Below are 57,671 nucleotides of genomic sequence, written 5' to 3' on the forward strand. Positions count from 1 at the left end.
GGGTCCGGACCCGGAGCGCGACCGTCAGTGGCGGAAGACCAGCGCCCCGCCGACCTGGGCGACGACCTCGTCCCACGCCGCCCGCACGGGCCCGGCGTCCTCGGCGCGCAGGGTGGCGCCGGGCTCCCGCTCACCGCGCGCCACCGCGCGTCCCAGGGGTGCGGTCGGCGCGAGCAGTTCGTCGACCCGCGTGAGGCCCGCGTACTCCGCGACGTCGCGCACGCCCTCGACCGGCTGGGCGAACACGCGGTGGTCGACCAGGCCCGCCGCGCCCCCGGCCACCTCGGCGAGCACCTCGGACAGCTCGGTGAGGTCGTAGCGGTCCTGCTCGGCCGGCAGCGGCATGACGTCGGTGTCGGCCACCTCCGGCCAGGACGCGATCTCGGTGAGGTCGTGCTGCTCGTCGCCGGCGCAGAAGCGGGCGAGGTCGGCCGGGGTGTCGAAGAGGAACACCTCGCCGTCGCGGCCGAGGAACCGGGCGACGTCCTCCACGTAGCAGCGCAGCGTCACGCCGGCGCCCTCGGGGACGACGAGCTCCACCGGGAGGATGCCGACGGCCTCCCAGAACTCCGCCGCCGCGGCGACCGCGGCCGGGGTCGCGGTGATCCGGCTGCCGCCGCGGATGGTGCTCACCCCGGCGGTGGCCGCCTCCTCCGGCGCGGAGGCCGTCGAGCCCGCGGCCGGGCGGTCGCCCGAGCCGTCGGCGCCCCGGGCGGCGGTGGCGCCCCCGCCGCGGCCGGCGGGCGCCTCGTCGGCCAGGTCCTCGTCGGCCAGGTCCTCGTCGGCCAAGTCCTCGTCGGCCGAGTCCCCGCCGGTGAGCTCCTCGTCGTCGGTCTCGTCCTCGTCGGCGGCCGAGGGGTAGGCGTCGAGGGTGGTCGTGCCGGCGCCGGTCCAGTCCAGGTGCGCCGACAGCTCCTCGATCACGTCCTCCCACAGCTCGTCGAGCGCCCCGCCGACGCCGATCCAGGCGTCCTCGCCCGAGCGGCCGACGAACGCGTCGACCCCGAGGCCGAGCGACCCGATCTCCGGCCGGGCCACCAGCTCGGCGAGGGAGGGGAACTCGGTCTCCTCGTCGCCGGCCTCGTCCTCGTCGGCGTCCTCGTCGGCGTCCTCGTCGTCGGCGACGGCCCGCGCGGAGGTCGCGCCCTCCTCGTCCTCGTCCCCGGCGGTGTCCAGGCACTCGGCCAGCCGGCTGACGATGTCGATGGTGGCCGCCAGCTCCTCGACCGCCCACCGGTCCGGGTTCTCGGCGGCGATGTCGTAGACGCCGTCGAGGTCGTAGCGGTGGTCGTCGTCGGGCGTCAGGTCCGCCGCTCCCAGCCCGACCACGACGGGCCAGACCGGGTGGTCGGCGAGGTCGTGGTCGGTGCTGGTGCGGCAGAACGCGGCGAGTGCGGCCGTGGTGGGGAAGAGGTGGACCGTGGCGGTCTCCCCCTCGGAGGTGCCGAGGAAGGCCTGCCACTCCTCGCCGTCCTCCTCCCACGGCGGCGCCCACAGGGTGTAGCCCGTGCGGTCGTCGACGGTGAGGGCGATGGGGACGATGCTCGGCCTGGCCACGACGCCCATCCTGCCCGGTCGGCCCGGGAGCGCACCCCCGGGTTCAGGCGCGCACCGGCTCCTCCCAGTCGACGTGGTGGCCGGTGAGCCAGTCGTCGGGCGCGGTGCCGCGCCGCGCGGTGCGGGCGAGGTGGCGGGCGAACAGCGGCACGGCCACCCGGTCGCGCACCCAGCGGCCGGCCGGCCCCGGTGCCTTGGCGTCCCCGGTCCGCTTGCCCCGCCGGACGACGGCCTCCACCCGGCGCCGACGCAGCGCCTCGAACGCGGCGCAGGCCTCCGCGACGGGAGCGCGGTCCCGCAGGCAGCGGGCCAGCGTGACGGCGTCCTCGAAGGCCATCGCCGCCCCCTGCCCGGAGGCCGGGGACGCCGCGTGCACGGCGTCGCCCACGAGCACCACGCCGTCGCGGTGCCAGGTGGGGACCCGCGGGAGGTCGTGGGTCGGCCAGCCGGCGAACAGCCGGTCGCTGGCCGCCAGCAGCGCGTCGACGGGCAGGTCGTCCCGGGCGAACAGCTCCCGCAGCCGCGGGCGCCAGGCCTCGGGGTCGTCCGCGGCGAGGTCGGCGCGCGTCGGCTCCCGCGCGCTCGGCGGGTTGGCGAACCACCACACGTCGCCGTCCGGGCTGGCGACGGTGCCGAGGAAGCACCGGCGGCCGAACCAGAAGTCCATGACCCCGGGCGGCCGGCCGAGGTCCGCGCCGCAGGCGTACCCGCCGACGTTGAGCAGCCCGGTGTAGCGGGCGGCCGGCGCCGCGGGGTCGACGATCGTCCGCGTCCGGGACCGCAGGCCGTCGGCGCCGACGAGCAGGTCGCCGTCGGCCGTCGTCCCGTCGTCGAAGTGCGCCCGCACCCGGCCGCCGGGCAGGCTCTCGGCGTCCCGCAGCCGCCGCCCGTGGTGCACGGGCACCCCGCTGCGGGCCAGTGCCTCGTGCAGCACCCCGTACAGGTCCGCGCGGCGGATGGTGGTCGCCTGCAGGCCGTCCGGGCGCGGGGCTGACGAGTCGAAGGCGACCAGCTCCCGCCCGGCGGCGGTGCGCATGGTCATCCGCGGGGTGGCGAAGCCGGCCGTGCGCACCTCCCCGGTCAGCCCGAGCGGGGCCAGCGCGTCGAGGCCGTTCGCGGCCAGGGTGAGCCAGGCACCGAGCCCCTCGGCCGGCCCGGCCGCCTCGTGCACCGAGACGTCCGCGCCGATGCGGTGCAGCGCCAGCGCCGTCGCTGCGCCCGCCAGCCCACCGCCCACGACGAGCGCGTCCATCGCCGCCTCCTCGACAGTTGTTTCGTTGGTTGGAACGAAACAACTGTCGGGGCTAGGCTCCGGCCGTGTCAAGGGAGCACGAGGACCTGGTGGCGCAGACGCTGGCCGCCGGCCGCGAGCTCTCGACGGCGGTGGTCATGTTCCACACGGCCGTCGGGGCGCTGGCCGGGCTGTCGGTCACCGAGACCAAGGCGCTGGAGGTCGTCCACCGCGCCGGGCCGCTCACCCCCGCCGACCTCGCGCGGCAGACCGGGCTGGCGCCTGCGTCGGTGACCGCGCTGCTGGACCGGCTCGAGCGCAAGCAGGTGGCCCGCCGGGTGCCGCACCCGACCGACGGCCGCCGCTCCCTCGTGGAGATCGACCCCGGGCACCTGGCCCGTCAGCGGGAGGTCTTCGCCGACCTGGTGCGCCGGCTCGAGGCCGTGGGGGCGGAGTTCGACGAGACCGAGCTGGCGGCCGTCGTCCGGTACCTGCGGGCCGCGACCGCCGCCCAGCTCGAGGCCACGCGGCGGCTCACCGGCGACCGGGCCGGCGAGCCGCCCGCAGTGGGCTGAGGGCCGTCAGACCCCGATCGGATGCCAGACCGTCTTCGTCTCCAGGAACCGCGTCATCCGGCCGGTGCCCGGGTCGGCGGTCCAGTCCGGCTCCTCCGCCGGCGGGCGCAGCACCCGCTTGATGCTGCCGGCGGCCATCCGCTCGAGCTCCATGGCCCGGCCGGCGGGCGCGCCGGTCAGGTCGATGGCGTCGACGTCGTCGTGCTCGGCCAGCCAGGGGCCGATCTCGCCGGCGTCGCCGGTCAGCAGGTTGACCACCCCGCCGGGGACGTCGCTGGTGGCCAGCACCTCGCCGAGGGTGACCGCCGGCAGCGGCCGCTCGTGCGAGCTGACGACGACGGCGGTGTTACCGCCCGCGAGCACCGGCGCCAGCACGCTGACCAGGCCCAGCAGCGACGAGCGCTGCGGGGCCAGGACCGCGACGACGCCGGTCGGCTCCGGCAGGGAGAAGTCGAAGAACGGCCCCGCGACCGGGTTGGCGCTGCCCAGGACGGCGGCCAGCTTGTCGGTCCACCCGGCGTACCAGACCCAGCGGTCGATGGCGGCGTCGACGACGGCCCGCGCCCGCCCCGACGACAGCCCCTCGCCGGCGGCGACCTCCTCGCAGAACTGCGCGTGCCGGCCCTCCATCACCTCCGCGACCCGGTAGAGGACCTGGCCGCGGTTGTAGGCGGTGGCGCGCGACCACTTCCCGAACGCGGCCCGCGCGGCGACGACGGCGTCGCGGGCGTCCTTGCGGGAGGCCAGCGCGGCGTTGGCGAGGAACGCGCCCCTGGCGTCGGTGACCTCGTAGGTGCGACCGGACTCCGAGCGCGGGAAGGCCCCGTTCACGTAGAGCTTGTAGGTCTTCCGGACCGCGAGACGGTCACTCACCGGGAGCTCTCCTTCAGGTACGCGGCCAGCCCGTGCCGGCCACCCTCGCGGCCGTAGCCGGACTGCTTGTAGCCGCCGAACGGCGACGTCGGGTCGAACTGGTTGAACGTGTTGGCCCACACCACGCCGGCGCGCAACCGGTCGGCGATCGCCAGGATCCGCGAGCCCTTCTCGGTCCAGATGCCGGCCGACAGCCCGTAGGTGCTGTTGTTGGCCTTGGCCACCGCCTCGTCGGGCGTGCGGAAGGTCAGCACCGACAGCACCGGGCCGAACACCTCGTCGCGGGCGATCCGGTGGGCGGGGGAGACCTCGGTGAACACCGTCGGCGGGAACCAGAAGCCGCGGTCGGGCAGGTCGCAGGCCGGCTGCCAGCGCTGCGCGCCCTCGGCCTCGCCGATCTCCGACAGCTCCCGGATGCGGGCCAGCTGCTCGGCGGAGTTGATCGCGCCGATGTCGGTGTTCTTGTCCAGCGGGTCGCCCACCCGCAGCGTGCCGATCCGCCGCTGCAGCGAGGCGATCACCTCGTCGTGGACCGACTCCTGCACCAGCAGCCGGGAGCCCGCGCAGCAGACGTGCCCCTGGTTGAAGAAGATGCCGCGCACGATGCCCTCGACGGCCTGGTCGATGGGGGCGTCGTCGAAGACGATGTTGGCCGCCTTGCCGCCGAGCTCCAGGGTCAGCGCCTTGCGGGTGCCGGCGACGGCGCGGGCGATCGAGCGGCCGACCTCGGTCGAGCCGGTGAAGGCGACCTTGTCGACGTCCTCGTGCTCCACGACGGCGCGGCCGGTGTCGCCGGCGCCGGTCACGACGTTGACCACGCCCGGCGGCAGGTCGGCCTGCCGGCACACCTCGGCGAACAGCAGCGCGGTGAGCGGGGTGGTCTCGGCCGGCTTGAGGACGACGGTGTTGCCGGTGGCCAGCGCCGGGGCGACCTTCCACGCCAGCATCAGCAGCGGGAAGTTCCACGGGATGACCTGGCCGGCCACGCCGTGCGGCCGCGGGTCGGGCCCGAGGCCCGCGTACGCGAGCTTGTCGGCCCAGCCGGCGTGGTAGAAGAAGTGCGCCGCGGCCAGGGGGACGTCGACGTCGCGGGATTCCCGGATCGGCTTGCCGTTGTCCAGGGACTCCAGGACGGCGAACTCGCGGGCCCGCTCCTGCAGGATCCGCGCGATCCGGAACAGGTACTTGCCGCGGTCGGCGGGGCGCATCGGACCCCACACGCGGGTGTACGCGCGGCGGGCGGCCTTCACGGCCCGGTCGACGTCGGCCTCGGTGCCCACCGCGATCTCGCTGAGCACCTCCTCGGTGGCCGGGTTGACCGTCTTCATCGTCTCGCCCGAGCCGTCGACGAACTCGCCGTCGACGAACAGGCCGTAGGACGGCGCGACGTCGACGATCGAGCGCGACTCGGGGGCGGGGGCGTACTCGAACAGGGGGCTGGTGGTCATCAGTCGACGCTCACGTGGTCGGGGCCGGAGTAGTGGCCGGTGCGCAGCTTCTGCCGCTGCAGGAGCAGGTCGTTGAGGAGGCTGGAGGCGCCGAGGCGGAACCAGTCGGGGGACAGCCAGTCGGCGCCGACGGTCTCGTTGACCAGCACCAGGTGCCTGATCGCGTCCTTGGTGGTGCGGATGCCGCCCGCGGGCTTCACCCCGACCTGGGTGCCGGTGGCGGCACGGAAGTCGCGGACCGCCTCGAGCATCACCAGGCACACCGGCAGGGTCGCGGCGGGCGAGATCTTGCCGGTGGAGGTCTTGACGAAGTCGGCGCCGGCGAGCATCGCCAGCCACGACGCGCGGCGGGCGTTGTCGTAGGTGACCAGCTCGCCGGTCTCGAGGATGACCTTGAGGTGGGCGGAGCCGGTGCCGTCAGGCCGGGCACACGCCTCCTTCACCGCCACGATCTCCTCGAACACCTCGAGGTAGCGGCCGGCGAGGAACGCGCCGCGGTCGATGACCATGTCGATCTCGTCGGCGCCGTTGCCCACGGCGTCGCGGACGTCGGCCAGCTTGACCTCCCGGCTGGCCCGGCCGCTGGGGAAGGCGGTGGCGACGGCGGCGACGTGGATGCCGGTGCCCTCCAGGGCCTCCCGCGCCACACCTGCGAGGTCGCCGTAGACGCAGACGGCGGCGACCGAGGGGGCGGTCGGGTCCCCGGGGTCGGGACGGCGGGCCTTGGCCGCCAGCGAGCGGACCTTCCCCGGGGTGTCGGCGCCCTCGAGCGTGGTCAGGTCGACCATCGAGATCGCGGTGTCGATCGCCCAGGCCTTGGCCGTGGTCTTGATGGAGCGGGTGCCGAGGGTGGCGGCGCGCTGCTCGGCCCCCACCTGGTCGACACCGGGCAGGCCGTGCAGGAAGGCACGGAGGGCGGCGTCCGAGCGGGTCACGTCGTCGAACGGCGCCGCGGGCCCCGGGCCGGGCCGGGTCCCGGCCGCCAGCGTCCCGGGGTCGAGCACGTGGGTCATGTGCCCATCCTCCCAGTGCGACCGGTCACCCCGGGACCGTGGTCACCCGGGGGAGCAGGCCGGGCATGGCAGCGTGGGGACATGGCGACGACGACGAGACCGGCCCTGCTCACCTGGACCACCGTCGCGCCCGTCGCCGCGGTGGTCCTGCTGGCGCTGACCTGGGGGCGGGACCCCGGCCCCGTCGTGGTGGTGGTCGACGCGGTCGCGCTCGTCGGCGCGGTGCTGGCCGCCGTCCACCACGCGGAGGTCGTCGCCCACCGGGTGGGGGAGCCGTTCGGGTCGCTGGTGCTCGCCGTCGCGGTGACCGTCATCGAGGTCGGGCTGATCGTCACGCTCGTGGCGTCGGGCGGCCCGGAGGCGACGTCGCTGGCGCGGGACACCGTGTTCGCCGCGGTGATGATCACCTGCAACGGCATCGTGGGGTTGTCGCTGCTGCTCGGGGCGCTGCGGCACGACGTCGTCTCCTTCAACCGGGAGGGGGCCGGCGCGGCGCTGGCCACCGTGCTGACCCTCGCGGTGATGACCCTGGTGCTGCCCACGTTCACCACCAGCCGGCCCGGGCCGGAGTTCTCCACCGCACAGCTGACCTTCGCCGCCCTCGCCTCGCTCGTGCTCTACGGCGCGTTCGTGGTCACCCAGACCGTGCGGCACCGCGACTTCTTCCTCCCCGTGCCCACCGGCGGCGCCCGGGACGGCGAGGACGAGCACGCCGACCCGCCGTCGGACCGCACCGCGCTGGTCAGCCTCGGGCTGCTGCTGGTGGCGCTGGTCGCCGTCGTCGGGCTGGCGAAGGTGGAGTCCCCGGCGATCGAGGCGGGGGTGGCCGCGATCGGCTTCCCGCAGTCGTTCGTCGGCGTGGTGATCGCGCTGCTGGTGCTGGCCCCCGAGACGCTGGCGGCCGCCAACGCCGCCCGCCGCGACCGGCTGCAGACCAGCCTGAACCTGGCGTTCGGGTCGGCGATGGCGAGCATCGGGCTGACCATCCCGGCGATCGCCGTCGCCTCGATCTGGCTGGACGGGCCGCTGCTGCTCGGCCTCGGCGCCACCCAGATGGTGCTGCTCGCGGTCACCGTCGTCGTCGCGGTGCTCACCGTGGTGCCCGGCCGGGCCACCCGGCTGCAGGGCGTCGTGCACCTGGTCCTGCTGGCCGGCTTCCTGTTCCTGGCCGTCGCGCCCTGACCGATACGGTGGCGCCCGTGCAGCTGACCGTCGTCGACCACCCGCTCGCCCGTGCCCGACTGTCGCGGATGCGCGACGAGCGGACCGACAACGCCGCGTTCCGGGCGGCGCTGCGCGAGCTGACCCAGATGCTGGTCTACGAGGCCACCCGCGACCTCGCCGTCGCCGAGGAGCCGATCACCACCCCGGTGACGGCGACGACCGGCTACCGGCTGGCCGCGCCGCCGCTGATCGTCCCGGTGCTGCGGGCCGGGCTCGGCATGGCCGACACCGCGCACGGGATGCTGCCGGAGTCGCAGATGGGCTTCGTCGGCCTGGCGCGCAACGAGGTGACCTTCCAGCCCGAGGCGTACATGGCCTCGCTGCCGGAGAGTCTGGTCGGCCGGCACGTGTTCGTGCTGGACCCGATGCTGGCCACCGGCGGCTCGCTGGTGCACTGCTGCACGCTGCTCACCGAGCGCGGCGCCACCGAGATCACCGTGCTGTGCGCGCTGGCCGCGCCGGTCGGTCTCGAGCGGTTGGAGCAGAGCGGCCTGCCGCTGCGGGTGTTCACCGCCAGCGTCGACGAGGGCCTCAACGAGAAGGCGTACATCGTCCCGGGTCTCGGCGACGCCGGGGACCGCCAGTTCGGCGCGGTCTGACCGTGCGGTTCGCCGTCCTGGGCACCGGTCACTGGGCCCGCACCGTGCACGCGGCGGCGATCGCCGCGCACCCCACCGCGGAGCTCGCCGGGATCTGGGGACGGGACGCGGGCAAGGCCGCCGAGGTGGGCGCGCAGTTCGACGTCCCCGGCACCGACGACCTGGCGGCGCTGCTGGAGCAGGTCGACGCGGTGGCGGTCGCCGTCCCGCCGGACGTGCAGGTGCCCCTGGCCGAGCAGGCGGCGGCCGCCGGCCGGCACCTGCTGCTGGAGAAGCCGATCGCGCTGACCGTCGACGAGGCCGACCGGGTGGTGACGGCGGTGCGCTCCGCGGGCGTCGCCTCGGTCGTGTTCTTCACCTTCCGCTTCCAGGCGCAGACGACGTCGTGGCTGGCCCAGGCGGGCCGCACCCGGCTGGCCGGCGGCGCCGCCTCGTGGCTGTCCGCGCTGGCCGGCAGCCCGTTCGACTCGGCCTGGCGCCGCCGCTACGGGGCGCTGTGGGACATCGGCCCGCACGCGCTGTCGCTGCTGGTGCCGGCGCTCGGGCCGGTGGTGTCGGTGCAGGCGGGCGCGGGCGCCGGCGACACCGTGCACCTGGTCCTGCAGCACGCCACCCCCGGCGTGGCCTCGACCGTCACGCTGTCGCACACCGTGGCGCCGCTGGCCACGGGCATCGAGTTCTCCGTCCACGGCGACGCCGGGCGGCTGGTGCTCCTGCCCGACACCGAGAGCCCGGTCGCGTCGCTGACGGCGGCGGTCGACGAGCTCACCGCGGCGGCGGTCACCGGCGGCGCGCACCCGTGCGACGTCGGCTTCGGCCGCGAGGTCGTCGTCGTCCTGGCCGCCGCGGAGCGGGCGCTGGCCTCGGGCTGCCGGGAGGACGTCCCCGCCTGAGCCCGACTTGCAGCGCGGACCCCAGTCGCCCGCAAGGGCCGGACAAGCACCGGCCGACATCGTCTCCCCCGACGACAGGGAGCCCCGGGACCCCGGGGCCGGACAGGGAGACGACATGAGCGAGTACTCGTACCTCGGCCACGACCGCGCGAACCCGCCGGCGGCCTCGGACAGCAGCTGGTACGTGCGCCGCGGCCGGATCGACCGGCGCACCTACTGGCTGCACTACGCGCTGCCGCTGTGGGCGGCGAGCGTCGCGGCGATCTGGGCGGACATCGCCCTCGGGACCGCCTGGTACACGGCCAGCTACGAGTCCTACGGCTACTACTCCTACAGCACCGACGTCAGCTTCTCGGGCGGGCCGATCACCCTGCTGGTCTCGCTGGCGCTGTTCGCGCCCTCGATCAGCGCGGCGGTGACCCGCCTGCACGACACCGGGCGCTCGGGCTGGTTCCTGCTGTGGGGCCTGGTCCCGATCGCCGGCGCGATCGTCCTGCTCGTGACGCTCGGCTTCTCGCCGAGCGAGCCCGGCCGCAACCAGTACGACGACGCCCCGCCCCCGGCCCGGCGGGAGCCGCGGCTCGCGACCTGGTGAACCCGGTTGACCGGACGGGCCAGCCTGGAGGGGTGCGGATGACCTTCTCCCGGCTGGCCGACCGGCGTCCGGTGGAGACCCGCGTCGAGCGCGACGACGGCGTGGTGTTCTCCCTGCGCGGCGCCGGGGGCGGGGCCGACCTGCCGCACGACCTGGTGCACGCGCTGGTCGAGACCGAGCTCGGGGTGCGCGACGGCATCTGGGGCTGCATCGCCGACGGCGTCGTCTGGACGACGATGCGCCACGTCTCCGGCCGGCAGCCCCCGCACGCGACCGAGCGGTCGGCCCGGCTCAAGCGGGAGCGCGCGGCCGCGATCGCGCGGGCCGAGGGCGTGGCCGACCTCGTCTCCCGTTCCGCGCGCGGCGCGGCGGTGCTGCCGGGCGAGTCCGCCGCGCTGGACCTGCCGCCGCAGCGGCTGGCCGCCGCCGCGGCCGCCCTGGCCGACGCCGGGCGGCGCTGGCGGGCGCTGCCGGTGGGGGAGAGCTGGACCCTCGAGTGGCGCCCGTCGCAGGCCCGCCCGGGGCGACGCCGCAGGTGAGGGACCCGTCCGGCACACTCCGGGCGTGATCATGGTGCTCGCCGGGGCGGTCGTGCTCGCGCCCGTCGTCGTGATGGCCGACCTCCGCCGCTGGCGGCCGCTGCCGGTGCTGCTGTGGCTGCTCGGCACCGCCGCGGTCGTGCTGTGGGTCGAGACCCGCGACGCCGCCGGCACCCGCGCCGGCGTCCTCACCGGGATCGGCTGGCTGGTCCTCGCGCTGCTCGCCGCGGGCGCCTCCGTGGCCGCGGGGCGGCGCGGCACCGGCACCCGGCCTCGCCACGGGGCCTGACCGGCCTCAGCAGCCCAGGGCGGCGGCCAGCTCCTCCAGCGAGGACACCGACAGGTCCGCGTCGGGGTCGCTCTCCGGCGGCAGCCGCGTCCCGCCGTACTCGGCGGGCCGGTGCACGTACGCCGTCCGCAGGCCGCGGGCGCGCGCGGCGGCCAGGTCGTCGACGTGCGCGGCCACCATGAGGACCTCCGACGGCGGGAGCGCGAGCAGCCGCACCGCCGAGTCGTAGACCTCCGGGTCGGGCTTGTAGCGGCCCACGACCTCGGCGCCGAGCACGGCGTCCCACGGCAGCCCGGCCCGCCGCGCCAGGTCCACCTGCAGCCGCACCCCGCCGTTGGACAGCGGCGCCAGCACGAACCGCCGCCGCAGCCGGGTCAGGCCGGGCACCGCGTCCGGCCACGGGTCGAGGCGGTGCCAGGCCAGCACGAGCTCCGCGGCGACGTCGTCGGGGACGGGGTCCGCGCCCACCTCGGCCAGCGTCTCCGGCAGCGACTCGCGGTGCAGCACGTCGAGCGGGACGAACGGCCGCCCGCCGCCGCGCACCCGCTCCATGGACGGCCGGTACCGCGCCCGCCACGCGTCGGCGAACGCCGCGGCGTCGACGTCCGGGCCGAGCAGCCGGGCCGCCTCCCGGGCCACGCCGGCGCGCCAGTCGACGACCGTGCCGAACACGTCGAGGACCAGCGCGCCGACGTCCACGGCTACAGCCCCAGCGCGTGCGCCATCTCGCCGCGCAGCTGGTCGAGCTCGTCGGCCCCGCGGCCGCGGGCGGCGATGATCCCGGCGTCGTCGTGCACCGGGACCACCGTCTCCAGGTAGGCCTTGAGCTTGGGCTCGGTGCCGCTGGGCCGGACCACCACGCGGACGCCGTCGCCGAGCAGCCGGACGGCGTCGACCGGCGGGTCCTCGGCCAGCAGGTCGGTGGCGGTGACCTCCCGGCCGAGCAGCCGGGCCGGCGGCTCGGCGCGCAGCCGGACCATCGCGTCGGAGATCAGCGACAGGTCCTCCACCCGCACCGACAGCTGGCCGGTGGCGAACAGCCCGTGCTCGGTCGCCAGCTCGTCGAGCCGGTCGACCAGGGTGCGGCCGCTCTGCTCCAGCTCCGCGGCCAGCAGCGCGACGGCGAGGGCGGCGGAGATGCCGTCCTTGTCGCGGGCCACCTCGGGGGTGACCGCGTAGCCCAGCGCCTCCTCGTAGCCGAACACCAGCGGCTCGGCGTCGGTGCCGGCGCGGATGATCCACTTGAACCCGGTCGGCGTCTCGGCGAACCGCACCCCGTGCGCCTCCGCGAGCGCGGACAGCAGCGAGCCGCTGACGAGTGAGGCCGCGTACGTGCCGCGCACGCCGCGGCGCAGCAGCCAGTCGGCGAGCAGCGCGCCCACCTCGTCGCCGGTCAGCTGCCGCCCGTCGCAGACCACCGAGCAGCGGTCGGCGTCGGGGTCCTCGGCGATGGCGACGTCGGCGCCCGCGCGCTCGGCCAGCGCGAGCAGCAGGTCGACCGCGCCGGGCTCCTCCGGGTTGGGGAAGGCGACCGTCGGGAACGCCGGGTCGGGCGCGTCCTGCTCGGGCACGCTCACCGGCTCGGCGAACCCGGCGGCGGCGAACACCGCCCGCGTGGTGGCCGCGCCGACGCCGTGCATCGCGGTGTAGGCCACGGTGAGGCCGGCCCGCGCGGCGGCGTCGACCCGCTCGGGCTGCAGCGCGCGCACGACGGCGGCCACGTAGCCCGCCTCCACCTCGTCGCCGAGGGTGGTCCACGCGTCGGAGGTGGGCACCTCGCCCGCCGGGCCGACGGCGGCGATCGCGGCCTCGATCTCGCGGTCGGCCGGCGGCACGAGCTGGGCGCCGTCGGCGAGGTAGACCTTGTAGCCGTTGTCCTGCGGCGGGTTGTGGCTGGCGGTGACCATCACACCGGCCACGCAGCCGAGCGACCGGACCGCCGAGGACAGCACCGGTGTGGGCAGCGGCCGGGGCAGCACCGAGACGGCGAACCCGGCGGCCGACAGCACCGCGGCGGTGACGCGGGCGAACTCGTCGGAGCGGCGCCGCGCGTCGAACCCGACGACGACGGCCCCGCCGCCGTGCCCGTGCCCGGTCAGCCACGCGCCCAGCCCGGCGGCGGCCCGGGTGACGACGGCGGCGTTCATGCCGGCCGGCCCGGCGCGCAGCGGCCCGCGCAGCCCGGCGGTGCCGAAGGTCAGCGGCCCGGCGAAGCGGCGCTCCAGCTCGGCGGTGTCCCCGGCGGCGACCAGGGCCTCGATCTCGGCGCGGTCGCCGGGGTGCGGGTCGGCCGCGGCCCAGGCGCGGGCGGTGTCGAGGACGTTCACGAGCCGGCCCCCGCGGCGTCGAACTCGGGCAGGGTGAACCGGCCGCCCACCCGCGCGTGCACCGGGTCGGCGGGGTCGGGCTCGCCGTGCGCGGCCAGCAGCGCCTCCGCGAACGCCTCGGCGTCGTCGGCCGGGTCGTAGCCCAGCTCCCGGGCGGCGGTGAGGTCCCACCAGCCGCGGGTGTTGGCCGACACGCCCCACACCACGCGGAAGCCGGGGGAGGGGGCGCGCAGCGCGGCGTCGACCAGCGCGACCGCGTCCCGCGGGGACAGCCAGGTGGCCAGCGCGCGCACGTCCGGCGGCTCGGGGGCCTGGGTGCCGATGCGCAGGCAGACGACGTCGAGGCCGTAGCGGTCGGCGTACAGCGCGCCGAGCGCCTCCAGCGCCACCTTCGACACCCCGTAGTGGGTGTCCGGGCGGGGGAGTCCGGCGTCCTCGCGCAGCGGCCCGGACGCCGGCCGCGCGGTGAAGCCCGTGGCGTGGTTGCTGCTGGCCAGCACCACGCGGCCCACGCCGGCGCGGCGCGCGGCCTCCAGCACCGTGTAGGTGCCGTCGACGTTGGCGTGCCGGATCGCCGGCCAGTCCGACTCGCCGGAGATGCCGGCCAGGTGGACGACGGCGGCCGCGCCCCGCGCCGCGGCGGTCAGCGCGTCGAGGTCGGTGACGTCGGCGACCAGCGTCTCCTCGCCCGGCCGCGGCTCGGCGATCTCCACGACGTCGAGGCTGCGCAGCGGCCAGCCGCGCTCGGGCAGCCCCTCGCGCAGCACCGTGCCGATCCGGCCGGCTGCGCCGGTGACCAGGACCGGGCCACTCACGGCAGGCGCCCGATGAACTCGACGAGGAACTCGCCGAGCCGGCCGGCGGCCGCCCTGCCCGCGGCGAGCACCTCCTCGTGGTCCAGCTTCTCGCCGGTGATGCCGGCCGCGGCGTTGGTGACCATCGACAGCCCCAGCACCTCCATCCCGGCGGCGCGGGCGGCGATCGCCTCGAGTGCGGTGGACATGCCCACGAGGTCCGCGCCGAGGCCGCGCAGCATGCGGATCTCGGCCGGCGTCTCGTAGTGCGGGCCGGGCAGCGCGGCGTAGACGCCCTCGGTCAGGTCCGGGTCGAGGGAGCGGGCCAGCTCGCGCAGCCGCGCGGAGTACAGGTCGGTGAGGTCGACGAACGTGGCGCCGACCAGCGGCGAGCGGGCGGTGAGGTTGAGGTGGTCGGCGATCAGCACCGCCTGGCCGACCCGGTGCTCGGGGGCGAGCCCGCCGGCGGCGTTGGTGAGGACGACGGTGCGCACCCCGGCCGCGGCGGCGGTGCGGATCCCGTGCACCACCGGCTCGACCCCGCGGCCCTCGTAGAGGTGGGTGCGGCCGAGGAAGAGCAGCACCCGCCGGTCGCCGACGCGCACCGACCGCACCTGCCCCCCGTGCCCGACGGCCGTGGGGGCGGCGAAGCCGGGCAGGTCGCCGATGGCGACGGAGGCCGCGGGCTCGCCGAAGGCGTCGGCCGCGGGGGCCCAGCCCGAGCCCATGACGACGGCGACGTCGTGGCCGTCGCCCAGGGCTGCGGTCAGGTCGGCGGCGGCGGTGGCGGCCAGGGCCGCGGGGTCGGGTGCGCTCACCCGGCGACGCTAACCCAGCGCCGCGGCGGCGACCCGGGCCGCCGGTCGGCGCAGCAGCCCCGGCCGGCGCCGCCCGTGCGTGTCACCGGGGGCACGGCCGGCGTTCCCCGGGTGGCCACGTCCGCGTCACCTCGGGCGGTGAGGGTCTGCGCGACCCGTTCCCCGACCCCGAGGACCCCCGTGACGCGCTCGTCCCTCCGCCTCCTCCGCACCGCCGCGCCGGTGGCGCTGCTCGCGCTCGCCGTCGGCGCCGCGCCCGCCGCCGCCGCACCCGCCACCCCGACGTCCACCGAGCTGGCGACGTTCGACGTCGCCGGCGAGGTCGCCGAGATCCTCTCGGTCACCCCGGACGGCCGCACCGTCGTCTACACCGACTCCGCCTCCGGGCAGGTCGGGCTGGTCGACGTCAGCCGGCCCGAGCGGCCGCGGCAGGCCGGCACCGTCGACGTCGGCGGCGAGCCCACCTCGGTCGCCGTCACCCGGGACGGCCGGCGGGCCCTCGTCGTCGTCGACGACACCGACGGGGACTCCGGGGACCCGAGGGGCCGGCTGGTCGTGGTGGACCTGCGCACCCTCGCGGTCGTCGCCGAGCACCAGCTGGGTGGGCAGCCGGACTCGATCGCGCTGAGCCCCGACGGCCGCTACGCCGCGATCGCGATCGAGAACCAGCGCGACGAGGAGCTCGTCGTCGACGGCGTCGAGGGTGGCCTGCCGCAGGCGCCGGCGGGGTGGCTCGCCGTCGTCGAGCTGCAGGGCCCGCCGGCCGGCTGGACCGTCGACCGGGTGGAGCTGGCGGGCCTGGGCGGCCTCCGGTACCCCGACGACCCGGAGCCGGAGTTCGTGGACGTGAACCGCAGGAACGTCGCGGCGGTGACGCTCCAGGAGAACGACGCGGTGGCGCTGGTCGACCTGCGCAGCCGCACGGTGGTCCGCTCGTTCTCCGCGGGGGAGGTCACCCGGACCGACGCGGACCTCCGGGACGACGGGGAGGTCGCCTTCGACGAGGAGCTGACCGCGTTCCGCGAGCCCGACGCCGTGCAGTGGACGCCGGACGGGAACCTGCTCACCGCCGACGAGGGCGACCTCGCCGACGAGCCCAGCGGCGGGCGCGGCTGGACGGTCTTCTCGCCCACCGGTGAGGTGCTGTACGCCTCCGGCGGCTCGGCCGAGCGGGCGCTGGCCGACGCCGGCCTGTACCCCGACGACCGCAGCGACGACGAGGGCGCCGAGTTCGAGGGCGCCGAGGTCGCCGGCATCCGCGGCACCACCTACGCGTTCGTCGGCTCCGAGCGCGGCGACGCCGTCCTGGTGTACGACCTCGCCGACGAGACCGCGCCGCGGCTGCTGCAGGTGCTGCCCACCGGCGACGCCCCGGAGGGCCTGCTCGCGGTGCCGAACCGGCAGCTGTTCCTCACCAGCAACGAGGACGACGGCACGATCTCGGTGTTCGGCCCGACGCGCTGACCCACTCGTCCCAGTCGTCCCCGGCCGCGTGTCGGCCGGGGACGACCGGGCCGGCTCCCCGACCATGGCGCGGTGCAGCGAACGGTCATCGACGGCGTCCCGGTGTTCAGCGCCGGCGGGCGGGAGCGGACGACGGCGGCCCTGGTGTTCGGCGTCGGCCTGCGCGACGAGACGTTCACGACCATCGAGGTCACCCACCTCGTCGAGCACCTGGCCATGGCCGCGCTCCCGCGCACGCACCTGCGCTGCAACGCCGTCACCGACGTCGACAGCACCGCCTTCTTCGCCACCGGCCGCCCGGAGGCCGTCGCCGCCTTCCTCGAGGGCGTCTGCCGCGCCCTGGCCGACCTGCCCACCGAGCGGCTGGCCGCCGAGGCGGGCGTGCTGCAGGCCGAGGGCTGCGGCACCGGCTCCTCCACGGTCAGCGCGCTGTGGGCCGCCCGCTACGGCCTGACCGGGCCGGGCCTGACCGTCTCGGCCGGCCCGGGGCCGGAGTACCTGACCGAGGAGACCGTCCGGGCGCACGCCGCGCGCTGGTTCGTCCGCTCCAACGCCGCGCTGTGGTGCCACGGCCCGCTGCCCGAGGGCCTGCGGCTGCCGCTGCCCGACGGGCCGCGCCCGGAGCGCCGGCTGCCGGTACCGCGCCCGCAGGACGGGCCGGTCTGGACGCGGACCGACGCCCCCGGCGTGGGGCTGCTCCTGGCCACCGACACCCTCGCCGACGCCGCGCTGGCGGTGGGCGTCGACGTGCTCCAGGACCGGCTGCGCGAGCGCGCTCGGCACGAGCGCGGGCTCTCCTACGGCGTCGACTCCCTGACCCTCGACCTCGCGCCCGGCCGGCGCGAGGTGGCGGTCGTCGTCGACGCGCGCACCGGCCGCGACGCCGAGGTCGCCGCGCTGCTGTGGCGGACCTTCGCCGAGCTGAGCGCCGACGGGCCGGACGCCGCGGAGGTCGCGCACGCCGTCGCGGGGCTGGAGGCCGAGCTCGACGACGAGGACGCCGTCGGCACGGAGCTGGCCGACGCCGCCTACTGCGCGGCCACCGGCCTGCCGTTCCGCCCGGCCGCCGACACCCTCGCCGCCTGGCGCGCGGTGACGCCGGCGCAGGTGACCGCGGCGCTGCGCCGGGCCGCGGCGACCGCCGTCCTCGCCGTGCCCGACACCGCCGCCTGGGACGGCCCGGCCGGCGTCGCCCGCCGCCCGCTGTGCGGCACCCTCCCGGAGCTGCCGGCCGGCACGGTGTTCCGCCCGCCGCTGCTGCGCCGGCTGCTCGACCCGGCGGCGCGGGTGGCCCTGGTCGTCTCCGACGACGGCCTCGCGCACACCGACGCCGACGGCGACGTGCACGGCATCCCGTGGTCGCGGGTCGAGGCCGTGGTGCCCACCGACGACGGCCGCGGCGTCTCGGTGGTCGGCCGCGACCTGTGCGGCGTGCGCGTCCACCCCGACCTCTACGGCCGGCGCGCCGTCGCCGCGGTCACCGGCCGGGTGCCGGCCGCCGCGCTGCTGCCGCGGCCGCGGGCCGCGGAGCCGGAGTCCGTGCCCGTCGGCTGACCGGCCTCACCGACCGGCGCGGACCGGACACGGGAGGACGGCGGCGCGCCCGGCGCCGGGCGGCCGCGTCACCGCTCCCGTCGTGGCCCGCCGCCGGCCCTACCGTGGTCCGGTGCGGATCGCGGTCATCGGACCGTTGCAGGTCCGGGACGACGACGGCGATCCGCTGCCCGTACCCGGCGCCAAGGAACGCCTGCTGCTCGCCGTGCTCGCCGCGGGAGCGCCCGCCGTCGTCCCCACCGACCGCATCGTCGAGGAGCTCTGGGACGGGAGCCCGCCCGCCTCCGCCCGCAAGTCCCTCCAGGCCCACCTCGTGCGGCTGCGCACCGCCCTGGAGCCGGGGCGACCGCGGGGCTCCACCGGCCGGTACGTCGTCCGTCGCGGCCCCGGCTACGCGCTGGCCGTCGAGCGGGCCGAGCTCGACGCGCTGGCCCTCGGGGACCTCGTCGCCCGCGGCCGGGCCGCCCTCGCCGCGGGGGACCCGGCCGCGGCGGCGGAGCTCCTGGGCACGGCCCTGGGGCTGTGGCGCGGGGACCCCTACGCCGACTGGCCGGACGCGCCGTTCGCCGAGGCCGGGCGGCGCCGGCTGACAGAGCTCCGCGACGGGGCGCTGACCGCGCGCACCGAGGCCCGGCTGGCGCTGGGGGAGGCGGCCGCGCTCGTCCCGGACCTGGAGCGACTGGTCACCGAGCAGCCCCTGCGCGAGGAGTGGTGGCGGCTGCTGGTGCTCGCCCTGTACCGCGCGGGCCGGCAGGCCGACGCCCTCGGTGCCGCGCGCCGGGCGCGGGCGGTGCTCGCCGAGGAGCTCGGGGCGGACCCGGGTCCGGCGCTCCGTGCCGTGGAGGCCGCCGTCCTCGCCCAGGACCCCGCCCTCGACCAGGTCCCGGTCCCGGTCCCGCCGCCGACGGCGGCGCCCGTCCCGGCGTCCGGCGCCTGCCCCTACATGGGCCTGCGGGCGTACCGGACGGAGGACGCGGCGCTGTTCGCCGGGCGCGGGCGCGTGGTCGCCGCGCTGGTCGCCCGGTTGGTGGACGCGCCGCTGCTGGCCGTGTCGGGGCCCAGCGGGGCGGGGAAGTCGTCGGTGGTCCGCGCCGGCCTGCTGCCCGCGCTGGCCGCCGGCGCGCTGTCCGGCAGCGGCGGCTGGCAGCCCGTCGTGCTGCTGCCCGGCCGCCGTCCCGTGGACGCGCTCGCGGACCTGACCGGCGAGGACCCGCCGCCGCGCCCGGTGGTGCTGGTCTGCGACCAGTTCGAGGAGCTGTGGGCCGCCGGGGTCGACCCGGCGGAGCGGAGGGCGTTCCTCGACGCCGTGCTCGCGGTGCTGGACGACGGCGTCGTCGCCCGCTGCGTGGTCGTCGTCCGCGGGGACGCCGTCGGCAGGCTGGCCGAGCACCCCGGGTTCGTCGACCGGCTCGGGGCGGCGCTGGTCCTCGTGCCGCCCATGACCGACCCGGAGCTGCGCGCCGTCGTCCGCGACCCGGCGGCCGCGGTGGGGCTGCGGGTCGAGGACGACCTGGTGGACGCCGTGGTGGCCGACGGGCTGGGCCGGCCCGGGGCGCTGCCGCTGCTGTCGACGGCGCTGGTCGGCACCTGGGAGCGGCGCCGCGGCGACCTGCTGACCCTGGCCGGCTACCTGGCCGCCGGCGGGGTCGCCGGCGCGCTGGCCCGCTCCGCGGAGGCCGCGTACGCGACCCTGGACGAGCCGGGTCGCGAGCTCGCCCGCCGGCTCTTCGTCCGCCTGGCCGACGTCGACGACGCCGGCACGCTCGTCCGGCGGCCGGTGCCGCTGTCGGACCTGGGACCGGACGGGGCGCGCCGCGCCGTCGCGGAGGTGTTCCTGGCCCGGCGCCTGCTGGCGGTCGACGCCGACCGGCTCGAGGTGACCCACGAGGCGCTGCTGACGGCGTGGCCGCGGCTGGCCCGCTGGCTGGAGGACGACGCGGCCGGCCGGGCGGTGCGCCGGCACCTCACCCCGGCGGCCCGGGACTGGGACCGCGCCGGGCGCCCGGACGACGAGCTGTACCGCGGCGCCCGGCTGGCCGCCGCGCTGGACTGGGCGGCCGGCGCCGGGGAGGAGCTCATCCCGGTCGAGCGGGCCTTCCTCGACGCCTCCCGCGCCTCGGCCGACGCGGCGCTCGCGGCCGCCCACCGCCGCGCCGACCGCGAGGCCGCGGCCCGGCGACGGACCCGCTCGCTGGCCGCCGGGCTCGCCGCGGTGCTGGCCGCCGCCCTCGTCGTGGCGGTGGTCGCGGTGCGCGCCGAGCACGACGCCGAGTCCCGGGAGACCGAGGCGCGGCAGGCCGCACTCGTGGCCGACGCGAACCGGCTGGCCACGCTCTCGACCCGGGCCGGGCCACTGGACCTCTCCCTGCTCCTGGCCGCGCAGGCCGTCCGGCTCGCCGAGACCCCCGACACCCAGGACCGCCTCCTCACCGCCCTCGTCGAGCACCGTCGCGTCGAACAGGTGCTCCCCGCCCCCGGCGGGCTCACCGACGCGGTGGTCGTGGACGAGGCGACGCTGCTGCTCCAGGGGTCGGACTGGACGGCGTGGTCGCCCGGGGACCCCGCCCCGCGGGTGGTCCGCGAGGGCGGCGCCTGGTGGGGCACGACCGCCGTGGCCGGGTCCCCGACGGAGGAGGCGGTCGCCGCAGCGGGGTGGGACGTCGAGCGCGGGGAGGCCTGGCTGCGCCTGCTCGACGGCGCCGGCGAGGACCGGCTGCTGGCGGGCGCGGTGCTGGGCGGGTACCCCGCCGCGGTCGGCTTCGCGCCCGACGGCCGGCGCATCCGGGTGGTCGTGACGCGGCCGGACCCGGAGGTGCCGGCCGGCGCCCGCTGGGGGGTGGTCGAGGTCGACCGCGAGGGGGGCCCGGTCACCGACCTGGGGATCGGCGGGGCGCTGGCGCCGGACGGCGAGCCGGCCGGTGACCTCGGCCGCGACGGCGCCACGCTCGTCACCTGGACGGAGGGGGCGGGGACCACCGCCACCCTCGGTGACCTCACCACCGGGCGCCAGGCCGGGCTGCAGGTCCCGTCCCGGCCGGCGGACGGCGTCGGTTTCCGCGCGCTGCGCTCGGGGGCCGCGCAGCTGTGGTCCGACGGCGCGGTCACGCTCTACGGGCCGGACGGCGCGGTGCGCCAGGTGCTCGACGCCCACCGGGGCGGGGTGTCCGACGTCGAGCAGTCCCCGGACGGCTCCTGGGCGGTCACCGTGGGCGGTGACCCGGGGGTCCTGCTGTGGGAGGTCGACCCCCTGACCGGGCAGTGGTCGAACCGGGAGGCGCTGGACGGCCACGCGGAGGTCGTCGAGCAGGCGGAGATCGCCCCGGGCGGGGACCGGCTGTTCACCGCGACGCCGGAGGACACGGTGATCGCCTGGGACGTCCGCCCCGGCGGGGGGTTCGGGGACCCGTACCCCGACGTCCCGGGATGGTGGGTGGCGGGCCGCCCGGAGGTCGTGGAGCCCGGCCGCCTCGCCGTCGTGCCGGTGCGGCGGGGGTCGGTCGACGGCGGCACGGTGCTCGACCCGCCGGCCGACACCCGGGAGGTCGGTGCCGCCTTCGTGGAGCTCCGGACCGGCCGGGTGCTGGAGGTCGTCGCCGTGGGGGAGATGCCGGCGTTCCCCCTCCGCTCCTCGCCCGCGCTGCCCGCCGTGCTGTCCGCCCCGCCCGTCACCGCCGCGGTGAGCCCCGACGGGAGCCGCGTCGCCGTGACGAGCGGGCTGGCCACCACCGTGATCGACACGCGCACGCGGGCGCCCGTGGGCTCGATCGAGCTCCCGACCACCGGCGAGATCGACGCCGACGGCCGGGTGCTGCCCACCGCGGTGGTGTCCTGCGCCGAGTGGACGCCCGACGGCACGGACCTCCTCCTGTGCTCGCGGGCGGGCGGCAGGTTCGACGACGTGCCGGCGCTCGCGGTCGTCGACGCCGTCACCGGCCGGGTGGAGCGCCGCCCGGACCAGGGCGGGGACGCGCGGGTCTCGGCCGTCAGCCCCGACCACCGCCTGCTCGCCCTCGCCAGCGCCTCCCGGCCCGCGGTCAGGATCCTGGACGGCCGGACGCTCGAGCTGCTCGGCGTCGTGCTGCTGCGCACGAGGGACCTGGTCGAGGACCTGGCGTTCACCCCGGACGGCCGGCGCGTCGTGGTGGTCGGCAGCCAGGGCGCGGTGCAGGTCGTCGACGCCGAGCGCCGGGTCCAGGTGGGGGAGCCCGCCCACGTCGGGGTCCCCCTGCTGCAGGCGGACTGGCTGCCCGACGGGCGGACGGTGGCCGTGTCGGGCGTCGACGGGTCGGTCGCCCTGGTGGACGCCGAGCGGGGACTGCTGCGCGGCCCGCCGTTGCCGGTGTCCGGCGGGCCGGCCGAGAGCCCCCTGCACCTGGTGACGGCCGGGGAGGAGCTGATCGCCCTCAGCGGGCAGAGCCCCGGGCGCCGCTACCCGCTCGACCCCGGGGACTGGCTGGTCGCCGTCTGCGGGCGGGTGGACCGGGACCTCACCCCGGCCGAGTGGGACCGGTATCTGCCCGGCCGGGAGTGGCGGGCCACGTGCACCGACCTCCCCTGAGCGGCGGACGGCCCGCGGAGGTGGCCCCTCAGCTCGTCGGGGTGGCGCACGCCGGCTGGGACAGCAGGTACCGCTCGTAGGCGTCCGAGAACAGCGGCCCGCCGTCGGGACCGGTGCCCGGCCAGTCGTCGACCTGGCCGAGGAGGGCGCTGCAGGACGGGGTCCGGTCGTCGAGGGCGGCGGGGTCGGCCTGCGCCGCCGAGGGCGTGAGGACGACGACGGCCGCCGCGAGGACGGGGAGCGCGGAGTGGCGGTGGGACACGGGGGACCTCCCGGGGCCGTGGTGCCGGGCGGGTCCCGGCGACGGGACCAGCGCAGCCCGCGGCGGTTGCCGCCGGACCCGCCGCCGGTTGCGGCCCGGTTGCGGTGCACCCGGGCGCGGGATCCGCGCTGTTCAGGGGGTGCGGGAGCGCCGATCTCCCTATCCTCGGCAGCGTGCAGATCCCGTTCTCCTCCTCGGAGCGCTCCAGCCTGGGTGTCGAGTGGGAGCTGCAGCTGGTCGACCGGGAGAGCCGGGAGCTCACCGCCGGGGCGACGGAGATCCTCGAGGAGATCCGCCCCGACGGCGCCGAGGAGCACCCGAAGGCCAAGCACGAGCTGCTGCAGTCGACCGTCGAGGTCATCACCGGCGTGTGCACCACCGTCGAGGAGGCCACCGCCGACCTCGCGGGCACGGTCGCCGAGGTGGCCGCCGCCGCGGACCGCCGCGGCCTGGGCCTGCTGTGCGCGGGCACGCACCCGTTCACCGACTGGCAGACGCAGCTGATCTCGCCCAAGGAGCGGTACCTGCAGCTGGTCGAGCGGATGCAGTGGCTGGCCCGGCGGCTGCAGATCTTCGGCGTCCACGTGCACGTCGGGGTCCGCTCGCCGGACAAGGCGATGCCGATCGTCAACGCGCTCACCCAGTACGTGCCGCACTTCCTCGCGCTGTCGGCGTCCTCGCCGTTCTGGGTCGGCTGCGACACCGGGCTCGCCTCGGCGCGCAGCAAGGTCTTCGAGGCCATGCCGACGGCGGGGCTGCCCACCCAGCTGCCGGACTGGGCCGGTTTCGAGACCTACATGGAGACCCTGATCTCCACCGGCGCCATCGAGAGCGTGCGCGAGGTGTGGTGGGACATCCGCCCGCACCCGGGCTTCGGCACCGTGGAGTTGCGCATCTGCGACGGCCTGCCCACGCTCGAGGAGGTCGGCGTCGTCGCGGCGATGTCGCAGTGCCTGGTGGAGCAGTTCGACACCCAGCTCGACCGCGGCTACACGCTGCCCACCCCGTCCAGCTGGGTGGTGCGGGAGAACAAGTGGCGGGCGGCCCGGTACGGCCTGGACGCCGACGTGGTGGTGGACGAGAAGGGCACGGTGCGCCCGGTGCGGCAGGCGCTGCTCGACCTCGCCGAGGAGCTCGCCCCCACGGCGAAGCGGCTGGGCTGCGAGGCGGAGCTCGCGGGCGTGGAGCGGGTGCTCGCCGTCGGCGCCTCCTACCAGCGGCAGCGGGCCGTGGCGCTGGCCTCCGGCGGCGACCTGCGCGCCGTCGTCGACGGGCTGCTCGCCGAGCTCCGGGACGGCCTGCCCACCTCCGGGCCGGCCGCCGGCCCCGACGGCCCGGTCCCCGGCCCGGCGGCGTGCGCCGGCGGCCACGCCGCATGACCCGGACCCCCGAGGACCTGGCCGCCGGGCTGGACGCGTGGGTGGCCGACCGCACGGACTCCCTGGTCGGCGTGCGCCGGCACCTGCACATGCACCCCGAGCTGGCCTTCGCCGAGGTGGAGACGACGGCGTTCCTCGAGCAGCGGCTCGCCGGGGTCGGGCTCCACCCGCGCCGGCTGCCCAGCGGCACCGGGCTGGTGGTCGAGGTCGGGTCCGGGGACCCGACGGTGGTGCTGCGCGCCGACATCGACGCGCTGCCGCTGGCCGACCTCAAGGACGTCCCCTACGCGTCCACCCGCGAGGGCATGTGCCACGCCTGCGGCCACGACGTGCACACCACCGTGCTGCTCGGCACCGCGCTGGCGCTGGCCGCGCTGGACGACCTGCCCGGCCGCGTCCGCTGCGTGTTCCAGCCGGCCGAGGAGACGGTGCCCGGCGGCGCGACCCACGTGGTGGCGGCCGGCGTGCTCGACGGCGCGTCCCGGGCGTTCGCCCTGCACTGCGACCCGGCGATCCCGGCGGGCACCGTCGGCCTGCGCACCGGCTCGATCACCGCCGCCTGCGACCGCATCGACGTCACGCTCACCGGCCCCGGCGGGCACACCGCCCGCCCGCAGCTGACCGTGGACCTGGTGGACGCCCTCGGCCGCCTGGTCACCGGGCTGCCCGGGCTGCTGTCGCGCAAGGTCGACCCGCGGGCCGGCTTCTCGCTGGTCTGGGGCGCGGTCAACGCCGGGGTCGCGGCCAACGCCATCCCGCAGCGGGGCACGCTGCGCGGGACCGTGCGGGTGCTCGACCGCGCCGAGTGGCAGCGCGCCGAGGGGCTGCTGCGCGGGCTGGTCGAGCAGGTGGTGGCGCCCACCGGCGCCGGCGTCGAGGTGGAGTACGTGCCCGGCGTGCCGCCGGTGGTCAACGACCCGCGCGCGGTGGCGCTGCTGCGCACCGCGGCCCTGCAGACCGTGGGCAGCGAGAACCTGCGCCAGTCGCCGCAGAGCATGGGCGGGGAGGACTTCGGCTGGTTCGCCGACGTGCTGCCGATCGCGCTGGCCCGGTTGGGAACGCACGGCGGCGGCCCGGCACTGGACCTGCACCGGGGCACCTTCGACGTCGACGAGCGGGCCATCGGGGTCGGGATCCGGCTGATGGTGCGCACCGCCCTGCACGCGCTGGTCGCGGCCGCCGGGACGTCGGGGCACGCCGCGGGTGCGCCCGGCCCGGGCCACCCCGCGCGTCCGCGGTCCGGGGAGCGCCGGTAGAACACTCCTCGACTGGGAGGAGTTCACCGATGAGCGCCACCGACACCGCGACGCCGGGCGAGGACGAGGTCCCCGCCGAGCACGAGGTGCCCGACGAGCTGTCCCTCGCCGGCGACTTCCCGCCGGTCGACCGCGAGCAGTGGCGCGAGCTGGTGGCCGGGGTCCTGCGCAAGGCCGGCCGCGAGGAGCTGCCCGACCCGGTCGAGGACGCGCTGCGCCGCACGGTGGCCACCGGCGTCAGCGTCGCGCCGCTCTACACCGCCGACGACGCCGGCGACCTCCCGACGGCGGTCGGCGTGCCCGGGCTGCCGCCGTTCGTCCGCGGCGCCCGCGCCGGGTCGCACCCGGAGAGCGGCGTGCCCGCCGGCTGGGACGTCCGGCAGCGGCACGCCCACCCCGACGTCGCGGTCACCCGGGAGGCGATCACCGCCGACCTGGAGAACGGCGTCACGTCGCTGTGGTTGCACCTCGGCGAGGGCGCGGTACCCGTGGACTCCCTCGGCGACGTGCTCGCCGACGTCTACCTCGACCTGGCGCCGGTCGCGGTCTCCGGCGGGCTGCCGGCGGCCGAGGCGCTGCTGGCGCTGGCCGGCGACCGCACCGACCTCGCGCCCGGCGGCTCGCTGGGCCTCGACCCGCTCGGCGACCAGGCCGCCTCGGGGGAGGAGCAGGACCTCACCGTCCTCGCCGGCCTCGCCCGGCGGACCCCCGCGGGCTGGCGCACCGTCGTCGTCGACGCGACCGTCTACGCCGACGCCGGCGCCACCGCCGTCGAGGAGCTCGGCTGCTCGCTGGCCGCCGGGGTGGCCTACCTGCGGGCACTCACCGACGGCGGCCTGACCGTGGACGAGGCGTTCGAGCGCATCGAGTTCCGCTACTCGGCCTCGGCCGACCAGTTCACGACGATCGCCGCGCTGCGGGCCGCCCGCCGGCTGTGGGACCGGGTCGGTGACGTGAGCGGGGCGTCCGAGGGCGCCCGGGCGCAGCGGCAGCACGCGGTGACGTCGTCGGTGATGACGACGAAGCGCGACCCGTGGGTGAACATGCTGCGCACCACGGTCGCCTGCTTCGCGGCGGGCGTGGGCGGGGCCGACGTCGTCACCGTGCAGCCCTTCGACGCCGCGCTCGGCCTGCCCGACGCGTTCTCCCGGCGGATCGCGCGCAACACCCAGAGCCTGCTGGTCGAGGAGGGGCACCTGGCCCGCGTGCTCGACCCGGCCGGCGGCTCCTGGTACGTCGAGTCGCTCACCGAGGACCTCGCGCAGGCCACCTGGGCCTGGTTCACCGAGATCGAGCGGGCCGGCGGGCTGGCCGCGGCGCTGGCCTCGGGGCTGGTGCGCCACCGGCTGGCCGCCGCGTGGGACGCCCGCGCGAAGCGGCTGGCGACGCGCACCGACGCGATCACCGGCGTCAGCGAGTTCCCGGACCTCGCCGAGAGGCTGCCCGAGCGACAGCCCGCGGCCGCCCTGCACCCCACCGGCGGGCTGCCCCGGGTGCGCGCCGCGCAGGAGTACGAGGAGCTGCGCGACCGCGCCGACGCCGCCGGCGAGCGGCCGCAGGTCCACCTCGCCACGATCGGCCCGATCGCGCGGCACACCGCGCGGGCCTCCTTCGCCGGCAACCTGTTCCAGGCCGGCGGCGTGGCCACCCCGGCCGCCGACGGCGCCTCCGGGTTCTCCGACGCCGGGACGACGGTCGCCTGCATCTGCGGCACCGACGCCGACTACGCGGAGTCCGCCGCCGCGCTGGCCGCCGAGCTGCGGGCCGCCGGCGCCGAGCACGTGTGGCTGGCCGGGAAGCCCTCGCTGGGGGTGGACGGCGTCGACGGGTACGTGTACGCCGGGTGTGACGCGCTGGAGGTGCTGAGGACGGTCCACCAGCAACTCGGTCTGACGGCAGGAATGGCCATTTCTGCCGCTCCTGGTGAGGAGGAGCGGGCATGAGCGGGATCCCGGACTTCGGCGGCGTCGAGCTGGGCCGCCCGGCGGCGCACGCCACGGCCGACGACTGGGCCAAGGCGTTCGAGGAGGCGACCGGGCGCGGCGTGGAGGAGGCGAGCTGGGTGACCCCCGAGGGCATCGCCGTCCCGCCGCTGGCCACCCCGGCCGACCTCGCCGGACTGGACTTCCTCCGGACCTACCCGGGCCTGCCGCCCTACCTGCGCGGGCCCTACCCGACGATGTACACGACCCAGCCGTGGACGATCCGCCAGTACGCGGGCTTCTCCACCGCGGCGGAGTCCAACGCGTTCTACCGGCGCAACCTCGCCGCCGGGCAGAAGGGCCTGTCGGTCGCCTTCGACCTCGCCACCCACCGCGGCTACGACTCCGACCACCCGCGGGTGGTCGGCGACGTCGGCATGGCCGGGGTGGCGATCGACTCGATCCTGGACATGCGGCAGCTGTTCGACGGCATCCCGCTGGACCGGATGACGGTCTCGATGACCATGAACGGCGCGGTGCTGCCGGTGCTGGCGCTCTACGTCCTCGCCGCCGAGGAGCAGGGGGTCGCCCCGGAGCAGCTGGCCGGGACCATCCAGAACGACATCCTCAAGGAGTTCATGGTCCGCAACACCTACATCTACCCGCCGAAGCCGTCGATGCAGATCGTCAGCGACATCTTCGCGTTCACCTCGCAGGAGATGCCGCGGTTCAACTCGATCTCCATCTCCGGCTACCACATGCAGGAGGCCGGGGCGACGGCCGACCTGGAGCTGGCCTACACGCTGGCCGACGGGGTGGAGTACGTGACCGCGGGCAAGGACGCCGGGCTCGACGTCGACGCGTTCGCGCCGCGGCTGTCCTTCTTCTGGGCCATCGGCATGAACTTCTTCATGGAGGTCGCCAAGCTCCGCGCCGGGCGGCTGCTGTGGTCCCGGCTCATGCGGGAGGCCGGCGCGCAGCAGGACAAGTCGCTGTCGCTCCGCACCCACTCGCAGACCTCCGGGTGGTCGCTGACCGCGCAGGACGTCTACAACAACGTCGTCCGCACCTGCCTGGAGGCCATGGCCGCCACCCAGGGGCACACCCAGTCGCTGCACACCAACGCCCTCGACGAGGCGCTGGCGCTGCCCAGCGACTTCTCGGCGCGGATCGCCCGCAACACCCAGCTGCTGCTGCAGCAGGAGTCGGGGACGACGCGGGTGATCGACCCATGGGGCGGCTCCGCGTACGTGGAGAAGCTGACCTACGACCTCGCCCGCCGGGCCTGGGCGCACATCCAGGAGGTCGCCGAGCACGGCGGCATGGCGCAGGCCATCGACGACGGCATCCCGAAGTTGCGCATCGAGGAGGCCGCCGCCCGCACCCAGGCGCGCATCGACTCCGGCCGCCAGCCGGTGATCGGCGTCAACAAGTACCGGGTCGACGCCGACGAGGCGATCGAGGTGCTGCGCGTCGACAACGCCGACGTGCTCGCCCAGCAGAAGGCCAAGCTGGCCGAGCTGCGCGCCTCCCGGGACGACTCCGCGGTGGCCGACGCGCTGCGCCGGCTCACCGACGCCGCCCGCGCCGCGGCGGAGGGACGGCGGGGGCGCGACCTCGACTCCAACCTGCTCAAGCTCGCCGTCGACGCGGCGCGGGCCAAGGCGACGGTCGGGGAGATCTCCGACGCGCTCGAGGAGGTCTACGGGCGGCACGCCGGCCAGGTGCGCACCATCTCGGGTGTGTACCGCGACGAGGCCGGCCGCTCGGGGCCGCTGGAGGAGACGCGCCGCATGACCGAGGCGTTCGAGGAGGCCGAGGGGCGCCGTCCCCGGATCCTCGTCGCCAAGATGGGCCAGGACGGCCACGACCGCGGGCAGAAGGTCATCGCCACCGCGTTCGCCGACCTCGGCTTCGACGTCGACGTCGGCCCGCTGTTCCAGACGCCGGAGGAGGTCGCGCGGCAGGCGGTCGAGGCCGACGTGCACGTCGTCGGCGTCTCGTCGCTGGCCGCGGGGCACCTCACGCTGGTGCCGGCGCTGCGCGACGCGCTGGCCGAGCTGGGTGCCGACGACGTCCTGGTCGTGGTCGGCGGGGTGATCCCGCCCGACGACGTGCCGCGGCTGGAGGAGATGGGCGCGGCCGCGGTGTTCCCGCCGGGCACGGTCATCGCCGAGGCGGCGCAGGAGCTGCTGCGGACGCTGTCCCAGCGACTCGGGCACGGCTGAGCGGACAGGGGAGTGAGCATCGCAGCGAGCGCCAGCGAGCGAGGAGCGGAGCGACCCGCGGGAGCGAACGACTAGTGGCGCCGGCACCGGACGTCCCCGCGCTCGTCGAGGGGGTGCTCGGCGGCGACCGCCGGTCGCTGGCCCGGGCGATCACGCTGGTGGAGTCGCGCCGCGCCGACCACCGCGAGCGGGCGCAGGAACTGCTGGTCGAGCTGCTGCCGCACGCGGGGAACGCCCGGCGGGTCGGCATCTCCGGAGTGCCCGGGGTGGGGAAGTCGACGTTCATCGACCAGCTCGGCGTGGACCTCACCGGCGCCGGTCACCGGGTGGCGGTGCTCGCGGTCGACCCGTCGTCGGCACGGTCGGGTGGGTCGATCCTCGGCGACAAGACCCGGATGGCGCGCCTCGCCGTCGACCGGAACGCCTTCATCCGGCCGGCGCCGACCGCCGGGACGCTGGGCGGGGTCGCGCAGGCGACGCGGGAGTCGATGGTCGTCGTCGAGGCGGCCGGCTACGACGTCGTGCTGGTGGAGACCGTCGGCGTCGGGCAGTCCGAGGTCACCGTCGCGGAGATGGTCGACTCGTTCCTGTTCCTCACGCTGGCCCGCACCGGCGACCAGCTGCAGGGCATCAAGCGCGGCATCCTCGAGATCGCCGACGTCATCGCCGTCAACAAGGCCGACGGGCCGGCCGCCGCCGACGCGCGCAAGGCCGCCCGCGAGCTGGCCGGGGCGATCCGGATGCTGCGCGGGCACTCCGAGTGGGACGTGCCGGTGCTCACCTGCGCCGGGCTGACCGGCGAGGGCCTGGCCGAGGTGTGGGCGAAGCTGGTCGAGCACCAGGACCGGGCGCGCGCCTCGGGCGCCTTCGACGAGCGGCGCCGCGCGCAGCAGGTGCGCTGGACCTGGCAGCTGGTGCGGGACGGGCTCGAGCACCGGCTGCGGGCCCACCCGGCGGTGCGGTCGCTGGCGCCGGAGCTGGAGAAGGCGGTGCTGGCCGGCGAGCTGACCCCGGCCCTCGCGGCCCGGCAGGTCCTGGAGACCTTCCTCGGCGACTGAGCCGTTCTGCGGGCCGTCCCCAGGCGCGCGCCCGTACACAGCATCCCGGCGAGCGGTGGGGGTCAGAAGGCGGAGCGGCAGTCGCGGGCGCGGAGCTCGGCGAGGTAGTCGTCGGGCGCGCCGGCGGCCTCGGCGGCGTCGGCGATCGCGCCCAGGTGCCGGGCCGAGGGCAGCCCGCCCTCGAAGGCGTCCAGCGCGTAGACGTAGGCGACGACGTCGCCGCCGAGGGTGTGCACCCGCAGGTTGAGCTTGCGGTACAGGCCGCGGTCGGCGCCCTCCCAGCCGTCGAGCGCGCGCTCGTCGGCCGGCGTGAGGTCGTAGAGCGCGACGAACACGCCGGGCGCCTCGCGGTCCTCGGCGGGCACGAGGGTGGCCAGCGCGCCCTCCCAGCCGTACTCCTCGCCGCCGAAGGCGAGCCGCCAGCCGCGGATCCAGCCGGTGCCGACGTGCGGGGAGGACGGGCAGCGGCGCAGCATCTGCTCGGGGTCCATGTTGGACCCGTACGCGGCGTAGAGACCCATCGCCGACCGAGCCTACGGCCGGTGTGGCCCGCGCGACCCCATGAGCCTGCCGACACCGCCCGCCCGGGCTGGGAGGATGGACGGCGAACCCCCGGCCCACGACGCAGGAGACCCGCATGACCCGCATCGTCATCATCGGCGGCGGCCCGGCCGGCTACGAGGCCGCGCTGGTGGCCGCCTCGCTCGGCGCGCAGGTCACCGTCGTCGAACGCGACGGCCTCGGCGGAGCCAGCGTCCTCACCGACTGCGTGCCCTCGAAGACCTTCATCGCGGCCGCGGGCACCATGACGTCGGTCCGCGACTCCAGCGTCCTCGGCCTGCGCGGCGCCGACCTGGCCACCGTCGGCCTGGACCTCGCCTCGGTCAACGCCCGGGTGAAGGGCCTCGCGGTCGCCCAGTCCGCCGACATCCACGCCCGGCTGGAGGCCGAGGGCGTGCGCCTGGTGGCCGGGCAGGGCCGGCTCGCCGACGACGTCCGCGGCCTGGTCGAGCACCGCGTCGAGGTCCTCGACCGCGACGGCGGCGTGCGGGAGACGCTCGAGTGCGACGTCGTCCTCGTCGCCACCGGCGCCGACCCCCGCGTGCTGCCCGGCAGCGAGCCCGACGGCGAGCGCATCCTCGACTGGCGCCAGCTCTACGACCTCGACGAGCTGCCCGAGCACCTCGTCGTCGTCGGGTCGGGCGTCACCGGCGCGGAGTTCGCCTCCGGGTACCTCGAGGCGGGCGTGCCGGTCACCCTCGTCTCCTCCCGCGACCAGGTGCTGCCCGGGGAGGACGCCGACGCCGCCGACGTCATCGCCGAGGTCTTCCAGGCCCGCGGCGGGCGGATCGCCGAGCGCGGCCGCGCGGCGAGCGTCACCCGCACCGAGAAGGGCGTGCTGGTCGAGCTCACCGACGGGCGCACCGTCGAGGGTTCGCACGCGCTGATGACCGTGGGCACCGTGCCGAACACCGCCGGGCTCAACCTCGAGGCGTGCGGCGTGGAGCTGCGCGAGTCCGGCCACGTCGTCGTCGACCGGGTGTCGCGCACCAACGTGCCCGGGATCTACGCCGCCGGCGACGTCACCGGCGTCTTCCAGCTCGCCAGCGTCGCGGCCATGCAGGGCCGGATCGCCATGTGGCACGCGCTCGGCGAGGCGGTGCAGCCGATCCGGCTCAAGACGGTGGCCGCCAACGTGTTCACCCACCCGGAGATCGCCACGGTCGGCGTGCAGGAGAAGACGCTGCCCGAGGGCCACGACCTCGACGTCGTCCGGCTGCCGCTGGCCACCAACGCGCGGGCCAAGATGAGCGACCTGCACGCCGGGTTCGTGAAGCTGTTCGCCCGCAAGGCCACCGGCGTCGTCGTCGGCGGGGTGGTCGTGTCGCCCGGCGCCAGCGAGCTGATCCTGCCGATCGCGCTGGCGGTCACCAAGGGCCTGACCGTGAGCGACCTCGCACACACCTTCGCCATCTACCCGTCGCTGTCGGGCTCGATCACCGAGGCCGGCCGGAGGCTGATGGGGGCCGACGCGCTGGCGTGACGCGTGTGACGGCCGGGGCGGCCGGGACGGGGCCGCCGGGGCGGGTGTGACGCGTGCGGTCCCGGGTGGTGCACCTGGGACGCCGGCCCGCCGATGCCGGGAGGGATGCACGCCTCCCGAGTCCTGTCGCGGTCCCTCCCGCGGGTCGTCGCCCTCGCCGGCGCCGTCGTCGCGCTGTGCGCCGGCCCCGTGGCCGTGGCCCACGCCGGCGACGCCGGCGCCACCAGGGTGGTCGGGGAGCTCGTCCAGGCCTGGCCGGAGACCTCGCTCGAGGGCCAGCACGCGGGGGAGTCGCACGAGCAGCCGCTGACCTTCGTCGAGGGCGCCGACGGCACCTCGGTGCGCGTGCCGACCGACGCGGTCGCCGGCATCGACGTCGGCAGCACCGTCGAGGTGACCGTCGGCGGCACCGCCGACGACGAGGCCACCGAGGACGGCTACGAGCCGGCGCTCGAGGTGCTGGACACGCAGGTCATGCGCACCGCGCGGGCGGCGACCACGGTCCCGGCCGGCTCGGTCACCAACCAGGTCACCGTCGCGATGGTCGCGCCCGCCGGCGGCACCCCGGACGGCACCGCGCTCGCGGACGTCGTCGACACGGTCAACGGCGACGTCGCGGCCTTCTGGGCGCAGCAGACCGCCGGCGCGGTGACCGTCGGGGTCACCGCCGCCCACGACTGGCTCACCACCGCCGCCGGCTGCGCCGACCCCACCGCGCTGTGGGACGAGGTCGCCGCGCGCGTCGGCTTCCAGGCCGGGCCCGGCCGGCACCTGCTGCTCTACGTCAGCAGCCGGCCGCAGGACCTGCCCGGCTGCTCCTACGCCCTGGGTCAGGTCGGCGCGAACCCCGCCTCGGGCGGGCGGCTCTACGTCCGCGACGACCTGGCCTCGGTCATCGCCCACGAGCTCGGCCACAACTTCGGCCTCGGCCACTCCAGCGCCCTGCAGTGCGACGGCACGGTCGAGACCGGAACCTGCCGCACCGCCGCCTACCGCGACTTCTACGACGTCATGGGCGTCTCCTGGGACCGGGTCGGCACCCTCACCGCCGCGCAGGCCGACCGGCTCGGCGTGCTGCCGGCCGCGGCCGTGCAGGCCGCCGGCGAGGGGACGACGACGGCGACGCTCGCGCCGCTCGGCGGTGCCACCGGCACCCGCGTGCTGCGCCTGACCGACGCCGCCGGCACCGACTACTGGCTGGAGAACCGCACCGCCGTCGGCCGCGACGCGTGGCTGGCCTCGGACAACCGGTACCGGCTCGACAGCGGCGTGCTGCTGCACCGCGCCGACGGCATGCCGGACACCTCGCTGCTGCTCGACGGCAGCCCGTCGGCCGCGGCCGGCTGGGAGGCCGACCTGCAGACGGCGCTGGTGCCGGGCGTTCCGGTCGCCGTCGCCGGCGGCACGCTCACCGTCACCCTCGACGCGGTCACCCCGGCCGGCGCCACGGTGACCGTCGTCCGCACGTCCGTGGCGGCCGGCGCGCCTTCCCCCGCGCCGGCCGCCCCGGAGCCGCAGGTCCTGGCCGGCAGCCCCGGGACGGCCGCCCCGGCGCCCGCCGCCGCCCCGGCCGCGCCGCCGGCGCCCGCCGTCGCGCCGGTCGCCCCGGCGCCCGCGGCCGAGGACCCCGCCCCGGTCGCCGCGGCGCCGGTCGAGGCAGCCGCCACGGAGGCCGCCGCCACGGACCCCGCCGGCCGCGGCTGGGCGGCGCCCGCGATCGCGGCCGGCGGCGTCGCCGGTCTCGGCGGGACCGTGCTGGCCACCCGGCGGGTCCTCCCGCGCCTGCGCCGCGGCTGATCCCCCTCCCGGGAGGGGTCCGGTTCGCGCGCGGACACGCCGATGGAGGAGCCAGTGCCGCGACCGACGGCCCACGACCAGGAGTAGTCCGTGCACCTCGCCCCCCGCCCGCGGGTCCTCGCCGCCGCGGCCCTCACCGCCGTCCTCGTCCCGCTGGTGGGGACGGGGCCGGCCCTCGCCGACGACGCGCCGGCCGTCGGCGACACCGTCGTCGGCGAGCTGGTCCAGGCCTGGGCCGAGCACGCGGACCCGGAGGAGGCGGCCGAGCACGCCGAGGACGCCCTGCTCAGCTGGGTGACCGAGGCCGACGGCACGAGCGTCCGCGTGGACACCGGGGACGTCGACGACGTCCCCGTCGGCGCGACCGTCGAGGTGACCCTGGGTGAGGAGGTGCCCGCCGAGCCGGGTGCGCCCGCGGGTGCCGAGCCGGTGCACGAGGTCCTCGACGCGGAGGTCGTGGCGCCCGCGGAGGCCGCACCGGTGGCCCCCGCCTCGGCGCCGTACACCAACGAGGTCACCGTCGTCCTGGTGGCGCCGAAGGGGACGTCCCCGGACGCCACCACGGTGCAGCAGGTCGTCGACGAGGTGAACGGGCCGGTCGCGGACTTCTGGGAGACCCAGAGCGACGGCGCGGTGCGCATCCACGCCACCGCCGGCCGGGAGACGTGGGTCTCCACGACCGCGGTCTGTGACACGTCCTCGGCCATGTGGACCGCGGTCGCCGGCGAGATCGGCTGGACCGCCGGTCCCGGGCGGCACCTGATGCTCTACGTCCCCGGCTACCCGGCCGGCATGCCGTCGTGCGCCTACGGCCTGGCCCAGGTCGGCTCCGCGCCCGGCGCCGGCGGGTCCCTCTACGTCCGCGGCGTCCGGACCTCGGTCATCGCCCACGAGCTCGGCCACAACTTCGGCCTCGGCCACGCCTCGGCGGTGCAGTGCGACGGTGCCGTCGAGACCGGCACGTGCCGGACCGTGTCCTACGGGGACTGGTACGACGTCATGGGCGTCTCGTGGAACGAGGTCGGCTCGCTCAACGCCCCGCACGCCGCCAGGCTGGGCTTCCTGCCCTCCTCGGCGACGGCGAGCTCCACCGCGGCGGACCAGGGCGGCAGCTGGTGGCTGTCGCCGCTCGGCGGCCGCAGCGGCACCCGGGTGCTGTCCCTGGTCGGGAACGACGGCGTCCGCTACTGGCTGGAGTACCGGGCCGCCGTCGGCCAGGACGCCTGGCTCGACCCGGGGACCGGGTACGGCTTCGAGCCCGGGGTGCTCGTGCACGTCGACGGGCCCGGTCCGCGCAGTGACACCTCCGTGCTGCTCGACGCCACCCCGTCGGCGCAGGCGGGGTGGGACGCCGACGAGCAGACCGTGCTGCCCGCGGGCGGGGAGGTGACCGTCGGCGGCCTCGCCATCCGGGTCTCGAGCGCGACGGCGACGGGCGCGGCGGTCAGCGTGCTGCGCGGTGTCCCGGTGCCGTCGGCCGACAGCCCGATCACGGTCCTGCACCGCGACCTCGGGGGCGACGGCGGCCGCCTCGGCGCGCCCGTGGGCCCCGAGCAGTGCGACCTGCGCGACGGCGGCTGCGCCCGCTCCTTCGTGGGCGGCGTGGTCACGTGGTCCCCGGCCACCGGGGCACGGGTGCTCGAGGGCGCGATCCTCCAGCAGTGGATCCACGCCGACGGCCTCGCCGGCGTGATGGGCTACCCGGTGGGTGACATGGTCTGCGGCCTGGTGCGCGGCGGCTGCGGGCAGCAGTTCCAGGGCGGCTCGATCTACTGGTCCCCGGCCACCGGCGCGCACGCGGTGACCGGCGGCATCCGCGGCTACTGGGCCGGGACGGGCTGGGAGTGGGGCTGGCTCGGCTACGCCACCGGCGACATGAGCTGCGTCGACGGGCGCTGTACGCAGTACTTCGAGGGCGGCGTCGTGGCCTGGACGGCGGTCACCGGCACCCACGGCACGGGCGGTGCCATCGCCCAGCGGTGGTTCGTCACCTGGCACTCCCAGGGGATCGGCATGCCGACGACGGAGATGGTCTGCGGCCTGCCGCGCGGCGGCTGCGGGCAGCAGTTCCAGGGCGGCTCGATCTACTGGTCCCCGGCCACCGGCGCGCAGGCCGTCTCCGGGGCGATCCGCGGCTACTGGACCGGGCAGGGCTGGGAGCGGGGTCCCCTCGGCTACCCGCGCAGCGACATGACCTGCACGGACGGGTACTGCCTCCAGGCCTTCGAGGGCGGACGGGTGACCTGGTCGGGTGCCACGGGCACGCACGGCCTGTTCGGCGGGATCGGCGAGTACTGGTTCTTCCGGCGCACCACCCAGGGGCTGGGTCTGCCGACGACGGAGATGTGGTGCGGCATGGTCCGCGGCGGGTGCGGCCAGCACTTCGCCGCCGACTCCTCGGTCTACTGGTCCCCGGGTACCGGCACCAACGCCGTCGGCGGCGCGATCCGCGGCGCCTGGGCGGGGCTGGGTTGGGAGACCGGCCGGCTCGGCTACCCGGTGTCGACGATGACCTGCCGCAGCGAGTGCGCGCAGAGCTTCGAGGGTGGCCGGGTGACCTGGTCGCCCTGGGCCGGCACCCAGGTGGTCCTCACCCGCTGACGACGACGGCCCGGCGGGGATCCCGCCGGGCCGTCGTACGCGTGGGGGAGGGCGGTCAGGCCGTCGACCCCTCGGCGTCGGCGATGGTGCAGATGACCGCACCGCTGGTGACGGTGGCGCCGACCTCGGCCGACAGGCCGGTCACGGTGCCCGCCTTGTGCGCGGTGAGGGGCTGCTCCATCTTCATCGCCTCGAGGACGACGACGAGGTCACCGGCCTCGACCGTGTCGCCCTCGTCGACGGCGACCTTGACGATCGTGCCCTGCATCGGCGAGGTCAGGGAGTCGCCGGACACCGCGGAGCCGCCGTGGCCCGAGCCCCGCTTGCGCGGCTTGGCCCCGCCACCGGCGGCCACCGGCGCCCCGCCGCCCGCGGCCAGCCCGGCGGGCAGGGAGACCTCCAGCCGCCGCCCGCCGACCTCGACGACGACGGTCTGCCGCGACGCCTCCTCCTCGGCTCCGGCCGGCGCGGCGCCGTACGGCTGGACCCGGTTGTCCCACTCGGTCTCGATCCAGCGGGTGTGCACGGTGAAGGGCTCGCCGGTGAACGCCTCGTCGCGGACCACCGCGCGGTGGAACGGGACGACGGTCGGCATGCCCTCGACGGCCAGCTCGTCCAGCGCGCGGCGGGCGCGCTGCAGCGCCTCCTCGCGGCTGGCGCCGGTGACGATCAGCTTGGCCAGCATCGAGTCGAACGCGCCGGCCACCTCGCCGCCGGTCTCGACGCCGGAGTCCCAGCGCACGCCCGGGCCCTGCGGGATCTCCAGCCGGGTCACCGGGCCGGGGGCCGGCATGAAGTTGCGGCCGGCGTCCTCGGCGTTGATCCGGAACTCGATGCTGTGCCCGCGCGGGGCGGGGTCCTCGGTGATCTCCAGCGGCAGCCCCTCGGCGATGCGGAACTGCTGGCGCACCAGGTCGATGCCGCTGGTCTCCTCGCTGACCGGGTGCTCCACCTGCAGGCGGGTGTTCACCTCGAGGAAGGAGATCGAGCCGTCGACGCCGACGAGGTACTCGACGGTGCCGGCGCCGTGGTACCCGGCCTCCCGGCAGATCGCCTTGGCCGACTCGTGGATGCGCGCCCGCTGCTCGTCGGTGAGGAACGGCGCCGGGGCCTCCTCGACCAGCTTCTGGTTGCGCCGCTGCAGCGAGCAGTCGCGGGTGCCGACGACGACCACGTTGCCGTGCGTGTCGGCCAGGACCTGCGCCTCGACGTGCCGCGGCTTGTCGAGGAACCGCTCGACGAAGCACTCGCCGCGGCCGAAGGCCGACACGGCCTCGCGGACGGCGGAGTCGAACAGGTGCGGGATCTCCTCCTCGGTGCGGGCGACCTTCAGGCCGCGCCCGCCACCGCCGAACGCGGCCTTGATCGCCACCGGCAGGCCGTGCTCCCGGGCGAAGGCCAGCACCTCGTCGGCGCCGGAGACCGGGTCCTGGGTCCCGGGCACCAGCGGCGCGCCGGCCCTGGTGGCGATGTGCCGCGCGGCGACCTTGTCCCCGAGGGCGACGATCGACTCGGGGGAGGGGCCGATCCAGGTGAGCCCGGCGTCGAGGACGGCCCGGGCGAAGTCGGCGTTCTCCGACAGGAAGCCGTAGCCGGGGTGGACGGCGTCGGCGCCGGAGCGCTCCGCGGCGTCGATGATCTTCTCGATGACCAGGTAGGAGTCGCCGGGCGTCGTCCCGCCCAGGGCGAAGGCCTCGTCGGCGACGCGCACGTGCAGGGCGTCCCGGTCGGGCTCGGCGTAGACCGCGACGCTGGTCAGGCCGGCGTCCCTGCACGCACGAGCGACGCGGACCGCGATCTCCCCGCGGTTGGCGATCAGGACCTTCTTCACCGGTCGACTCCCTCGTTCGTGGACCGCCCGGACTGTAGCCAGGCGACGGCGGCCTCCTCCCGGCAGGGCAGCGGCGGTCCACCGGTCGGCCCGGGGAGTGGACCGTTCCGTCCTCTGCCGACTCCGTGGTCCCAGCGCTCCCACCCGTCGCTGCTCTCCCGTCGGGGACGGCGACGTGCGCTTCCATGACAGCGTGACCGCGAGTCTGCGAGACGAGCACCCGGCGGTGCGCCCCGCGCGACGGCGCCTCCGCGGGTGGTGTGCCGCTCTGGCGCTGGCGGCGCTGGCGACCGTGCTGGTCGTCGTGCCCGGGCACCCGGCGGATGCCGCCTGGGTGCCGGCGAACGCGACCCAGCTCGTGACGGTGGAGGTCCCCACCGCGACGTCGACGACCGGCAGCCTGCGCGCGTGGGAGCGGACCGCGTCCGGGTGGCGCCTGGTGTTCGGGCCGGTGCCCGCGCGCGTGGGTGCCGCCGGTGTCGGCCAGGCCCGCGAGGGGATCTCCGTGACGCCCGCCGGCACCTACCCGCTGACCGGTGGCTTCGGCCGCCAGCCGAACCCGGGCACCGCGCTGCCGTACTTCCAGACCGACGAGCTCGACTGGTGGGACGGCAACCCGAGCTCGCCCACCTACAACACGCACGTCCGCCAGGCGGCCAGCCCCGGCGGGGCGAGCGAGAACCTGTACCGGACCGGCGCCGTCTACGACTACGCGGTCACCATCGGCTACAACCTCGCGCGGGTGCCCGGTGCGGGGTCGGCGATCTTCCTCCACGTCGCCAACAGCTCGGCGACCGGCGGGTGCGTCTCGATCGAGCGCAACGCCCTGGTCACCCTCATGCGCTGGCTGCGCCCGGACGCGGCGCCGCACATCATGGTGAACGTCGCACCGGTGAAGAACGCCGTCGCCGACAGCTGGTACGCGGCCGGCGGCCAGGCCTCGCTGCTCGGCCTGCCCACCGGCGCCGAGCGCGCCGTGGGCGACGGCCGCGGCGCCACGCAGGACTTCGAGGGCGGCACGGTCGCCTGGTCGGGGGCCACCGGCGCCCACTGGGTGGTCAACGGCATCGCCCGCTCCTGGTGGGCCACCGGCCGCGAGCGCGGCCGGCTCGGCTACCCGGTCACCGACGAGGTGGCCACCGCCGACCGCAGCGGGGCCTTCTCCTGGTTCGAGCGCGGCGCGGTCTACTGGTCGGCGCCGAGCGGGACGCACTGGATGACCGGCGGGATCCTCGACGCCTGGGTCCGGCAGGGCTACGAGCAGGGCCGCCTGGGCTACCCGGTGACCGACGAGCTGGCCACCGCGGACGGGCGCGGCGCGTTCTCCTGGTTCCAGCGCGGCGCGGCGTACTGGTCGGCGTCCAGCGGCACCCACTGGATGACCGGCGGGATCCTCGACGCCTGGGTCCGGCAGGGCTACGAGCAGGGCCCCCTCGGGTACCCGGTGACCGACGAGCTGGCCACCGCGGACGGGCGCGGCGCGTTCTCCTGGTTCCAGCGCGGCGCGGCGTACTGGTCGGCGTCCAGCGGCACCCACTGGATGACCGGCCCGGTCCTGGACGCCTGGATCCGGCAGGGCTACGAGCAGGGCCCGCTCGGCTACCCGGTGAGCGACCCCTACGCGTACGCCGGGGGGACGCGGGTCGACTTCCAGGGCGGCTCGCTGGTGGCCGACCGGTCGGGGGCCGTCACCCGGGTCTGAACGCCACCTCGCCGGGGCGGGAGCCCCGCCGGTCCGCGGTGACCGGCGGGCTCCCGCCGTCCGTGGTGGACACGGGACCGACACCGGCGCGGTCGTGCCCAGGAGCCGGAGGGCCGGCCGCCCCAGGCGGGGGAGGGGAGGGCTCAGCCGCCGCAGCGCAGGTCGAGGTCGACCTCGCCGACGCCGGTGTCCTGGCCGAGCAGGGTCGTGGTCACGACGAGCCGGGGGCCGTCCACGCGGTACTCGCCCTCGGACAGGGGCGTCCGCTGCTCCACGTCGCCGTCGAGGACGGTGAGGACGACGCCGTCGGGACCGGCGGCGACCTCGAGGGTCGCGGTGTCGACCGAGCCGGTGACCGCCGTCCGTCCGGCCTCCGGGTGGGTGCAGGCGCCCGTCAACGGCCCGGCCAGCCGGCCGAGGCCCTGGTACCGGACGTCGACGGTGCCGGAGGCGGCCCCCGCGGGGAGTGCGGCGAGCGCGTCGGCGACGTCGGCGCCGGCGGCCGGCGGGACGGTGGCGGCGGCGGGCGCGGGGGAGCCGGCGGGCGTCGCGTCGTCGCCGTCGGCCGTGCAGCCGGCGAGGGCGAGCAGCAGCAGCGGAGCGAGGGCCAGGCGTCGCACGGTCACGGGGTGCTCCCGGCGGCCGGTGCACCGGCCGCGGCGTCCGTGCCGCTGCCCGACGGTGTCGCGGGCACCTCGGAGCCCGCTCCGGTCGTCGCGGACCCGGCGGCCCCCGGGCCGGCCGTCCCCGTCGGGGTGGCGGTCGGCGTCGGGGTGGCGGTCGCGGACGGCGCCGGGGGAGCCGACGGTGTCGCGGGCGTCGTCGGTGCCGAGGAGGTCGTCGGCGCCGCGGGCGTCGTCGGTGCCGCGGTGGTCGAGGGGGCCGCAGGCGCCGCCGGGGCGGGCTGCGCCGCCGCCGTGGCCACGGCGGGGACCGGGCGGACCTGCCCGGTGGCCCGGTCGAGGAGGAGCGTGCCGCCCTGGAAGCTCACCTGCGTGCCCCCGGCGACCGTCTGCGGGTCGCTGAGGGGGTAGCCCAGCGGGCCCTGCTCGTAGCCCTGCGCGATCCACGCCTGGAGGATCGGGCCGGTGAGCCAGTGCGCCCCGCTCGACGCCGACCAGTAGACGGCGCCGTCCTGGAACCAGCCGAAGCGGCCCTGCCGGTCGGCGGTGGTCAGCGGGTCGGTGACCGGGTAGCCCAGCGGCCCCTGCTCGTAGCCCTGGCGGATCCAGGCGTCGAGGACCGGGCCGGTCATCCAGTGCGTCCCGCTCGACGCCGACCAGTACGCCGCGCCGTCCTGGAACCAGGTGAAGGCCCCGCTGCGGTCGGCGGTGGCCAGCTCGTCGGTGACCGGGTAGCCCAGCGGGCCCTGCTCGTAGCCCTGGCGCACCCACGCCTCGGCGATGCCGTTCACCACCCAGTGGGAGCCGGTGGCCGCCGACCAGTACACGGCGCCGTGCTCGAACCAGTTGAAGGCGCCGCGCCGGTCGGCCGTGGGGAGCTCGTCGGTGACCGGGTAGCCCAGCGGGCCCCGCTCGTAGCCCTGCGCGATCCACGCGGCGAGGTTGCCGTTCACCACGGCGTGCGCACCGGTCGCACCGGACCAGTAGACCGCGCCGCGGTCGAAGTACTGGAAGGCGCCGCGCCCGTCGGCGACCGCGCGCTCGTCGTCGACCGGCATGCCGAGGGCGCCGGCGGCGCCGCCGAGGCGGGTCCAGGTGTCGGCGATGGCGTTCTGCACCCGGGGGATGCGGCCCTCGGGGAACATGCGGGCGACGGCGCCGGTGATCGAGGCGTCGGCGTGCGCCGCGCCCAGGCCGGAGGGCTCGCGGGTCAGCACGACGACGACGTAGCGGCCGTCCGGGCCGACGAAGCCGGTCGAGTGGCGGAAGACCTGCCCCTCCACGCAGCACATCCAGCCCTGCTTCTGGCCGATGACGGCCTCGCCGGGCAGGCCGTCGCGGAGGCCGAACCACTGGTGGTAGCCGTCGGTGCCGTCGGGCGTGGAGGCCCGCAGCTCGTCGACGAGCCAGCGGGTGGAGGCGGGGGACAGGCCGCCGGTGCCGTCCAGCAGGCGCTGGTAGTAGACGGCCGTGTCGTGGGCGGTGATGCGGACGTTGCCCCAGTACCGCAGGTTCGTCGTGCCGGCGGTCTCGGCCATGCCGTACCGGGCCGCGACGTCGGTGACGATCCCGTTCTGCCCGAAGGCGACCCAGAAGCGGTTGGCCGGCGCGTTGTCCGACGACCGCAGCATGCGCGACATGTCGGCGAGGTCGGTGCCGCTGAGGGCGATCTGCCCGAGGTCGCGCCGCCGCAGCAGGCTGTCGGCGATGAAGACCTTCATCACCGAGGCGGAGTAGAAGTGCTGGTGGGCGATGCCGCCGTTGTCCCGGTACTGGCCCGTGGCCCGGTCGAGGAGCGCGATGCCGATCGTGGTGCCCCGGTCGGCGGCGAAGGTGCTGCCGGCGGCCACACGGTCCTGCAGGTGGTCGGCCCGGGCCGCCCAGCCGATGCCGAGGACGCCCGCGACGACGAGCGCCACGACCAGCGGCAGACGCAGGTGGCGCCGCAGGCGGGTCCTCGACGGCGCCGGGACGACGCGGCGGGCCCGCTCCGGCGGCCGGGGCACGGTCACCGGGTCACCGGCACCGCGTGCCGGCCGGAGGCCTGCCGGTGGACCGGCAGGGGGACGGCGGGGAGCGAGAGGCCGGACCCGTGGCCGCTCGCGGCGACGGGGGAGCGGTGCGGCGGCGCCGGGACGTCGACCCGCGGCAGCCGGGTGGTCGCGTGGCCGGGCACGGGGGCGGCCGCCGCGACCGGCGGTGCGTCGGGACGGCGCTCGGTGGCCCACCGGCGTGCCGCGGCGTTGACCGGCTTCTCGACCCAGCGGTGGAACAGCACGCCCGCGGTGACGGCGACGGCGACGGCGGCCACCAGGACCAGGTCGGCGACCGGCAGCGACAGGCCGGAGCGGCGGAGGGCGGCGCCCAGGACGAGGAACACCGGCATGTGCACCAGGTACAGCGAGTAGCTGGTGTCGCCCAGGGTCCGGGCGAGCCGGCCGGCGCGGCCGGTCCCGCGGGTCCGGCCCAGCGGGACCAGCGCCAGGAAGAGCAGGAACAGCGGCAGGCCCCAGAGCAGGACGCGCCGGGCGCTGCCGCTGGCGTCGAGGACCGTCCACGCCTCGGAGACGGTGCCGAAGCCGACCACGAGCTCGGTGGCCAGCACCCCGGCGCCCACGGCGCCCAGGGCCCACCACAGCGGGCGGACCCGGTCGAGCAGCCCGGTCACCCACAGCTGGTAGGCGACGATGCCGAGGGCGAACTCGAGCAGGATCGGGTTGGTCGCCCAGCTGAGCAGCAGGTGCCCGGGCTGCAGCCACGCGCCGAGACCGACCGCCACGACGATCAGGGCCACGAGCAGCCCCGGCCGCCGCGCCAGCCCGAGGGCAACGAGGGCGGCGACGGCCAGGTAGAAGGTGAACTCGAACGACAGCGTCCAGCCGACGTCGATGACCGGGACGGTGTAGTGCTGCGCGTCCGCCACCGGCACGAACAGGACCGCGTTGGCCAGCGCCCGCCAGGGCAGCGGGTGCGGCTCGCCGGCGAAGGCCTGCAGGCAGATGAACAGCGCGCACGCGGCGAGGAAGGGCGGCGCGATCCGCAGCCAGCGCAGGACGAGGAAGCGCCGCGCTGCAGCCGCTCCCGACGACCCGGCGACCGAGAGCGCCATGACGAAACCGCTGATGACGAAGAACAGGTCGACGCCGATGGCGCCGAAGTTCTCGAGGTGGCCCAGCGGGATGATCCGCGACTGCCCGAGCGCCGGGTTCAGCAGGACCAGGTCCACCGCGTGGGCGAAGACGACGACGACGGCCGCGACGCCCCGCATGACCTGGACGCTGTCCAGCCTCGGCCGGCCGGTCCGCCCCGTCGCCGTCGCCGTCGTCCCCGTCCTCAACTCCACGGCGGGGACGGTAACCGGATCGTTACTCTCCGATGCTGGAACGCCACCGTGTGTCGCCGGAGGACCTGCTGGTGGTTTGTGCCCAAGTCCAGCGGCACCCGTTGTGCACGTGTGTCCCGGCGCCCCCGGGGACCGGGCGGACGGGGCTAGGGTGACGCGGGTGACGCGGGACACGAGCCGGCCGGCCGCGCCGCTCAACGCGGGCTTCGACGGGGACCCCGGCGGCTACGACGACCTGCGCGCCTGGGGGCACATGGCCCTGCGCCGGCACGACTACTTCGACGAGGTCGTGCGCGCGACCCCCGGGCCGGTGCTCGAGCTGGGGTCGGGGACGGGGACGCTGCTGCGCGCCCTCGCCGCACGGCACCCCGACCGCACCTTCCTCGGCGTCGAGCCGCTGGACGCCTACGTGGACTACGCCCGGGAGCGCGCCCACCGGGACGGGCTGGGCAACGTGCGCTTCGAGGTGGGCGCCGGCGAGGACCTCGGCGCGGTGGTGCCCGACCGCTGGGCCGGCCTCGTGCTCACCGTCGACACGCTGCACCACGTCGTCGACGGGCAGCGGGTGACCCGCGAGCTCGCCCGCGCCACCCGGCCCGGCGGCCGCTGGCGCGCGATGGAGCCCAACCGCCAGCACCCCTGGGTCTGGCTGTACCACGTCCTGACCCCCGGGGAGCGGACCTTCCCGCCGGGCCGCTTCCTCCGGGTGGCCGGGCAGGCGGGCTGGCGGCTGCGCGGGCGGGAGCGGATGTTCGTCGTCCCGAGCGGCACCCCGCCGCTGCCCGCGTGGGCCGCCCGGGCCGAGCGTGCGCTGGAGCGGCTGCCGGTCGTCTCCGGCGCCGTCGTGCACGACCTCGTGCGGAGCTGAGGTCGGTGCGGAGCCGAGGTCAGCGCCGCCAGAGGTCGGTGACCGTCAGCCCGCGGCGGCGCAGCTGCTCCCGCAGCGCGGCCAGCGACAGCCCGACCACCGACGCCGGGTCCCCCTCGACCCGGCGCACGAACGGGGCGCCGAGGCCGTCGAGGGTGAACGCGCCCGCGACCGCCAGCGGCTCGCCGGTGGCCAGGTAGGCCTCGACCTCCGCGGGCGTCGGGGTGGCGAAGTACACGACGGTCGAGGTGACGACGACGTCGCGGGACTCGACCGCGCCACCGCGGACGTCGAGCAGCGCCTGCCCGGTGTGCAGCACGCCCGAGCGCCCGGACATCCGCCGCCAGCGCTCCCGCGCCTCGGCGGCGTCGGCCGGCTTGCCCATCGGCTGACCGCGGAACTCCAGCAGCGAGTCCGCGCCCACCACCAGGGCGTCGTCCTGGTGCCGTGCGACGGCCGACGCCTTGGCCGACGCCAGCAGCGCGACCTGCTCGGCGACGCGCGGCGCCGTCACGGTGGTCTCGTCGACGTCGCTGACCACGACCTCGGGCGCGAGGCCGGCCTGGCGCAGCAGCGCCAGCCGGGCCGGCGACGCCGAGGCGAGCACCAGCCGGCGGATGTCACTCATGCGTACCTCCCGGACGCGCGCCAGGCGCCGGGGCCGGGCTGCAGCGGCTGCCGGTGCGCGTCGGCTCGGCTCGCCCACGCCCCGACCGGGGTCGGGCGCCGCCGCGGCCGGCGCTGCGCGAGCGCGGCCACGACGACGGTGAGGGCGGCGAGCTCCTCGTCGGTCGGCTCGCCGCGGACCACTCTCAGCAGCGGGCGCTGCTCCTCGCTCACAGGGGGATGCCCACTCACAGGGGGATGTTCCCGTGCTTCTTCGGGGGCAGCGTCTGGCGCTTGTTGGCCAGCAGCCGCAGCGCCTTGGTGATCTCGATGCGGGTCTCCGAGGGGCGGATCACCTGGTCCACGTACCCGCGGTCGGCCGCGATGTAGGGCGACAGCAGCGCGTCCTCGTACTCGGTGATGAGCTCCGCGCGGCGGGCGTCGGCGTCCGGGGCGTCGGCCAGCTCCCGCCGGTACAGGATGTTCACCGCGCCCTGGGCGCCCATGACGGCGACCTGCGCGGTCGGCCAGGCGAGGTTCAGGTCGGCGCCGAGGTGCTTGGAGCCCATGACGTCGTAGGCGCCGCCGTAGGCCTTGCGCGTGATGACCGTGATCTTCGGGACCGTGGCCTCGGCGTAGGCGTAGATCAGCTTCGCGCCGCGGCGGATGATCCCCTCCCACTCCTGCGACGTCCCGGGGAGGAAGCCCGGGACGTCGACGAAGGTGAGCACCGGGACGTTGAAGGCGTCGCAGGTGCGCACGAAGCGGGCCGCCTTCTCACTGGCGTCGATGTCCAGCGTGCCGGCGAACTGGGTGGGCTGGTTGGCCACGACGCCGACCGGCCGGCCCTCGACCCGGCCGAACCCGACCACGATGTTCGGCGCGAACAGCGCCTGCACCTCGAGGAACTCACCGTCGTCGAGCACGTGCTCGATGACGGTGTGCATGTCGTAGGGGGTGTTCGGCGAGTCGGGGACGACCGTGTCGAGCTCGTGGTCCTCCTCGGAGACGCCGTCCGGCGTCGTGTCGGCCGGGGCCACCTCGACGGCCGGCAGCGGGTCGAGGTTGTTGCTCGGCAGGTAGGACAGCAGCGCCTTGACGTAGTCGAGCGCGTCGGCCTCGTCCTCAGCCAGGTAGTGCGCGACGCCCGACTTGGTGTTGTGCGTGCGGGCGCCGCCGAGCTCCTCGAGCGTGACGTCCTCGCCGGTCACGGTCTTCACGACGTCGGGCCCGGTGATGAACATCTGGCTGGTCTGGTCGACCATCACGACGAAGTCGGTGAGCGCGGGGGAGTAGACGTGCCCGCCGGCCGCGGCGCCCATGACCAGCGAGATCTGCGGGATGACGCCGGAGGCGTGCACGTTGCGCCGGAAGATCTCGCCGTAGAGGCCGAGGGAGACCACGCCCTCCTGGATGCGCGCGCCGCCGCCCTCGTTGATCCCGATCACCGGGCAGCCGTTGCGGACGGCCAGGTCGAGGACCTTGACGATCTTCTCGCCGTAGACCTCGCCGAGGCTGCCGCCGAAGACGGTCACGTCCTGGGAGAACACGCACACCGGGCGGCCGTCGACCGTCCCGTAGCCGGTGACGACGCCGTCGCCGAAGGGGCGCCGGGCGTCCATGCCGAAGTTGGTGGAGCGGTGGCGGGCGAACTCGTCGAGCTCGGTGAACGAGCCCGGGTCCAGCAGCGCCTCGATCCGCTCGCGGGCGGTCATCTTGCCCGCTGCGTGCTGCTTCTCGACCGCCCGCTCGGAGCCGGCGTGCGTGGCCTCCTGGACGCGGCGCTCGAAGTCCGCCAGCTTGCCGGCGGTCGTGTGGATGTCGACGTCGCCGGGGACGTGGTCGCCGGCGCTCTCCAGTTCAGCCGCACTCACGGCCCGTAGCGTAGGGGAGTGCCCGACGCGCCCTCCGCCCGCTGGTCGGAGCTCGACCGCCCCCCGCTCGACGCCGCGGCGCTGCAGGCCGCCCTCACCAGGGACAGCCGGCTGTGGCGTTCGCTGGAGGTGGTCGAGGAGGTGGGTTCCACCAACGCGGTCCTCGCCGAGCGGGCCGCCGACGACGACGTGCCCGAGGGCGCCGTCCTCGTCGCCGAGCACCAGGCCGCCGGGCGGGGCCGGCTCGACCGGACCTGGGCCTCCCCGCCGCGGGCCGGGCTGACCGTCTCGGTGCTCCTGCGGCCCGACGTCCCGGCCGCCCGCCGCGGCTGGCTGCCGCTGCTCACCGGTGTGGCGCTGGCCGAGGCCGTCGGCGAGGTCACCGGCGTGCGGACCTCGCTCAAGTGGCCCAACGACCTGCTCGCCGCCGACGGCGCCAAGCTCGCCGGGATCCTGGCCGAGGGGGTGGGGACCGCGGTCGTCGTCGGCACCGGTCTCAACGTCGGCACCCGCCGGGAGGAGCTGCCGCCCACCGGGTCGTCACTGACGCTGGTCACCGGCGCCCCGGTGGACCGCGGGCCGGTCCTGCTGGCCTACCTCCGGGCGCTCGAGCGGCGCTACACCGCCTGGACGGCGGCACTCGGCGACCCGGTCGCCACCGGCCTGGCCGCGGACTACCTCGCCCGGTGCTCGACGGTCGGCGCCGAGGTCGCCGTCACGCTGCCCGACGGCTCGACGCTGGCCGGCACCGCGACCGCCGTCGACTGGGACGGCCGCCTGGTGGTCCGCACCGACGACGGCACGGTGGAGCTGGCCAGCGGAGACGTGCAGCACGTCCGGACACGCCCCGCCGGAGCCTGACGCGCGCTCCGCGCTCGGTCATCCTGGCCGGGTGCCCTACCCCGACAGGCTGCTGGCCGACGACGAGGAGGTCGTCGTCCACCTGCACCCGCACTGGACGACGCTGTTCTGGCCCGTGGTCGCGCTCCTCGCCGTCGTGGGCGCCGGCTCCTACCTGGCGGCCCTCGTCCCCGCGGGCCGCCAGCAGGGCGTGCTGCGGATGGTCCTGCTGGGCGCCGTCCTGGTCGCCCTGGCGGTCCTCGTGCTGCGGCCGGTGCTCCGCTGGCGCACCACCCACCTGGTCGTCACCACGCACCGGCTGCTGGTCCGCTCGGGCGTCCTGTCCCGCCGCGGCCGGGACGTGCCGCTGTCGCGCGTCACCGACGTCACGTCCCGGCAGACGCTGCGGCAGCGGGTCGTGCGGTCCGGGACGCTGACCGTCGAGACCGCCGGGGAGGGCGGCCCGGTGGTGCTCGAGCGGGTCCCCGCCATCGACGAGGTGCAGCGGCTGCTCGCCACCCTGGTCGACGAGGACGACCGCGCCGCCGTGACGACGGCCCCGCGCGCGTGGGAGGACGGGGCGGACGACGGCCCCGGGTGGGACACGTGGTGACCGTGCCCGGGCACGACTGGCGGCCCCTGCCAACCTGATCTCGGGAGCTTCGTCGCTTTTCGGCTCGAGGGCGTTGCGGAGACCGGCCGTACCGTGGCCTGTGCAAGCGCTGGACAGCACCCTCCGACGGTTTGGTGGTTCCGTGTCACATCGATCCGAGTCGGTCCCGCCTGCCCTCGGACCGTCGGCTGCCGCAGCGCCCGTGGTCGGCGGTGGTGGTGAGATCCGCTCGCTGACCGGGCTGCGCATCGTCGCGGCGCTGTGGGTGGTCGTCTTCCACTTCTGGTTCACGCCGGGCGACGCCTACCGCGCGGTGTGGGAGCCGCTGCAGCCCCTGGTCCACACCGGGGCACTGGGCGTGGACCTCTTCTACGTGCTCAGTGGCTTCGTCGTCACGCTGACCTACCTCGACAAGCTCGGCCCGCGGCCCTCCACCCGGCGCACGGTGGCCTTCTGGTGGGCGCGCTTCTGCCGCGTCTGGCCCGTGTACGCGCTGGTCACCACGGTGTTCGGCGGCTGGATCCTCTACAAGGCCAGCCGCACCGACGACCCCTTCCTCGTCTGGCAGACGGTGCAGCCCGACGTCACCGTCTCCTCGTGGCTGGAGCAGCTGGCCATGGTGCAGCTGTGGCACCAGCCCTACTTCGACGGCTCGTCCTGGGTGGGCGCGGCCTGGTCGATCAGCGCCGAGTGGCTGGCCTACACGCTGTTCCCGCTCACCGTGCTGGTGCTGTGGCGCCTGCGCCGGCTGCCCCCGGTCGTCACCGGCCTGCTCGCCGTCGCCTGCATGCTGCCGTTCGCCCTGCACTGCTACGCCACCGGCGAGGCCTACTTCCCGTGGAGCTGGCTGCTGCGCATCGGCGCGGGCTTCCTGGCCGGTGCGTTCACCTGCCTCGCCGTCCGGCGGATCCGGGTCACCCCGCGCGTCGAGCGGATCGCGGCCGTGGTCGCCGTGCTGGTCGTCGTGGAGGTCCTCGTCGGGCTCTGGTGGGGCTGGTGGCGCGGCCAGGGCGCCGGTGAGTTCGGCGGCGTCGTCGTGGTGTTCTTCCCGGTCCTCGTCGCCTCGCTGGCGCTGTCCCGCCGCGGGCTGAGCCGGGCGCTGTCGTGGCAGCCGCTCGTGCACGGGGGGCGGATCTCCTACAGCCTCTACCTGGTCCACGTGCCGCTGTTCGAGATCGCCTGGACGCACATGGGCTGGTACCCGGCGATCGGCCCGGGCAGCGGCCTGGGCACCCTGCTCGTCCCGCACCTGCTGCTGGCCGCCCTCGTCGTGGCGCACCTGGTCTACCGGTACGTCGAGGAGCCGAGCCGGCTGTGGCTGCGCCACCGCGGCCCCGGGCGCTGGACCCGCCTCCGCCGGGAGCCGGCGTCGGCGGCGGCCGGGACCGACCTGCCCGCGACGCCCGAGGCGTCGCCCCAGCAGGGGCCTGCGGACGGCGACGCCGAGGCGGCCGCCGGGTCCGCGGACGCCCCGCTCCCGTCGCAGCGCGTCGGCGCCTGAGCCGGCAGTCCCGTTCCTGTCGTACCCCCGACCTACCCTGCGCGCCCATGCGACTGCTGCACACCTCGGACTGGCACATCGGGCGGTCGCTGCACGGGGCGGACCTGCTCGCCGAGCAGGAGGCGGTGCTGTCCGGGCTCGCCCGGGTCGTGGCCGAGGAGGGCGCCGACGCCGTCGTCGTGGCCGGTGACGTCTACGACCGGGCGGTGCCCTCGGCCGACGCGCAGGCGGTCCTCGACCGGGTGGTCGGCCGCCTGGTCGGCGCCGGCGCCACGGTGGTCCTCACCCCCGGCAACCACGACTCGGCGCGGCGGCTGGGCACCTTCTCCTCGCTGCTGACCAAGGCCGGGCTGCACGTCCGCGCCGAGACCGGGCGGCTGGACGAGCCGGTGCTGCTGGCCGACCGGCACGGCGAGGTCGCCGTCTACGGGCTGCCCTACCTCGAGCCGGAGATCGCCCGGCACGAGCTCGGCGTGCCGGACGCGCGCAGCCACGAGGGCGTCCTGCGGGCGGCGATGGACCGGGTGCGCGCCGACCTGTTCCTCCGCCCCGGCGCCCGCTCGGTGGTGCTCGCGCACGCCTTCGTCGGCGGCGGGGTGGCCAGCGACAGCGAGCGCGACATCTGCGTCGGCGGGGTGGACGTGGTGCCGGCGCCGGTGTTCGACGGCGTCGACTACGTGGCGCTGGGGCACCTGCACCGCCCGCAGACGCTGAGCGACCGGATGCGCTACAGCGGCTCCCCGCTGGGGTACTCCTTCGGCGAGGCCGGGCAGGACAAGCAGGTGTGGCTGGTCGACCTCGACGCCGGCGGGCTGGCCGGCGTCCGGTCCGTGCCGCTGCCGGCCCCCCGGCCGCTGACGGTGCTCACCGGCGCCCTCGACGACCTGCTCGCCGACCCCGCCCACACCGCCGCCGAGGAGGCCTGGGTGTCCGCCCGGCTCACCGACCCCGTCCGCCCGGCCGACCCGATGCGCGCGCTGCGCACCCGGTTCGCGCACTGCGTGCACCTGGAGTGGGTCGGCGGCACCGGCGGCGGCGACGGCCGCAGCTACCAGGAGCGGCTGCGCGGCCGGGACGACCTGGACGTCGCGGGGGAGTTCGTCGCGCACGTCCGCGGCGGGGTGGGCGTCACGGCCGCCGAGCGCGACCTGCTGGCCCGGGCGCTGGGCGCCGCGGGCCGCGAGGAGCTCGCCCGGTGAGGCTGCACACCCTCACCCTCACCGCCTTCGGCCCCTTCGCCGGCACCGAGACCGTCCGGGTCGACGAGGTGGCCCGCGACGGGCTGTTCCTGCTCTGGGGCCCCACCGGCGCCGGCAAGACCACGCTGCTCGACGCCGTGGTCTTCGCGCTCTACGGCACCGTCCCGGGCGCCCGCGGCGAGGCCCGCCGGCTGCGCAGCGACCACGCCGACGCGGCCACCCGCACCGAGGTCTCCTGCGAGCTGACCCTCGCCGGCGAGCGGCTGCTGGTGATCCGCCGCCCGGAGCAGACCCGGCCGAAGAAGCGCGGCACCGGCGAGACCACCGAGCAGGCGAAGCTCATCGTGCAGCGCCGGGCGGCCGACGGCTGGGAGCCGGTGAGCACCCGCATCGACGAGGGCTCGGAGTACCTGCGGGTGCGGCTGGGCCTGTCGGCGGAGCAGTTCTGCCAGGTGGTGCTGCTGCCCCAGGGCGACTTCGCCCGGTTCCTGCGCGCCGAGCCCGAGGACCGCGGCCGGCTGCTGCGCACGCTGTTCGACGTCGACCGGTTCGCCCGCGCCGAGGACTGGCTGGCCGGGGAGCGGCGGGCCGCCGAGGAGGAGCTGCGCGCCGACCGGCACCGGGTGAGCACGCTGCTGCACCGCGTCGCCCAGATCGCCGACGTCGAGGTGCCCGAGGAGCTCGCCCCCGAGCTGGTCGGCGCCCGTCCCGGGGCCTCGGTCGGCGCCTGGGTGACCGGGGTGCGGGGCCGGGCGGCCGAGCGGCTGGTCCGCGCGACCGCCGAAGCCGAGGACGCCGCCGCCGCGAGCGCCCGGGCCGAGGCGGAGCTCGCCGCCGCCCGGGCGCTGGCCGACCGGCACGCCCGCCGCGACCGGGCCCGCGCCGAGCTGGAGCGGCTCACCGCCCGCGAGCCGGAGCTGGCACCGCTGCGGGACCGGGCCGACGCCGGCCGCCGCGCCGAGGTGCTGCGCGACGTGCTGGACGCCGCCGGGCGCGCCGCCCGCGCCGCCGAGCGCGCCGCCGCCGGCCGGGAGGCCGCCGACGCCGCCTGGGCCGCGGTCTCCGGGGGGCGCCCGGCCGGCCCGGAGCCGGCGCGGGAGCTGCGCGACGCCGCCGCCGCGGTGCGGACGCTGCTGCCCGAGGCCGACCGCGCCGCGGAGCTGGCCGCCGAGGTCGCGCGCCTGGCCCGCGAGGCCGGACGGCTCGGCGACCGGGTCGCCGCCGGCGCCCGGGCGGTCGAGGAGGAGCCCGCCCGCGTGGCCGCGGCGCAGGCCCGGCTCGACGCCGCGCAGGCCGCCGCCGCCCGCCTTCCCGGCGTCACCGCCGCCGACGAGGCCGCCCGCGCCGCGCTGGAGGCGGCCACCCGCGCCGCGGAGGTCACCGGCCGGCTCGACCGCGCCGCCAAGGCCGCCGACGCCGCCCGGCTGGACTGGCTGGAGGCGCGCGAGCGGCTGGTCGAGGTGCGCACCGCCCGGCTCGAGGGCATGGCCGCCGAGCTCGCCGCCGGGCTGACCGAGGGCGCCGACTGCCCCGTCTGCGGCTCGACCGCGCACCCGCGCCCCGCGGTGCCGGCCGGCCCGGCGGTCACCGCCGACGACGAGGAGCACGCCCGCGCGGCCGTCGACGCCGCCGACGAGCGGCGCACCGCCGCCGGCCGGGCGGCCGAGGAGCTGGAGCGGCAGCTCGCCGTGCTGCGCGCGCAGGCCGGGGAGCTGCCGGCCGCCGAGGTGGCCGGGCGGGCGGCCGCCGCGGCGGCCGAGCGCGCCGAGGTGGCCGCGCTGGCCCGCGGGGTGGAGCCCGCCCGCCGCGAGCTGGCGGCGGCCGAGCAGCGGCGCGACGCCGCCGCCACGGCGCTGGCCGCCGACCGCGAGACGCTGCAGCGGGTCACCGCCGAGCACGACGCCCGCGCGCAGGCGCACGCCGAGCTGGCCGCCCGCCTGGACGCCGCCCGCGGGGAGGACCGCGACCTGCCGGCCCGCGTCGCGCGGCTCACCGCGGAGGCCGCCCGCTGCGAGGCCGCCGTCGCCGCCGCCGAGGAGGAGCGCCGCGCCCGCACCGCCGCCGAGGAGGCCCGGGCCGCCGCCGAGCAGCGCGCCGTCGCAGCCGGCTTTCCCGGGACGGCGGAGGCGTCGGCCGCCCTGCTGGAGCAGGGCCGGCTGACCGAGCTCGACCGGCGGCTGCGCGAGCACGACGAGGCGCACGCGGTCGTGGTCGCCACCCTCGCCGACCCCGAGCTCGCCGACCTCGGCGAACGCCCCGACGTCGCGGCCGGGCAGCAGCGCTGCGCCGGGCTCACCGCCCGCCGCGAGGAGGCCGTCACCGCGCTCGACCAGGCCCGCCGCTGCGCGGACGCCCTCGACGCGCTCGCCGGCGACGTGGTCTCCGCCGAGGTCGAGCTGGCCGAGCGCCGGGCCCGCGCCGAGCAGGTCTCGGGCCTGGCCGACCTCGTCGGCGGGCGCGGCGCGAACACGCTGCGGATGCGGCTGCAGTCCTTCGTGCTCGCCGCGCGGCTCGAGCAGGTCGCCGAGGTGGCCAGCCGGCGGCTGCAGGAGATGTCCCGCGGCCGCTACACCTTCCTGCACAGCGACGCGCTGGGCCGCCACGGCGCCCGCGGCGGCCTGGGCCTCGACGTCCTGGACGAGTACACCGGCGTCCGGCGGCCGACGAAGACCCTCTCCGGCGGGGAGAGCTTCATGGCCTCCCTCGCCCTCGCCCTGGGCCTCGCCGACGTCGTCACCGCCGAGGCGGGCGGGGTCCAGATGGACACCCTGTTCGTCGACGAGGGCTTCGGCACCCTCGACGCGCAGGCGCTGGACGCGGTCATGGGCGTGCTCGACGAGCTGCGGCGCGGCGGGCGGACCGTCGGCGTCATCAGCCACCTGGAGGAGCTGCGCACCCGCATCCCCACCCGGCTCGAGGTCGTCGCGGGGCGGTCGGGCTCGCGGCTGGCCGGCTGACCCCCGCCGGGCGTCCCACGGCGCCCGGGGACCGGCCCGCACAGCACCGCACCCGGCCTCCCGAGGCGGGAGACCGGGTGCGGTCGGGGAGCTCGTGGGTCCGTCAGCGGGTGACGGTGGCGCTGCCCTCCGGAGGCACCGCCGCCGGGTGGTCCGGGGCCACGAACACCCACCTGCGGTAGGCGAAGTAGCGGATGAGCGTCCCCAGCACGGTCGAGACGATGTTGGTGACCTGCAGGACCAGCGAGCTCTCCTGGCCCAGCGGGTAGCGGACCAGGGCGACGAGGGCCAGCCCCAGCAGCAGGGTCACCGTGTTGACCACGATGAACAGCGTGTACTCGCGCCGCAGCCCGGTCCGCGCCCGGTGCGAGAAGGACCAGTGCCGGTGCGCGAAGTAGGCGGCGGTCATCGAGACGACCGTCGACAGGAACTTCGCGGTCACGGCCCCGATGCCGACGTGGGCGTAGAGGACCTGGAACAGCCCGAGGTCGAGCGCCATGGTCGCGGCGCCGACGACGCCGAACGCCGAGATCTCCTTGAGGAGCATCCGCCAGGTGCCCTCCAGTCGGCCGCGGAGGTCGCTGACGATGCCCACCCGGCCGAGTGTAGGTGCCGAGACCGCAGGGGTCCGTTCGACGCGGACCGGGGAGGAGCTGCTGTTCATGACCGGGTCACCTGTCCCGTGGTGCTGTCGTGGCGGAGCGTCCCGCCCTGGAAGGTCTGGGTCGTCACCGACCCCGAGGTGCGCGCGTCGCCGGTGGGCAGCCCGAGGGACCCGGTGGCCCCGCCGGCGGCCCGCCAGGCGTCGAGGATCGCCCCGGTGACGGCGTGGGTGCCGGTGGCCGGCGACCACCAGGCCTCCCCCCGGGCGAAGCGCTGCCCGCACGAGCCGGCGCTGCAGGCCATGTCGGCCGTCGGCCAGCCCAGCGTGCCGGTCTGCGCCCCGAGGGCCGCCCACAGCGCCCGGATGCCGCCGGTGACGGCGTGCGCGCCGCCGGACGTCGTCGAGCCGATGACGCCGCCCTGGAAGTCCTGCCGGCAGCCGCCGTCGGCGCAGACCTGCGCCGCGACCGGGTAGCCCAGCACCCCGCCCTGCCGCCCGTTGGCGCCGTAGCCGGCGTCGATCGGGCCGAGCACCGCGGCGGTGCCGGTGGCCGGGGACCAGAGCACCTGACCGCCGGCGAAGGACTGCCGGCAGCCGCCGCCCTCGAGCTGGCACTCCATGTCCGCGACCGGCCACCCGAGCGCGCCGCTCTCGCCGCCGCTGCCCAGCCACTGGGCCTGGATGGCCCCGGAGGTCGCGTGCACGCCGCCGGCGGGGGACCAGGCGACCAGCCCGCCGGCGAACGTCTGCCGGCAGCCGCCGCCGGTCAGGCCGCACACCATGTCCGCCGTCGGGTGGCCGAGGCTGCCTGCACCGCGGCCGTCGCGGTTCCACAGCCAGCCGATCGCGCCCGACACCGCGCGGGTGCCGCCCGCCGGGGTCCACGCCAGGTCGCCCTTCTGGAAGGCCTGGTCGCAGCCGGTCGACAGGCACACCATGTCGCCGGACGGGTAGCCCAGCGCGCCCGCGGCGCCGCCCTGCTGGGACCAGGTCCAGCCGATCGCACCGGACACGGTCCGCGAGCCGGTGGCCGACGACCAGACGACGGTGCCGCCCTGGAACGTCTGGGCGCACCCGCCGCCGGGCAGGGTGCAGTCCATGGCGCCGGTGGGCAGGCCGAGGTCCCCGGTGCTGCGCCCGGCGGCGCGCCAGGTCTGGGCGATGGCGCCCTCGACCGGGCGGACGGTGTTCGTGCTCGCCGTCCACACCAGGTCGCCGCGCTGGAACGCCTGGTCGCAGCCGGCGCTGGTGCACGTCATGTCGCCGGTCGGGTAGCCGAGCGTACCCGACTCGCCGCCGGACCGGTCCCAGGTGGCGCCGATCCCGCCGGACACCGCGTGCACGCCGGCCCCCGGCGCCCAGGTGATCCAGCCGCCGCGGAACGCCTGCCGGCAGCCGTCGCCGGCCAGGCCGCACGCCATGTCGCCGGTCGGGAGACCGAGGGGACCCGCGGCGCCGTCCGCGGCGCGCCAGGCCTCCCCGATGGCGCCGGACACCGTGCGGGTCGCGTTCGTGCCCGCCGTCCACACGACGTCGCCGCGCTGGAAGGCCTGGGTGCACCCCGTGCCGTCGCAGGCCATCTCCGTGGACGGGTAGCCGAGCGGGCCGGTCTCGGCCCCGGAGCGCATCCACGCCGCGGCGATCGCGCCGCTCACGGCGTGCGTCCACGTCGACGGCGCCCAGTACACCCAGCCGCCCTGGAACGCCTGGGCGCACCCGCCGTCGGCGAGGCCGCAGGTGATGCCGGTGGTGGGGTAGCCGAGCGTGCCACGCTCGCGGCCGGCGGCGGTGTAGTGGTCGCTGATCGCACCGTTGAGCAGGTGCGCGCCGGTGGCCGGCGACCAGAAGACCTGGCCGCGCTGGAACTGCTGGCTGCACCCGCCGCCGGTCAGGCCGCAGGCCATCCCCGACGTCGGGTAGCCGAGCACGCCGGTCTCCCGGCCGCTGCCGTTCCAGACGCCGTGGATCGCGCCGTTGACCACGTACGCGCCGAGCGAGGGGTGCCAGAAGATCGAGCCGCCCCGGAAGTCCTGGCCGCAGCCGCCCTCGGCGAGACCGCAGTACATCTCGTTGACCGGGGAGCCCAGCGGCCCGGTGCCGCCGCCCTGCTGCTGGTAGGCCCAGCCGATCGCCCCGCTGGTGCGGATGCCGGTGGAGCCGAACCAGTCGGTGAAGTACAGCCAGAAGTTGCGGTTGCCGTAGGCCGAGCAGG

The 57,671-nt window shown here is 76.7% G+C and carries 45 protein-coding genes (1 of these 45 running past the window's edge); 25 read left to right on the forward strand and 20 right to left on the reverse strand.

Features of this window, described 5'->3' with window-relative positions; all coding sequences use genetic code 11:
- Positions 1–24: 24 nt before the first annotated feature.
- Together ACI796_RS08870 and ACI796_RS08875 are read right to left on the reverse strand one after the other, a co-directional pair.
- Positions 25–1,557 carry a hypothetical protein gene (locus ACI796_RS08870; RefSeq protein WP_456940861.1) on the reverse strand — a complete coding sequence of 511 codons (1,533 nt, stop codon included), beginning with the start codon at positions 1,555–1,557 and terminating at the stop codon, positions 25–27.
- A gap of 43 nt (positions 1,558–1,600) precedes the next feature.
- Positions 1,601–2,809 carry an FAD-dependent monooxygenase gene (locus tag ACI796_RS08875; RefSeq protein WP_456940862.1) on the reverse strand — a complete coding sequence of 403 codons (1,209 nt, stop codon included), beginning with the start codon at positions 2,807–2,809 and terminating at the stop codon, positions 1,601–1,603.
- A gap of 65 nt (positions 2,810–2,874) precedes the next feature.
- Between ACI796_RS08875 and ACI796_RS08880 the strand changes: the two genes are divergently transcribed.
- Complete coding sequence (locus ACI796_RS08880; RefSeq protein WP_456940863.1) at positions 2,875–3,363, forward strand: MarR family winged helix-turn-helix transcriptional regulator; 489 nt, start codon at positions 2,875–2,877, stop codon at positions 3,361–3,363.
- 6 nt (positions 3,364–3,369) lie between these two features.
- On the opposite strand, the gene ACI796_RS08885 is transcribed toward ACI796_RS08880, so the two are convergent.
- From ACI796_RS08885 to deoC, 3 genes are read right to left on the reverse strand one after another with little or no spacing between them, the layout of a single operon-like run.
- On the reverse strand, positions 3,370–4,236 hold the full coding sequence (locus tag ACI796_RS08885; RefSeq protein WP_456940864.1) for an aldehyde dehydrogenase family protein: 867 nt from the start codon (positions 4,234–4,236) through the stop codon (positions 3,370–3,372).
- Positions 4,233–5,684 (reverse strand): aldehyde dehydrogenase family protein, encoded by a 1,452-nt coding sequence (locus ACI796_RS08890; protein ID WP_456940865.1) that lies wholly within the window; start codon positions 5,682–5,684, stop codon positions 4,233–4,235. Before ACI796_RS08890 ends, ACI796_RS08885 begins: the two co-directional genes overlap by 4 nt.
- The gene (gene deoC, locus ACI796_RS08895) at positions 5,684–6,697 is read right to left on the reverse strand and encodes a deoxyribose-phosphate aldolase (protein ID WP_456940866.1); all 1,014 of its coding nucleotides are present in this window, start codon (positions 6,695–6,697) and stop codon (positions 5,684–5,686) included. Before deoC ends, ACI796_RS08890 begins: the two co-directional genes overlap by 1 nt.
- A gap of 81 nt (positions 6,698–6,778) precedes the next feature.
- Between deoC and ACI796_RS08900 the strand changes: the two genes are divergently transcribed.
- The 6 genes from ACI796_RS08900 to ACI796_RS08925 all read left to right on the forward strand — a co-directional run bounded on the left by ACI796_RS08900 (position 6,779) and on the right by ACI796_RS08925 (position 10,836).
- Positions 6,779–7,879 (forward strand): calcium:proton antiporter, encoded by a 1,101-nt coding sequence (locus tag ACI796_RS08900; RefSeq protein ID WP_456940867.1) that lies wholly within the window; start codon positions 6,779–6,781, stop codon positions 7,877–7,879.
- Positions 7,880–7,896: 17 nt separating this feature from the next.
- Positions 7,897–8,520: a uracil phosphoribosyltransferase gene (gene upp / locus ACI796_RS08905; RefSeq protein ID WP_456940868.1), complete on the forward strand. Its 624-nt coding sequence runs from the start codon at positions 7,897–7,899 to the stop codon at positions 8,518–8,520.
- A gap of 2 nt (positions 8,521–8,522) precedes the next feature.
- Positions 8,523–9,413: a Gfo/Idh/MocA family protein gene (locus tag ACI796_RS08910; RefSeq protein ID WP_456940869.1), complete on the forward strand. Its 891-nt coding sequence runs from the start codon at positions 8,523–8,525 to the stop codon at positions 9,411–9,413.
- Between the two features lie 115 nt (positions 9,414–9,528).
- Positions 9,529–10,008 carry a DUF805 domain-containing protein gene (locus tag ACI796_RS08915; RefSeq protein ID WP_456940870.1) on the forward strand — a complete coding sequence of 160 codons (480 nt, stop codon included), beginning with the start codon at positions 9,529–9,531 and terminating at the stop codon, positions 10,006–10,008.
- Positions 10,009–10,046: 38 nt separating this feature from the next.
- Positions 10,047–10,547: a hypothetical protein gene (locus ACI796_RS08920; protein WP_456940871.1), complete on the forward strand. Its 501-nt coding sequence runs from the start codon at positions 10,047–10,049 to the stop codon at positions 10,545–10,547.
- A 25-nt stretch (positions 10,548–10,572) separates the two neighbouring features.
- Positions 10,573–10,836 (forward strand): hypothetical protein, encoded by a 264-nt coding sequence (locus tag ACI796_RS08925; protein WP_456940872.1) that lies wholly within the window; start codon positions 10,573–10,575, stop codon positions 10,834–10,836.
- Between the two features lie 6 nt (positions 10,837–10,842).
- On the opposite strand, the gene ACI796_RS08930 is transcribed toward ACI796_RS08925, so the two are convergent.
- Genes ACI796_RS08930 through ACI796_RS08945 form a run of 4 tightly spaced genes read right to left on the reverse strand, consistent with a single transcriptional unit; the run spans position 10,843 to position 14,775 of the window.
- Complete coding sequence (locus tag ACI796_RS08930; RefSeq protein WP_456940873.1) at positions 10,843–11,535, reverse strand: haloacid dehalogenase type II; 693 nt, start codon at positions 11,533–11,535, stop codon at positions 10,843–10,845.
- 2 nt (positions 11,536–11,537) lie between these two features.
- Entirely contained in the window at positions 11,538–13,163 is a 1,626-nt protein-coding gene (locus ACI796_RS08935; protein ID WP_456940874.1) for a phospho-sugar mutase, read from the reverse strand.
- Positions 13,160–13,978, reverse strand: coding sequence for an NAD-dependent epimerase/dehydratase family protein (locus ACI796_RS08940; RefSeq protein ID WP_456940875.1), 819 nt, complete (start codon positions 13,976–13,978; stop codon positions 13,160–13,162). Before ACI796_RS08940 ends, ACI796_RS08935 begins: the two co-directional genes overlap by 4 nt.
- Entirely contained in the window at positions 13,975–14,775 is an 801-nt protein-coding gene (locus tag ACI796_RS08945; protein WP_456940876.1) for a purine-nucleoside phosphorylase, read from the reverse strand. Before ACI796_RS08945 ends, ACI796_RS08940 begins: the two co-directional genes overlap by 4 nt.
- A 180-nt stretch (positions 14,776–14,955) precedes the next feature.
- Here ACI796_RS08945 and ACI796_RS08950 point away from each other — a divergent pair, with 180 nt between their 5' ends.
- The 3 genes from ACI796_RS08950 (at position 14,956) to ACI796_RS08960 (ending at position 22,351) form a co-directional block, all read left to right on the forward strand.
- Positions 14,956–16,239 (forward strand): hypothetical protein, encoded by a 1,284-nt coding sequence (locus tag ACI796_RS08950; protein WP_456940877.1) that lies wholly within the window; start codon positions 14,956–14,958, stop codon positions 16,237–16,239.
- Between the two features lie 72 nt (positions 16,240–16,311).
- The gene (locus tag ACI796_RS08955) at positions 16,312–17,793 is read left to right on the forward strand and encodes a hypothetical protein (RefSeq protein WP_456940878.1); all 1,482 of its coding nucleotides are present in this window, start codon (positions 16,312–16,314) and stop codon (positions 17,791–17,793) included.
- A gap of 112 nt (positions 17,794–17,905) precedes the next feature.
- On the forward strand, positions 17,906–22,351 hold the full coding sequence (locus ACI796_RS08960; RefSeq protein ID WP_456940879.1) for an nSTAND1 domain-containing NTPase: 4,446 nt from the start codon (positions 17,906–17,908) through the stop codon (positions 22,349–22,351).
- Positions 22,352–22,379: 28 nt separating this feature from the next.
- Here the strand turns inward: ACI796_RS08960 and ACI796_RS08965 are convergent, their stop codons facing one another.
- A complete protein-coding gene (locus tag ACI796_RS08965; RefSeq protein ID WP_456940880.1) occupies positions 22,380–22,613 on the reverse strand; it encodes a hypothetical protein in 234 nt (77 codons plus the stop codon).
- A gap of 173 nt (positions 22,614–22,786) precedes the next feature.
- Here ACI796_RS08965 and ACI796_RS08970 point away from each other — a divergent pair, with 173 nt between their 5' ends.
- The 5 genes from ACI796_RS08970 to meaB all read left to right on the forward strand — a co-directional run bounded on the left by ACI796_RS08970 (position 22,787) and on the right by meaB (position 30,456).
- Entirely contained in the window at positions 22,787–23,992 is a 1,206-nt protein-coding gene (locus tag ACI796_RS08970; protein WP_456940881.1) for a glutamate--cysteine ligase, read from the forward strand.
- Positions 23,989–25,248 (forward strand): amidohydrolase, encoded by a 1,260-nt coding sequence (locus ACI796_RS08975; RefSeq protein WP_456940882.1) that lies wholly within the window; start codon positions 23,989–23,991, stop codon positions 25,246–25,248. The genes ACI796_RS08970 and ACI796_RS08975 overlap by 4 nt, the downstream gene beginning before the upstream one ends.
- Positions 25,249–25,277: 29 nt before the next feature.
- Positions 25,278–27,191, forward strand: a complete 1,914-nt coding sequence (locus ACI796_RS08980) for a methylmalonyl-CoA mutase subunit beta (protein ID WP_456940883.1) — start codon at positions 25,278–25,280, stop codon at positions 27,189–27,191.
- Positions 27,188–29,398, forward strand: a complete 2,211-nt coding sequence (scpA, locus tag ACI796_RS08985) for a methylmalonyl-CoA mutase (RefSeq protein ID WP_456940884.1) — start codon at positions 27,188–27,190, stop codon at positions 29,396–29,398. Before ACI796_RS08980 ends, scpA begins: the two co-directional genes overlap by 4 nt.
- Positions 29,399–29,472: 74 nt before the next feature.
- A complete protein-coding gene (meaB, locus tag ACI796_RS08990) occupies positions 29,473–30,456 on the forward strand; it encodes a methylmalonyl Co-A mutase-associated GTPase MeaB (RefSeq protein WP_456940885.1) in 984 nt (327 codons plus the stop codon).
- 62 nt (positions 30,457–30,518) lie between these two features.
- On the opposite strand, the gene ACI796_RS08995 is transcribed toward meaB, so the two are convergent.
- Complete coding sequence (locus tag ACI796_RS08995) at positions 30,519–30,977, reverse strand: gamma-glutamylcyclotransferase family protein (protein WP_456940886.1); 459 nt, start codon at positions 30,975–30,977, stop codon at positions 30,519–30,521.
- 116 nt (positions 30,978–31,093) lie between these two features.
- On the opposite strand from ACI796_RS08995, the gene ACI796_RS09000 reads away from it, so the two are divergent.
- The 3 genes from ACI796_RS09000 to ACI796_RS09010 all read left to right on the forward strand — a co-directional run bounded on the left by ACI796_RS09000 (position 31,094) and on the right by ACI796_RS09010 (position 36,898).
- Positions 31,094–32,500 (forward strand): NAD(P)H-quinone dehydrogenase, encoded by a 1,407-nt coding sequence (locus ACI796_RS09000; protein ID WP_456940887.1) that lies wholly within the window; start codon positions 31,094–31,096, stop codon positions 32,498–32,500.
- A gap of 105 nt (positions 32,501–32,605) precedes the next feature.
- Complete coding sequence (locus ACI796_RS09005; protein WP_456940888.1) at positions 32,606–34,297, forward strand: reprolysin-like metallopeptidase; 1,692 nt, start codon at positions 32,606–32,608, stop codon at positions 34,295–34,297.
- A gap of 90 nt (positions 34,298–34,387) precedes the next feature.
- Positions 34,388–36,898, forward strand: a complete 2,511-nt coding sequence (locus tag ACI796_RS09010; RefSeq protein WP_456940889.1) for a reprolysin-like metallopeptidase — start codon at positions 34,388–34,390, stop codon at positions 36,896–36,898.
- A gap of 55 nt (positions 36,899–36,953) precedes the next feature.
- On the opposite strand, the gene ACI796_RS09015 is transcribed toward ACI796_RS09010, so the two are convergent.
- Complete coding sequence (locus tag ACI796_RS09015; protein WP_456940890.1) at positions 36,954–38,729, reverse strand: acetyl/propionyl/methylcrotonyl-CoA carboxylase subunit alpha; 1,776 nt, start codon at positions 38,727–38,729, stop codon at positions 36,954–36,956.
- Positions 38,730–38,922: 193 nt separating this feature from the next.
- Here ACI796_RS09015 and ACI796_RS09020 point away from each other — a divergent pair, with 193 nt between their 5' ends.
- On the forward strand, positions 38,923–40,431 hold the full coding sequence (locus tag ACI796_RS09020; RefSeq protein WP_456940891.1) for a hypothetical protein: 1,509 nt from the start codon (positions 38,923–38,925) through the stop codon (positions 40,429–40,431).
- Positions 40,432–40,574: 143 nt separating this feature from the next.
- Here the strand turns inward: ACI796_RS09020 and ACI796_RS09025 are convergent, their stop codons facing one another.
- Genes ACI796_RS09025 through ACI796_RS09035 form a run of 3 tightly spaced genes read right to left on the reverse strand, consistent with a single transcriptional unit; the run spans position 40,575 to position 44,397 of the window.
- The gene (locus tag ACI796_RS09025) at positions 40,575–41,057 is read right to left on the reverse strand and encodes a hypothetical protein (RefSeq protein WP_456940892.1); all 483 of its coding nucleotides are present in this window, start codon (positions 41,055–41,057) and stop codon (positions 40,575–40,577) included.
- Entirely contained in the window at positions 41,054–43,066 is a 2,013-nt protein-coding gene (locus tag ACI796_RS09030; protein WP_456940893.1) for a serine hydrolase, read from the reverse strand. Before ACI796_RS09030 ends, ACI796_RS09025 begins: the two co-directional genes overlap by 4 nt.
- The gene (locus ACI796_RS09035; protein WP_456940894.1) at positions 43,063–44,397 is read right to left on the reverse strand and encodes an acyltransferase family protein; all 1,335 of its coding nucleotides are present in this window, start codon (positions 44,395–44,397) and stop codon (positions 43,063–43,065) included. The genes ACI796_RS09030 and ACI796_RS09035 overlap by 4 nt, the downstream gene beginning before the upstream one ends.
- 160 nt (positions 44,398–44,557) lie before the next feature.
- Between ACI796_RS09035 and ACI796_RS09040 the strand changes: the two genes are divergently transcribed.
- A complete protein-coding gene (locus ACI796_RS09040) occupies positions 44,558–45,265 on the forward strand; it encodes a class I SAM-dependent methyltransferase (RefSeq protein WP_456940895.1) in 708 nt (235 codons plus the stop codon).
- A gap of 19 nt (positions 45,266–45,284) precedes the next feature.
- On the opposite strand, the gene ACI796_RS09045 is transcribed toward ACI796_RS09040, so the two are convergent.
- Genes ACI796_RS09045 through ACI796_RS09055 form a run of 3 tightly spaced genes read right to left on the reverse strand, consistent with a single transcriptional unit; the run spans position 45,285 to position 47,745 of the window.
- Positions 45,285–45,893, reverse strand: coding sequence for a Maf family protein (locus tag ACI796_RS09045; protein ID WP_456940896.1), 609 nt, complete (start codon positions 45,891–45,893; stop codon positions 45,285–45,287).
- Positions 45,890–46,105, reverse strand: coding sequence for an acyl-CoA carboxylase subunit epsilon (locus ACI796_RS09050; RefSeq protein WP_456940897.1), 216 nt, complete (start codon positions 46,103–46,105; stop codon positions 45,890–45,892). Before ACI796_RS09050 ends, ACI796_RS09045 begins: the two co-directional genes overlap by 4 nt.
- Positions 46,106–46,119: 14 nt before the next feature.
- Complete coding sequence (locus tag ACI796_RS09055) at positions 46,120–47,745, reverse strand: acyl-CoA carboxylase subunit beta (RefSeq protein WP_456940898.1); 1,626 nt, start codon at positions 47,743–47,745, stop codon at positions 46,120–46,122.
- A gap of 18 nt (positions 47,746–47,763) precedes the next feature.
- On the opposite strand from ACI796_RS09055, the gene ACI796_RS09060 reads away from it, so the two are divergent.
- From ACI796_RS09060 to ACI796_RS09080, 5 genes are all read left to right on the forward strand, one after another.
- A complete protein-coding gene (locus ACI796_RS09060) occupies positions 47,764–48,606 on the forward strand; it encodes a biotin--[acetyl-CoA-carboxylase] ligase (protein ID WP_456940899.1) in 843 nt (280 codons plus the stop codon).
- A 31-nt stretch (positions 48,607–48,637) separates the two neighbouring features.
- Entirely contained in the window at positions 48,638–49,198 is a 561-nt protein-coding gene (locus tag ACI796_RS09065) for a PH domain-containing protein (RefSeq protein ID WP_456940900.1), read from the forward strand.
- A gap of 202 nt (positions 49,199–49,400) precedes the next feature.
- A complete protein-coding gene (locus tag ACI796_RS09070; RefSeq protein ID WP_456940901.1) occupies positions 49,401–50,699 on the forward strand; it encodes an acyltransferase family protein in 1,299 nt (432 codons plus the stop codon).
- Positions 50,700–50,746: 47 nt separating this feature from the next.
- Complete coding sequence (locus ACI796_RS09075; protein WP_456940902.1) at positions 50,747–51,898, forward strand: exonuclease SbcCD subunit D; 1,152 nt, start codon at positions 50,747–50,749, stop codon at positions 51,896–51,898.
- Positions 51,895–54,855, forward strand: a complete 2,961-nt coding sequence (locus ACI796_RS09080) for an AAA family ATPase (RefSeq protein WP_456940903.1) — start codon at positions 51,895–51,897, stop codon at positions 54,853–54,855. Before ACI796_RS09075 ends, ACI796_RS09080 begins: the two co-directional genes overlap by 4 nt.
- 103 nt (positions 54,856–54,958) lie before the next feature.
- On the opposite strand, the gene ACI796_RS09085 is transcribed toward ACI796_RS09080, so the two are convergent.
- Positions 54,959–55,450 (reverse strand): GtrA family protein, encoded by a 492-nt coding sequence (locus tag ACI796_RS09085; protein ID WP_456929441.1) that lies wholly within the window; start codon positions 55,448–55,450, stop codon positions 54,959–54,961.
- 65 nt (positions 55,451–55,515) lie between these two features.
- On the reverse strand, positions 55,516–57,671 hold the 3' portion of the coding sequence (locus tag ACI796_RS09090) for a hypothetical protein (RefSeq protein ID WP_456940904.1). The gene runs 766 nt beyond the window's last position; the window shows 2,156 of its 2,922 coding nt (coding positions 767–2,922); the start codon falls outside the window, past its right edge; the stop codon is at positions 55,516–55,518.

Source organism: Geodermatophilus sp. SYSU D00525 (genome assembly GCF_054050475.1).

What these genes read in the sequence shown, in the direction of transcription:
- ACI796_RS08875 (WP_456940862.1), bottom strand. Translation starts at nt 2,809, where the DNA reads ATGGACGCGCTCGTCGTGGGCGGTGGGCTGGCGGGCGCAGCGACGGCG.
- ACI796_RS08890 (WP_456940865.1), bottom strand. Translation starts at nt 5,684, where the DNA reads ATGACCACCAGCCCCCTGTTCGAGTACGCCCCCGCCCCCGAGTCGCGC.
- deoC (WP_456940866.1), bottom strand. Translation starts at nt 6,697, where the DNA reads ATGACCCACGTGCTCGACCCCGGGACGCTGGCGGCCGGGACCCGGCCC.
- ACI796_RS08900 (WP_456940867.1), top strand. Translation starts at nt 6,779, where the DNA reads ATGGCGACGACGACGAGACCGGCCCTGCTCACCTGGACCACCGTCGCG.
- ACI796_RS08915 (WP_456940870.1), top strand. Translation starts at nt 9,529, where the DNA reads ATGAGCGAGTACTCGTACCTCGGCCACGACCGCGCGAACCCGCCGGCG.
- ACI796_RS08920 (WP_456940871.1), top strand. Translation starts at nt 10,047, where the DNA reads ATGACCTTCTCCCGGCTGGCCGACCGGCGTCCGGTGGAGACCCGCGTC.
- ACI796_RS08975 (WP_456940882.1), top strand. Translation starts at nt 23,989, where the DNA reads ATGACCCGGACCCCCGAGGACCTGGCCGCCGGGCTGGACGCGTGGGTG.
- ACI796_RS08980 (WP_456940883.1), top strand. Translation starts at nt 25,278, where the DNA reads ATGAGCGCCACCGACACCGCGACGCCGGGCGAGGACGAGGTCCCCGCC.
- scpA (WP_456940884.1), top strand. Translation starts at nt 27,188, where the DNA reads ATGAGCGGGATCCCGGACTTCGGCGGCGTCGAGCTGGGCCGCCCGGCG.
- ACI796_RS08995 (WP_456940886.1), bottom strand. Translation starts at nt 30,977, where the DNA reads ATGGGTCTCTACGCCGCGTACGGGTCCAACATGGACCCCGAGCAGATG.
- ACI796_RS09000 (WP_456940887.1), top strand. Translation starts at nt 31,094, where the DNA reads ATGACCCGCATCGTCATCATCGGCGGCGGCCCGGCCGGCTACGAGGCC.
- ACI796_RS09005 (WP_456940888.1), top strand. Translation starts at nt 32,606, where the DNA reads ATGCACGCCTCCCGAGTCCTGTCGCGGTCCCTCCCGCGGGTCGTCGCC.
- ACI796_RS09045 (WP_456940896.1), bottom strand. Translation starts at nt 45,893, where the DNA reads ATGAGTGACATCCGCCGGCTGGTGCTCGCCTCGGCGTCGCCGGCCCGG.
- ACI796_RS09075 (WP_456940902.1), top strand. Translation starts at nt 50,747, where the DNA reads ATGCGACTGCTGCACACCTCGGACTGGCACATCGGGCGGTCGCTGCAC.